Source organism: Roseateles sp. 22389 (assembly GCF_052044995.1).
Classification (GTDB): Bacteria; Pseudomonadota; Gammaproteobacteria; order Burkholderiales; family Burkholderiaceae_C; genus Roseateles.
On sequence record NZ_JBQEOF010000023.1, the window covers coordinates 1 to 55,168 of the forward strand.

Genomic DNA, 55,168 nt, shown 5'->3' on the forward strand with positions numbered 1-55,168 from the left:
CCCGCCGGCTACACCGCCGCCCTGTATGCGGCCCGCGCCAACCTCAAGCCGCTGCTGGTCACCGGCATGGCGCAAGGGGGTCAGTTGATGACCACCACCGAGGTCGACAACTGGCCCGCCGACGTGATGGGCGTGCAAGGCCCCGAGCTGATGCAGCGCTTCCAGCAGCATGCCGAGCGCTTCCAGACCGAGATCGTCTTCGACCACATCAACAGCGTCGACTTCTCCAAGCGCCCCTTCACGCTGACCGGCGACAGCGCCGTCTACACCGCCGACACGGTGATCCTGGCCACTGGCGCCTCGGCGCAGTACCTGGGCCTGCCGTCCGAGGAGTCCTTCATGGGCCGCGGCGTCAGCGCCTGTGCGACCTGCGACGGCTTCTTCTATCGCGAGCAGGAGGTCTGCGTGGTCGGCGGCGGCAACACCGCGGTCGAGGAAGCGCTGTACCTGTCCAACATCGCCAGCAAGGTCCACCTGATCCACCGCCGCGACAAGTTCCGCGCCGAGCCCATCCTGGTCGACAAGCTGATGGACAAGGTCCAGGCCGGCAAGATCGAGCTGCACCTGTTCCACACGCTGGACGAGGTGCTGGGCGACGCCAGCGGCGTCACCGGCGTGCGCATCAAGAGCACGCAGGGCGGCGCGACCACCGACGTCAAGCTGCAGGGCTGCTTCATCGCCATCGGCCACAAGCCCAACACCGACATCTTCGCCGGCCAGATCGAGATGAAGGACGGCTACATCCGCACGAAGAGCGGCCTGGAAGGCTTCGCGACGATGACCAGCGTGCCCGGCGTCTTCGCCGCCGGCGACGTGCAGGATCACGTCTACCGCCAGGCCATCACCAGCGCCGGCACCGGCTGCATGGCCGCACTCGACGCCCAGCGCTTCCTGGAGCAGGAAGCCCGCTGAGCACCGCGAGTCCGCGCGCCACTCAGGCGACACCCGCATTCCAGCCGGCCCGCTCTTCCGCGGGCCGGTCTGTTTCTGCTACACTCTCCGTTTTCCTGCGCCGACAACCTGTGAAGGATCTCGACGCGGGGAAGATGGGAAACCGCCACCCTATGGCGAGGTGAGGCCGCCGCCCGCGATCCGACAGCAAGGTCGGGACGATTGGGACGGTCGCCGGATGACAAGTATCGGAGTGTCCTCATGGCACGCGTCTGCGAAGTCACGGGCAAGAAGCCCATGGTCGGGAACAACGTTTCCCACGCCAACAACAAAACCAAGCGCCGGTTCCTGCCGAACCTGCAATACCGCCGTTTCTGGGTCGAAAGCGAAAACCGCTGGGTCCGTCTGCGCATCAGCAACGCCGCGCTGCGTCTGATCGACAAGAAGGGCATCGACGCCGTGCTGGCCGACCTGCGTGCCCGCGGTCAAGCCTAATCACTGAACCAGGAGCGACACCATGGCATCCAAAGGCGGACGCGAAAAGATCAAGCTGGAATCCACTGCCGGCACCGGTCATTTCTACACCACGAACAAGAACAAGAAGACCACGCCCGAAAAGCTGGAATTCATGAAGTTCGACCCCAAGGCGCGCAAGCACGTGCTGTACAAGGAAACCAAGCTGAAGTGATTCAGCGTGAGAGGACTGCGACAGCACCGCCCTCACCTTGAAGAAAACCCGCCAATCGGCGGGTTTTTTCATTCTGGAGCGCGGGCGACGCGCCGCCCAACTGGGCCGTCCCGCGCCGCTCAGGGCGTCACGCGCGCCAAGCGGTCCTTGCCCAGCAGATCCTTGGCCATCCAGTCGTCAATCATCTTCTTCTCGTAGCGCAGCGGCTCGGAGTCGAAGTAGCGGTTGCTTGCGTTCTGATAGTCCATGTCCTTGATGTCCGCCTTGCCGGACTTCAGGACCTTGCCGTTCTCGCTGAGCGTGTAGGTGAAGCTCATCCGGGGAATGGTGACGGTGCGAAGCACCCGCAGGCGGTCGACGCGGGCCGCCGGCTCCAATTCCCCGGCCAGGTCAATGTCGGTCACTTCAATCTTCAGTTGCTTGCCCGGCAATTCGCGGGCGGCCAGCGCCTTGAAGTGGTCCTCCAGTTGCTTCATTGCCGTGGTGCGATCCACGTAGTTGAAGCCGATGTCCGAAAAATTCTCCGGCTTGATGAAACTCACCTCCGCCTGCGCCTGGGCCACCGATGCCATCGCCCCAAAACTCAGGGTCATCAGGCTGACCAGCGCGATGCGCTTGAACGGGATTGCGGCAGTCATGTCAGTCTCCTTGTGTGAGGGTCCCGACAAATTATGGGCGCCCCAATGAAAAAAGGCGCCCGGTAAGGGCGCCCTTTGCATTCCTTCATCCGTCGCCCGGTGACAGCCATCACCGAGACGGCCTCACCGCACGCGACAGGCGTATCCGTCGATCAGGCGCGCACTGCGCGCAGCCCCATCGCGAAGGCCTTGAGTTCGGCGATACCGCTTTCCTCGGCCTTGCGGCACCACGCCTGAAGGTCATGCACCAGTTGCTCGGCCGACACGTTCGTGCGAGTCCACAGCTGACGCAGTTCCTCGCGCATGGTCACCAGCTTGTCGAGCACCGGGCTGGCGGCGCGAGCGCCATCCAACTGTGCCTGGAAGACCGCCGGGATCTTCTCGGCATCACGATGCAGCCAGCGCTTGGCCAGCTTGAACTGGTGGAACTTGACGCTGTGCTGCTCACCCGCTGCCTTGAGCTTGGCCAGCTCGTCCTTGCAGGCGCCGCGCAGGCCGCGGGCATAACGCGCCATCACCTCATAGCGATTGGCGATGATGGCTTCCAGCGTGTCCTTGTCCGCGACGGCCTTGATCTCGCCCGTCTTCATCTGCGGCGCGGTCTTGCGGACCTTCGCCCAACCGATCATCTCCATCGCGCGGATGTAGCCCCAGCCGATGTCGAATTCGAACGGCTTGACCGAGAACTTGGCCGACGTGGGATACGTGTGGTGGTTGTTGTGCAACTCCTCGCCACCGATGATCAGGCCCCACGGGGAGACATTGGTCGACGCATCGGTCGCCTCGAAATTGCGATAACCCCAGTAGTGGCCGGCGCCGTTGATCACGCCAGCGGCCCAGAACGGGATCCAGACCATCTGGACGGCCCACACCGCCATACCGACCACACCGAACAGCGCCAGGTCGATGATCATCATCAGGGACACGCCCCAGACCGAGCGCCCGCTGTAGACATGGCGCTCCATCCAGTCGTCCGGCACGCCATGGCTGAACTTCTTGATGGTTTCTTCGTTCTTGGCCTCGGTGCGGTACAGCTCGGCGCCTCGGGTCATCACGGTCTTGATGCCGCGGGTGACCGGGCTATGGGGGTCTTCGTCGGTTTCGCACTTGGCGTGGTGCTTGCGGTGGATCGCCACCCACTCGCGGGTGACCATGCCCGTGGTCAGCCACAGCCAGAAGCGGAAGAAGTGGGAGGGGATCGGCCCCAGGTCGAGCGCGCGGTGCGCCTGGGCGCGGTGCAGGAAGATCGTCACCCCGGCGATGGTGATGTGCGTCACCACCAGCGTGAAGACCACGATCTGCCACCAGCTGGCGCCGGTGAAGCCGTCGATCATCCAGTTGAGGACGGCATCGTGCACAGACATCAATACGTTCATTCGGTCCTAACCCTGCTCGCGAGGAGCCAGTTGTCCACAGGAAGCCACGATTGTAGGCGAGGCCCTCTAGAAATCGCCCAAATCAGACCGGCTTTCCCGCCTGCTTTTGACGCACCAGGGTTGGAATGGCCTGACTTCGTGATCCATCGAACGAACCCCGCAGGCCCTCGAACGCCAGCGATCCGGTTCGCAGCGCGGTCCGTCAGGTGATTAGTTCGTTATAAGAATTGCACGGCGCCAGCCGGGCCTGTTCGCCTTACTTCTTGCGTTCCCAGACGGCCGCGAAGAAACCGTCGCTGTGATGGCGGTGCGGCCACAAGCGCAGGTAACCGTTGTCGGACAGCGCCATGGCCTGCTCGGCGTCGACCTGCGCATGGGCCAGAACCTCCTGGGCCGGCTGCAGCGTGAAATCGGGATGGGCTTCGGAGAAGACCTGGGCGACGGCCTCGTTCTCGGCATCCAGCAGCGAGCAGGTCGCATAGACCAGTCGGCCGCCCGGCTTGAGCAGGCGGGCGGCGCTGTTCAGGATCGCCACCTGCTTGGCATGCAGTTCCTTGACGCTGTCGGGCGACTGGCGCCACTTCAGGTCGGGATTGCGGCGCAAGGTGCCCAGGCCCGAGCACGGCGCGTCCACCAGCACCCGGTCGATCTTGCCGGCCAGGCGCTTGATCCGGTCGTCGCGCTCATTGCTGATCTGGACCGGGTAGACATTGGACAGCCCGCTGCGCGCCAGCCGGGGCTTGAGCTTGTCCAGCCGGTGTCCGGACACGTCGAACGCATACAGCCGGCCGGTGTTGCGCATCGCGGCGCCCAGCGCGAGTGTCTTGCCGCCGGCGCCGGCGCAGAAGTCGACCACCATCTCGCCCCGCTTGGCCTCGGTCAGCAGCGACAGCAACTGGCTGCCCTCGTCCTGGACCTCGACCTGGCCGCTGGTGAAGACGTCCAGCTTCTGCAGCGCGGGCTTGCCGTCCAGGCGCAGACCCCAGGGCGAATACGGCGTCGGCGTCGAATTGAAGCCCTTGTCCTTCAGCGCCGCCTGCACCTCTTCGCGCTTGGCCTTGAGCAGGTTCACGCGCAGGTCCAGCGGCGCGGCCGCGTTGACGGCGTCGGCCAGCTGCCAGAACTGCTCGTCGCCCAGGCGCGCCTTCAGCGGCTCGACCAGCCAGTCGGGCAGGTTGTGGCGCAGCTTCTCGGGCAGCTTGGCGCGGTCGATGGACCCCACCTGCTTGAGCCACTGCTGCTCCTCGTCCTTGAGCGCACCACGCAGGAACGCTTCGTTGCCGGCCCAGGCGAGGATCGCCAGGCGCCGCGCCATCGGACCGCGGCCGGACTGGGCCAGGTGCTGCAGCAGCGGGCGCTGGCGCAGCACGGCGTAGGCGGTTTCGGCGATGGTGTGGCGCTCGCGCTGGCCGAGGGCCTTGTTGGCGCGGAAGAAGTCGGAGACCAGGGCGTCGGCCGGCTTGTCGAACAGCAGCAGGCTGTCCACCAGTTCGGCGCAGAGTTCAAGAAGGGCATTAGGATGCATCGCCGGATTATCCCCGAGCCTTCCCGCATGAGCGACGCCCCGCCCTCCCCCCACCCCAGCGCCGCGCCCGCCGCGCTCCCCTCCAGCCACGGCGCCGGCGACCCGCTCGCCCCGCTGCCCGAGGCGCCGCCCGGGCGCTACCGCCATTACAAGGGCGGCGAGTACGAAGTCCGCGGCGTCGTGCGCCACAGCGAAACGCTGGAGCCGCTGGTGCTCTACCGCCCGCTGTACGGCGACTCGGGCCTCTGGGTCCGCCCCCACGCGATGTTCTTCGGCAGCGTCGAGGTGGACGGCCGCGCCGTGCCCCGCTTCGCCCGGATCGGCGACTGAGGCCCTCTCCCGCCATGCCGCTACTGCACCAGATCCAGCGCCGACCGCGCCTGCTGATCGGCGCGGCGACGGGTGCGTTGCTGGCAGCCTCCTGGCCGATGGAGCTGGCCTGGCACACCCGCCTGCTGCTGGGCTGGAGCGCCGGCGTCTGGACCTACCTGCTGCTGATCGGCTGGCGGATGTTCCACACCGACGCCGAAGACGTCGAGGAGCAGGCCCGCGCCGTCGCCGACAGCGTGCCGACGGTGCTGGCGCTGGCCATCCTCGGCGGCGCCGCGAGCATGGCGGCGATCGCGCTGGAGCTTGCCCAGGTCAAGGAAGCCGGCCTGCTGAAAGCCTGGCCGCACCTCCTGGTGGCGTCGGCGACGCTGACCGGCTCCTGGCTGCTGCTGCCGGTCGAGTTCGGACTGGCCTACGCCTCGCTCTTCCATTGCGGACCCAAGGCGCCGCACGGGCTGGAGTTCCCCGGCGACGAAGAGGCGCCCGACTACATCGACTTCCTCTACTTCGCCGCGACGGTGGCGGCGACCTCGCAGACCTCGGACGTCGTCGTGAGTTCGCGGCCGATCCGGCGGCTCGTGCTGGTGCAGGCGGTACAGGCCTTCGTGTTCAATACCGTCGTGCTGGCGCTGACGATCAACTTCCTGGCCGGCATGCTGGGCTGAGCGCCCGGCCGGCCCGGCCTCAGCTGAACATCTGCGGCTCGCCGCCGGCGTGGCGCACGCGGGCGCCCTCGACGGCCAACTGGCCTTCGACGAACCAGCGCACCGCGCTCGGATACATGCGGTGCTCGAGCCGCAGCACCCGGGCCGCCAGCGCCGCCTCGTCGTCACCGTCCAGCACCGGCGCCACCGCCTGCGCGACGATCGGCCCGTGGTCCAGCTCCGCGGTCACGAAGTGGACCGTCGCGCCGGCCACGCGGCAGCCGGCCTCGATGGCGCGCTGGTGCGTGTGCAGACCCGGGAAGGCCGGCAGCAGCGAGGGATGGATGTTGAGCAGGCGCCCCGCGTAGTGGGCGGTGAAGCCCGGCGTCAGGATGCGCATGAAGCCGGCCAGCACGATCAGGTCGGGGCTGAAGCCGTCGATGACGCGCTGCAGCTCGGCGTCGAACGCGACGCGCGCGGCGTCGCCCTTGCCGAAGGCCTTGTGGTCGACGACCGCGGTGGGCACGCCATGCGCCTGCGCGAACGCCAGCCCGGCGGCGTCCGGCCGGTTGCTGATCACCGCGGCGATGCGCGCCGGCCATCCGCCGGCGGCGCAGGCCTGCACGATGGCCTCCATGTTGGAGCCGCGGCCGGAGATCAGGATCACGATGTGCTTCATGGGCCGGCAGTGTAGCCAAGGGCATGGGCATGACCGGCCGTCGCGCGGGCCATGCCTCCCTACAATCGCCCTCCCGCCGCTCGCCCGGACGGCCGCCCGCCCCGCCTCGCGGTGCGACCGTCTCGCGCCGCGGCCACCGCCCAGCCCGCCGCCATGACCGACCATCCGCCTCCCCTCCCGCGCCAGCGCGTGCTCTCCGGCATGCGCCCCACCGGCGCGTTGCACCTCGGCCATTACCACGGCGCCCTGAAGAACTGGGTGCGGCTGCAGGCGGCCTACGACTGCTTCTTCTTCGTCGCCGACTGGCATGCGCTGACCACCCATTACCAGCACCGGGAAGGCCTGGAGCAGAGCGTCTACGACATGGTCGTGGACTGGCTGGCCGCCGGCATCGACCCGGCCCAGGCGACGCTGTTCATCCAGAGCCGCATGCCCGAGCACGCCGAGCTGTTCACGCTGCTGGCGATGAGCACCCCATCGAGCTGGCTCGAGCGCATGCCCAGCTACAAGGAGCTGGTGGCGGAAAACCGCGAGCTGGCCACCTATGGCTTCCTCGGTTATCCGCTGCTGCAGGCGGCGGACATCCTGATCTACAGGGCGGCCTTCGTGCCGGTCGGCGAGGACCAGGCGCCGCACGTCGAGGTGACGCGCGAGGTCGCGCGGCGTTTCAACCACCTCTACCGCCAGCAGGCGGCGCCGCTGTTCCCCGAGCCGCAGGCGCTGCTGACCGAGACCTCGCGCCTGCCCGGCCTGGACGGCCGCAAGATGAGCAAGACCCACGGCAACGCGATCGCGATGCGCGACGCGCCGGAGGTCGTCGCGGAGAAGGTGCGCACGATGCAGACCGACCCGCAGCGGGTGCGCCGCGGCGATCCCGGCGAGCCCGAGCGCTGCCCGGTCTGGGCCTTGCACAAGGTCTATGCCGACAGCGACACCCGCGCCTGGGTGGAGTCCGGCTGCCGCAGCGCGGGCATCGGCTGCCTGGACTGCAAGCAGCCGCTGATCGAGGCGATCCACGACGAGCAGGCGCCGTGGCGCGAGCGCGCCGACGAGCTGCTGGCCGACCCGAAGAAGGTGCACTGGATCGTCGAGGTCGGCACGGAACGTGCCCGTGCAGTGGCGCGCAAGACGCTGCGCGAGGTGCGCGGCGCGATGGGCATCGACTATTGAGATGGCTGAGATGGCTGGCATCCACATCACCGACATCGAATCCGCCATCAACTGGTGGCGCCAGCGCGCGCCGGGCGACGGCGTGTCGCTGGGCCCCGAGCTGCGCGCCCTGGCCGAGGTCTACGCGCTGATGGTCTTCCACCACGAAACCGAGTGCGACGAGGACTCGATGCCCGCCCCGGCGCTCGGCGCCTGGATGCGCTGGTACGACACGACGCCGGACGCACCCTGCATCGCGATCTGCTCGACCAGCCAGGGCGACGAACTCTGCAAGGGCTGCGGCCGCAGCTTCGACGAGGTCCAGAACTGGCCGGTGTTCACGCCGGGCGAGAAGCGCGCGACCTGGCGGCGGATCACGCTCGAGGGCACGGCCTGGCGCTTCAACCGCTATGCGGAGCGGGCCATCGAGCGGCGCGGCGACGCGACGCCGCCGGATCCGGGTGCGACGGAGCAGGACGCGGCCGGCGGGGAGTCCGTTTGACCGACACCGCGGACGCCGACCACGCCGCGAACGCCGGCGCACGGGCAGTGCTGGGCGGACGCCTCCAGAGCCTGCGCCAGATCCTGCCGCTGGCCTGGCCCGTGTTCATCGGCCAACTGGCGGTGCTCGCCTACTCCACGATCGACACGCTGCTGGTGGCGCGGCATTCCGCGATCGACCTGGCGGCGCTGGCGGTGGGCTCGGCGGTCTACACCTCGGTGTTCGTCGGGCTGATGGGCGTGGTGCTGGCGATCTCGCCGGTGGCGGGGCAGCTGTTCGGCGCCAGGCGCATGACCGAGGCCGGCGACAGCCTGCATCAGGCCGCCTGGCTGGCGCTCGCGCTGACGGTCGTGGGCGAGTTGATCCTCTGGTTCCCGCAGCCCTTCCTGGCGATCTCGCAGGTGAGCCCGGAGATCGCCGTCAAGGTGCGGGACTACCTGCGCATGCTGGGCATCGCGCTGCCGGCCGCGCTGCTGTTCACGGCCTATCGCGGCTTCAACACGGCGGTGTCGCGGCCCAAGGCGGTGATGGCGCTGCAGATCGGCGGGCTGCTGCTGAAATTCCCGGCCAGCGCGCTGCTGATCGCTGGCTTCTCGGTCGGACCGCTGCAGGTGCCGCCGCTGGGGGCGGTGGGCTGCGCGATCGCGACGGCGATCGTGATGTGGAGCCAGCTGCTGATCGCGCTCGTCGTGCTCAAGCGCGACCCGTTCTATGCGCCGTTCGGGTTCGCCGGGACGGGGCTGCACCGGCCGCGCCGGGCGACGCTGGTCCGCCTGGTCAAGCTCGGCGTGCCGATGGGCGCCTCGGTGCTGATCGAGGTCACCGGCTTCACCTTCATGGCGATCTTCATCGCGCGGTTGGGCACGACGCCGGTGGCCGGCCATCAGCTCTGCGCGAACCTGGTGGCGATGATGTTCATGCTGCCGCTGGCGCAGGCCAACGCCTGCAGCACGCTGGTGGCCCAGGCGCTGGGGGCCCGCGACTACGCGGCCGCGCGGCGGCTCGGCTGGCATGGGTTGGAGATCGCGCTGGCCATCGCCTTCGTGCTGGGCGGGGTCATCTTCGCGCTGCGGGAGCAGGTGCTGGGGCTCTACACCAGCGATGCGGCCATCGTCGCCGCGGCACTGCCGCTGCTGGGCTGGCTGTGGCTGTTCCACGTGTCGGACGCCGGACAGACGGTCGCGGCCTTCGTGCTGCGCGCGCATCACATCGCGACCGCGCCGATGCTGATCTATGCGTTCGCGATCTGGGGGCTCGGACTGGGCGGGGGCTACTGGCTCGCCTTCGGGGAGCATGAGGTCGAGTTGCCGGCCGTCATGCAGGGCGCGCGTGGGTTCTGGAGCGCGGCGTCGGTCGGGTTGGCGGCGGCCGCGCTGGGATTGAGCGTGCTGCTGGCACTCGTGCATCGGCGGGAAGTCAGAGAGGCTTGAACTTCCCGGAGCGGGCTGCGTGGATCGACTGAGATCCTGCGACGAGCCCCCTCACCCCCGCCCTCTCCCCCTCTGGGGGCGAGGGAGTAAGCCCCAATGAAACTCCCTCTCCCCGCTCCCCCTCTGGGGGCGAGGGAGTGAGCAGTGGCGTTGGGCGCTGAGGGAGAAGGAGCCCACGCACCCAATGGAACTCCCTCTCCCCGCTTGCGGGGAGAGGGTGGGGGTGAGGGGTCTTCGCCCCCCACGAGCGCTCAGTTCAGCGGCAGCGTGATCACGAAGCAGCTGCCGCCGCCCTCCCGGGCGTCGCAGCGCACCGTACCCTGGTGGGCGGTGGCGATCTGCTTGACGAGGTTCAGCCCCAGGCCCACGCCGCCGGACACCTCGGCATGGCCAGGCAGGCGGAAGAAGGCCTCGAAGATCCGCTCGCGCATCGGCTCAGGCACGCCCGGGCCACGGTCGCACACCTGCAGCTCGATGCGGTCCTGGCCGGCGCGACGCACCTTCAGCTCGACCACCGGGCCGCCGTAGCGGCGCGCGTTCTCCAGCAGGTTGCGCAGCGCGCGACGCAACAGGCGATCGTCGCCCCGGAGCGTCAACTGGCCCAGGCCCTCCTCGACCTCCAGCTCGGCGCCGCCCTGCGCGGCCGATTCGGCGGCGATCGCGAGCAGGTCCACCGGCTCGAGCCGCAGCGACTGCGCGCCGCCCTCCAGGCGGCTGGCGAGCAGCACTTCCTCGACCAGCGCATCCAGTTCGGCGATGTTGGTGTTGATCTCCTGGCCGAGCCGCGCCCGCTGCGCCGGCGAGGCGTCGTCCAGCATCGAGAACGCCATCTTCAGCCGCGCCAGCGGCGAGCGCAGCTCGTGGCTGGCGTTGGCCAGCAGGCTCTTGTGGGAACGCAGCAGCGTCTCGATCTGCTCGGCCGCCCGGTTGAAGCTGGTGGCCAGCGCCGCGACCTCGTCCTTGCCGTTGTCCTGCACGCGGAAGCTCAGGTCCCCGGAGCCGAACTGCTCGACGCCCGACTTCAGTGATTCGAGCCGCCGCGTGAGCCGGCGCACGACCGGGTACGCGCCGCCGGCCACCGCCAGGAACAGCACCGCGAGCAACACCGCCAGCGCCTCTCCGCTCGGGCGCGGCACCCAGCCCGGCACCCAGGAGGCCGCGTTTTCCTCGCGGCGCTGCTGCTCGAGCCGGTCCAGCATGCGCTGGCGCATCTGGTCCATCTCGGTCCGGCCTTCCCGGCGCCCGGGATCACGCGGCTCGGGCGGCGGACCGTCGACGAAGGGATCACGACGCTCGCGGAAGACGCGGCGGGGTCCGCTCGCGGCGCGCGCCTCGGCCTCGAGCTTGTCCTGCCCCATCGGACCGGACGCGCCGGGCGGACGCGCCAGGCGCAGGAACAGCAGGTGACGGCCGTCATCCAGCGGCACACGCTGCACCCGCGAGCCGGGCAGGTCCTCGCGGCGCTCGAACAGCGGCGAGGCGCCGATGCGGCGCCCGCGCGCATCCTCCAGCGCCAGGGCCATGCGCAGGCGCTGGCCCCAGTCCTCGACGGCATCGGCCTGTTCGTCGACGGAGGCGGTCGACGGCGGCAAGGCGCGCTGCACCAGCACCGCGAGCGCCACCAGCCGCTCGGAGGCCGCCTGCTCGAAGGTGCCGCGCTCCTGCTCGATGCGGCCCTGGAACAGCCAGGCCGAGCCCAGCGCGAAGGCCAGCAACACCACCACGACGGTGACGTAGATGCGGAGGTACAGCGCCTTCACTTACTCGAGGCCTTCGGCGTCCTGCTTGCGTGCGAACACGTAGCCGGCGCCGCGCACCGTCAGCACCCGTCTCGGGTTCTTGGGGTCGTCCTCGATCACCGAGCGGATGCGGGAGATGTGCACGTCGATCGAGCGGTCGAAGGCTTCCAGCGGATGGCCCTTGAGCGCGTCCATGATCTGGTCGCGGGACAGCACGCGACCCGGGCTCTGCGCCAGCACGACCAGCAGGTCGAACTGGTGGCTGGTCAGGTCGCAGGCATTGCCGTCCAGGCGCACCTGGCGCGCCGCGAGGTCGATCTCCAGCCGCCCGAAGCGCAGCACCTCGTCCCCCATCGCCTGCGGCTCGGTGCGGCGCAGCAGCGCCTTCACCCGGGCCTGCAGCTCGCGGGGCTCGAAGGGCTTGGGCAGGTAGTCGTCGGCACCGAGCTCCAGGCCCAGGATGCGGTCCATCGGCTCGCCGCGGGCCGACAGCATCAGCACCGGCAGGCGGCGCCAGCGCTTGTCACCGCGCAGTTGGCGGCAGAACTCGAGGCCATCGCCGTCGGGCAGCATCAGGTCCAGCACCAGCAGCTCGAACTGGCCGGCCTCCAGCTCCGAGCGCCCTTGCGCCAGCGAGCCGGCGAAGCTCACGTCGAAGCCGGCGCTGCTGAGGTAGTCGCCCAGCATCGCGGTGAGCCGGGCGTCGTCGTCGATCAGGAGCAGTCGTGGATTCATCGGGCGTTGCGAGGCGGCCACCGACCGGGCCGGATCGGCCAGGCCGCGCGCCGCGGACTCATCGAAAGACTGAAGCATAGCCGGCCTCTCGCGTTCAGCGTTCGGTGAAAGGCTGCGGCACCGGGTTGTCCGGATTCGCGCCCTGGCGGTCCTTCCGGTGCTGGCCGCGATCCTTCATGCGCTGCTTCATCTTCTCGCGCTGCTGCTTCTTGAGCTCGGCGATCTTGGCGCGCTGCTCAGGCGTGAGCACCCGCGACGCGTCGATCATCGCCAGCGTGAGGCGCTTGGAGGCGACCTCGTGCTGCGCGGCGATCTGCTGGCGCAGCTGCTCGACCGCGTTGGCATCGACGGTGGGCGCGGTGAACAGCGCTTCCATGCGCTCGTGCAGCTGCCGGCCGGTCTCGCGCTGGCCCTTCAGGTCGTTGCGGGCGGCTTCGAAGATCTGCTTGAGCTGGGCGCGCTGGGCGTCGGTGACCCCGGCTTCCTTCAGCAGGCGACCCTGCATCGCGAACCCGTCGAAGTCGTGGCCGCGATGCATCGCATGCGGAGGCGGCGGCATGTCGCCCGGGGCGGGTTGGGCCTGCGCCACCAGCGCGCCCAGGCCCAGGCTCGCGGCCAGCGCCAGCATCGTGAGGGGTCGGGTAATGCGTTTGACCATCTCGGAATCTCCAATTCGTTTGGGGGTGAGGAGATGGTCGGCGGCGCGCGTCAATCGCCCATGGGTGCGCCGTAAAGATTCGTGAAATGAATCGCCCCCAATGAAAAACGCCCGCGACGCCTCTTGAAATCGAGGCCTCGCGGGCGCCTGGCGCGATCCGCCCCAGAGGGCGCGGATCGGGGGGGGGTGGGAGGCCAGGCCGATCAGGTGATCGGCTTGAAACGCACGCGCTTGGGACGCGCGCCTTCCTCGCCCAGACGCTTCTTCTTGTCGGCTTCGTACTCGTGGAAGTTGCCGTCGAAGAAGAACCACTGCGAGTCGCCCTCGCAGGCCAGGATGTGGGTGCAGATGCGGTCCAGGAACCAGCGATCGTGCGAGATCACCATCGCCGAGCCGCCGAACTCCAGCAGCGCCTCTTCCAGCGCGCGCAGGGTTTCGACGTCCAGGTCGTTGGACGGTTCGTCCAGCATCAGCACGTTGCCGCCCTGGGCCAGGGTCTTGGCCAGGTGCAGGCGGCCGCGCTCGCCGCCGGAGAGCTGGCCGACCATCTTCTGCTGGTCGTTGCCCTTGAAGTTGAAGCGGCCGATGTAGGCGCGCGACGGCATCACGAACTTGCCCACGACGATGTTGTCCAGGCCGCCCGAAACGTCTTCCCACACCGTCTTGTTGGCATCCAGGCTCTGGCGGCTCTGGTCGACGAAGGCCAGCTTGGCCGTCTTGCCGATCTTGACCGTGCCGGAATCCGGCTGCTCGACGCCCTGGATCATGCGGAACAGCGTCGACTTGCCGGCGCCGTTGGGGCCGATGATGCCAACGATCGCGCCCGGCGGGACCTTGAACGACAGGTTGTCGATCAGCACGCGGTCGCCGAAGGACTTGGTCACGCCTTCGAACTCGATCACCTCATTGCCCAGGCGCTCGGCCACGGGGATGAAAATCTCGTTGGTCTCGTTGCGCTTCTGGTATTCGACGTCGCTCAGTTCCTCGAAGCGGGCCAGACGCGCCTTGCTCTTGGCCTGGCGGCCCTTGGCGTTCGAGCGCACCCACTTCAGTTCTTCCTTCATCGCCTTGGCGCGGGCGTCCTCGGACTTCTGCTCCTGCTCCAGGCGGCGTTCCTTCTGGTCCAGCCAGTCGGAGTAGTTGCCCTTCCAGGGGATGCCGTGGCCGCGGTCCAGTTCCAGGATCCACTCGGCGGCGTTGTCCAGGAAGTAGCGATCGTGGGTGATGGCCACCACGGTGCCGGGGAAGCGCTGCAGGAACTGCTCCAGCCACTCGACCGATTCGGCGTCCAGGTGGTTGGTCGGTTCGTCCAGCAGCAGCATGTCGGGCTTGGACAGCAGCAGGCGGCACAGCGCGACGCGGCGCTTCTCGCCGCCGGACAGCACGCCGATGTTGGCGTCCCAGGGCGGGAGGTTCAGCGCGTCGGCGGCCAGTTCCAATTGCAGGTCGGTGTTCTCGGAACCGGCGGCGGCGATGATGGCTTCCAGCTCGCCCTGCTCGGCGGCCAGCGCGTCGAAGTCGGCGTCCGGCTCGGCATAGGCGGCATAGACCTCGTCCAGGCGCTTCTTGGCGGCCAAAACCCCGCCGATACCTTCCTCGACCGCTTCGCGCACGGTCTGGTCGGGGTTGAGCTTGGGCTCCTGCTCCAGGTAGCCGATCTTGATGCCGGGCATCGGGATCGCCTCGCCCTCGATCTCCTTGTCGACGCCGGCCATGATCTTCAGCAGCGTGGACTTGCCCGAGCCGTTCAGGCCCAGCACGCCAATCTTGGCGCCCGGGAAGAAGGACAGCGAGATGTCCTTGAGGATGTGGCGTTTCGGGGGAACCGTCTTGTTGACGCGGTTCATCGAAAAGACGTATTGAGCCATGGCGATGGTTCTTCAGCGTTTCGTGGGTTGACCTGGGGGCCCCTCGGGCGCCGGGGATCGCGGGGCGATCCAGGGGCCGGGGCGTGCATGGGCGGTGGTGGCTCGCCCGGGCAATAGGCCGGCATTGTCGCAGCTTCCGCCCATGCCCCTAAACTCGACCGCCCTGCCCTTCCTGTTCGCACCGAGATGACCACCCTGCCGTTCCGTTCCATCTCCGTCCGTCCGCGCACGCCTCGCGCCACCACCGCCCGGGCCGCCCGCGCCGCGCTGGGCGCGCTGCCGCTGGCGCTGGCCCTGATCGCCGGCGGCGCGCAGGCCCAGACGCTGCGCTGGGCCAGCCAGGGCGACATGCAGACGGCCGATCCGCATTCGCAGAACGAGATCGTCACCAACGCGATGAACGGCCAGGTCTACGAGCGGCTGGTCTCGCGCGACCGCCAGCTCAACCTGGTGCCGGGTCTTGCCACCGAGTGGACCCAGCTCAAGCCGACGCTGTGGCGGCTCAAGCTGCGCCAGGGGGTGAAGTTCCACGACGGCTCGCCGTTCACCGCCGACGACGTCGTGTTCTCGATCAACCGGGCGAAGGACCCGTACTCGCAGATCAGCGTCTACGCGCAGGCCGTGGGCACGCCGCGCAAGATCGACGACTTCACCGTCGAATTCCAGCTCGACAAGGTCAACCCCATCTTCCTGCAGCACCTGGACACGCTGTTCATCATGAGCAAGCGCTGGTGCGAGCAGCACAACGTCGTCAAGCCGCAGAACTTCAAGGACAAGCAGGAGACCTACGCCGCGACGCATGCGAACGGCACCGGCCCCTACCAGATGACGGCGCGCGAACCCGGCATCCGCACCACCTTCAAGCGCAATCCGGCGTGGTGGGGCCAGTTCGACGGCAACGTGCAGGACGCCGTCTACACGCCGATCGCCAACGACGCGACGCGGCTGGCGGCGCTGGTCTCGGGCGAGATCGACTTCGTGCTGGATCCCTCGCCGCGCGACATCCCCAAGCTCAAGCAGACGCCGCAGGTGAAGGTCCAGGAAGGCCCGGAGAACCGCATCGTCTTCATCGGCATGGATCAGGCGCGCGACAAGCTGCTGTACGGGAAGGTGCCGGGCGACAAGAACCCGTTCAAGGACCTGCGGGTGCGCCAGGCGCTCTACCAGGCGGTGGACATCCAGACGCTGCGCACCAAGCTGATGAACGGCCTGAGCCTGCCCACCGGCGGGCTGACGCCCTCGCCGCTGGGCGCGTTCAACGACCCGCAGCTCGAGACCCGGCTGCCCTACGACCTGGCGGCGGCGCGCAAGCTGATGGCCGACGCCGGCTATGCCAACGGCTTCGAGGTCACGCTCGACTGCACCAACAACCGCTACATCAACGACGAACGCATCTGCCTGGCGCTGGCCTCGATGTGGTCGCAGCTCAAGGTGAAGGTGAAGGTCAATGCGCAGCCACGCGTGCTGATGTTCCCCAAGCTGGAGAAGCTGGACACCAGCCTCTACATGTATGGCTGGGGCGGCAGCATCACCGATGCCGAAGTCGCGATGACGCCGCTGATGCGCAACCGCGGCGAGAAGTCGGTGGGGCAGTACAACTTCGGCAACTGGACGGACGACAAGTTCGACCAGTTGGCCGCGCAGTCCAGCGAGGAAGCCGATCCGAAGAAACGCGAGGAGCTGATCAAGGCCGCGCTGCGGGAATTCCGGTCGCAGGTGCACCTGATCCCGCTGCACCGCCAGATGATCCCGTGGGCGACGCGCGCCAACGTGACGGTGGTCCATCGCCCGGACAACTGGTTCGAGCTGCGCTGGGCGTCGGTCGCCGCGAAGTAAGCGCCTGTCTTTCCCGCCCCCCGCCGCAGGCCACTGCCGTCTTCAGCCGCTCGGTCGAACACCCTCGCCCGCTTGCGGGAGAGGGAGGGGTGAGGGCCAGCGGCGATGGCAGTCCGCCCGCTTCTTCCTTCACCTCAACGGCGGATCAAACAGATACCCGATCCCCCGCACGGTCCGGATCAACGGCGAACTGGGGGCGTCGTGCAGCTTCTGCCGCAGCCGCGAGACCATCAGGTCCACGCTGCGCTCCAGCGCGGTGACGCCGTCGCCGCGCGCCAGATGCAGCAGTTCCTGCCGCTGCAGCACGCTGTGCGGTCGCTCCAGGAACGCGCGCAGCAGCTTGTATTCGCTCTGCGACAGCACCACGCAGAAGCCCCCCGGCCCGGTCAGGCGGCGGGTCATCGGCTCGAGCCTGAATCGCCCGAACATCAGCACCTCCGCCGCATCCCCTTCACGCGGCCGCAGCAAGGCCTTGATGCGCGCCTGCAACTCACGCGGCTCGCCGTCCTTGGCCAGCACCGCATCCGCGCCGCGCTCCAGCGCCAGCACCCGCTCCAGCGTGCTGTCCTGCTGCAGCAGCACGATCACCGGCAACCGCGAGCGCTGCCTCAAGCGCGTCAGCGCGCCCCAGCCGGCCTCCCGCGCGTCGCTCGGATCGATCAGGGCCAGGTCCACCGGCAGCAGCGGCACGCGGTCCAGCAGGGCCGGCTCGCTGCTGTCGGTGACGCGAAAGCCCCAGGCCCGCATCAGGCCGGCGAATCGCAGGCGCGCATGCGGGTCGGGGTCCAGCAGCAGCAAGTGGGTGCCGGCGGCAGGATCGGGAAACAAGGCGCTCATGGACAAGGGGACAAGTGGAAACACTGGCGCAAGACTATGCCGCCGCAACCCCGTCCGAAGGCCGATCAGCACGGACCTCGCGGCCCTTTTTACCCGCGGTTTACCGCGCCGAAACACGACTGCGGGCGCCGACATGCGCGGCTGAGCGACGGCTGTCACCGAGCTTGCGCGAAGCTGTCCGCGGCCCGTGTCGATCCCGTGAGCAACCCGTGCGGAACTTGCATCCTTCCCACTTCGGGCGGGACCCTTCCCCCGGTGGAGGGACACCCCTCGGCTACAATCCCGCCCATCACCGCGGCTCAGTCTTGCCGCGGTTTTCATTTCTGAGCTCACGCTCTCCCACGGCAGCCGAAGACTGGCGCCAGGCCTCACCGGCCGGCGTGCTGCACACAAAGCCCGTCCGGGCACGAACAAAGCAGCTTATGAGTTTTGACGCACTGGGGCTCTCCCAGCCCCTGCTCCGCGCGATCGCCGATGCCGGCTACTCGACCCCCACCCCCATCCAGAGCCAGGCGATTCCCGCCGTCCTGACCGGCGGCGACCTGATGGCCGGCGCCCAGACCGGCACCGGCAAGACCGCCGGCTTCACCCTCCCCGTGCTCGAGCGCCTGTCCGCCGGCAAGCCGGTGCGCGACGCCAAGGGCCGCATCGCCATCCGCGCGCTGGTGCTGACGCCGACGCGCGAACTGGCCGCGCAGGTCGAGGAAAGCGTGCGCACCTACGGCAAGTACCTGCCGCTGACCAGCATGGTGATGTTTGGCGGCGTCGGCATGCAGCCGCAGATCGACAAGCTGCGCAAGGGCGTGGACATCCTGGTGGCGACGCCGGGCCGCCTGCTGGACCACGCGCAGCAAGGCACGCTGGACCTGTCCAAGGTCGAGATCCTGGTCCTGGACGAAGCCGACCGCATGCTGGACATGGGCTTCATCCACGACATCAAGAAGGTGCTGGCGCTGCTGCCGGCCAAGAAGCAGAGCCTGCTGTTCTCGGCGACCTTCAGCGACGAGATCAAGGCGCTGGCCGACCGCCTGCTGGACAACCCGGGCCTGATCGAGGTCGCGCGCCGCAACGCGACGGCCGACACGATCGCGCAGCGCATCCATCCGGTCGACCGCGACAAGAAGAAGGAACTGCTGGCCCACCTGATCACCAAGCACGACTGGCATCAGGTGCTGGTGTTCACGCGGATGAAGCACGGCGCCAACCGCCTGGCCGAGTTCCTGGACAAGCAGGGCATCACCGCGATGGCGATCCACGGCAACAAGAGCCAGGGCGCCCGCACCAAGGCGCTGTCGGAGTTCAAGAGCGGCGACCTGAAGGTGCTGGTGGCGACCGACATCGCCGCGCGCGGCATCGACATCGACCAGTTGCCGCACGTCATCAACTACGAGCTGCCCAACGTCGCCGAGGACTACGTGCACCGCATCGGCCGCACCGGCCGCGCGGGCGCGCAGGGCGAGGCGCTGTCGCTGGTGTGCGTCGACGAGGAAGGTTTCCTGCGCGACATCCAGAAGCTGATCAAACGCGAGATCCCGCGTGAGGTGGTCCCCGGCTTCGAGCCGGACCCGAACGCCAAGGCCGAACCGATCGTGATGGGCCGCATGGTCCTCAACGGCGGCGTGGGCAAGTCCTTGGGGTCGCCGCGTCCGGCCGGCGGCGGCGGTGGCCGTCGTGGCGGCGGCGGCAATGGCGGTCGTCCGCAAGGCCAGGGTCGGCCGCAGGGCGGCGGCCAGGGCGGTCGTCCGGCGCAGGGCGCGCAAGGCGGCCAGCGCAGCGGTGGCTCGGGCAGCGGCCAGGGCCAGCAGCGCCAGGGTCACGGCCAAGGCGGCCAAGGTGGCCAAGGACAAGGCCAGCGCGCCTCGTCGGGCCAGAACGCCGGCGGCCAGCGCCACGGTCAAGGCCAGGGCCAGGGCAGCCGTCATGGCAGCCAGGGCAACCGCCCGGCCGGCGCGGCGCTGACGCGCCCGAAGTCGACCTCCTGATCGGCCTTCAGCCGGCAGACCACGGCGCCGTCATCGGCGCCGTTTTCTTTTCCGCCGTCATCGGCGCCGTTTTCGTTTCCGCTGCCACCGGCGGCTGCGCCCGCCCGGCTTGGGCATACTCGCGGCCACTCCCCATGAAGACCGCGCCCATCGTCCCCGCCCGCGTCGACTTCTCCGGCGCCGTGCCCCATGCGCCGGACTTCGGCGACCTCTACCACGCCCCCTTCGGCGCCTTCGAGCAGGCGCGGCAGGTCTTCCTGGCCGGCAATGGCCTGCCCGGCCGCTGGGCCGGCCGCACGCGCTTCGTCGTGCTGGAGACCGGCTTCGGCCTGGGCAACAACTTCCTGGCGACCTGGGCCGCATGGCGTGAGGATCCCTCGCGCTGCGAGCGCCTGGTCTTCCTCAGCCTCGAGAAGCACCCGCTGACCCGCGAGGACCTGGCGCGCGCCCATGCCGCTTCGCCGGCGCCCGAGCTGGCCGCGCAGCTGATCGAGGCCTGGCCGCCGCTCACGCCCAACCTGCACGTGCTCGATTTCGAGGACGGCCGGGTGCGGCTGATGCTGGCGCTGGGCGACGCGCGCGAATGGATGCCGGAGCTGGTGGCGTCGGTCGACGCGTTTTTCCTGGACGGCTTCGCGCCGGCGAAGAACCCCGAGTTGTGGGACGACGCCGTGCTGCGCCAGACCGGCCGGCTGGCCGCGCCCGACGCCACGGCCGCGACCTGGAGCGTGGCGCGACCGGTGCGCGACGGACTCACGGCCGCGGGTTTCCAGGTCGAGAAGCGGCCCGGCACCGGCGGCAAATGGGCGACGACCGTCGCGAGCTTCGCGCCGCGCCACCGCGCGCCGGCGCCACCCGGCCGCGCCGCGCCGCATCCTGCGCCGCGCGACGTGGTGATCGTCGGCGCCGGCCTGGCGGGCGCGGCCTGCGCCCGGGTGCTGACGCGGGAAGGCCTGCGGGTGACGGTGCTCGAGGCCGGTCCCACGCCGGCCGGCCAGGCCTCCGGCAATCCGGGCGGGCTCTTCCACGGGACGATCCACGCCGACGATGGGGTGCACGCGCGCTTCAACCGGGCCGCGGCCCTGGCCACCGAGCGCGAACTGCGCCGGATCGCCCCCGCCCTGCCCTGGCTGCAATGGGGACTGCTGCGGGTCGAGCGCGCGCCGCAAGCGCTCGACGAGATGCGCGAGCTGCTCGTGCGCAGCGGCCTGCCGGAGGCATACATCCAGGCGCTCGACGCCGACGCCGCCGCGGCCCTGGCCAAGCTGCCCCTGGGCCGGCCCGCCTGGCACTTTCCAGGCGGAGGCGCGGTGTCGCCGCCGGCGCTCGCGGCGGCCTGGCTCGCCGAGGCGGCGGGCCGTCCCGGTTTCTCGCTGCGCCTGGGCGCCGTCGTGGCGGGCCTGCGGCGCGACGACGCCAGCGATCGCTGGATCGCGCTGGGGGCGGATGGGGCGACGCTGGCGACCGCCGACGCGGTCGTGCTCTGCGGCGGCACCGCCAATGCCGCGCTGATGGCGGAGTGGTCGGCCGGCCCGGCGTGGCCGTGGATCTCGCAGCGCGGGCAGTTGAGCACCCTGCCGGCGGATCGCTCGCCATGCGCGCTTGCCCTGCCGGTGGCCGGGCTCGGTTACGCCTTGAGCCTGCCCGACGGCACGATGTGCTTCGGCGCCAGCGCCGATGCCAACGACCCCGAGCCCCAGCTTCGCGCCGCGGATCAGGCGCAGAACCTGGCGCGCCTGGCCGAGCTGCTGCCCGGTGCCTTGAGCGACGCGCCGACACCACCCTCACCCGCCATCGACGCGCGCAATGACGATCCACTGCCCCTTACTGGCCGCGTGGGCTGGCGCAGCCTGGTGCCTGACCGGCTGCCGATCGTCGGTGCCGTGCCGACGCAAGCGCCCGCGCAGCGCGCCGAGCAGGTGCGCTTCTGGCCGCGGCATCGCGGGCTGATGGTGCTGGGCGCGCTGGGCTCGCGCGGCATCACCTCGGCGACGCTGTGCGCGGAGCTCATCGCCGCGCAGCTCACCGGCGCGCCGTGGCCGATGGAGGCCAGTCTGGCCGAGGCCGTCGACCCCGCGCGCTTCGGCGCGAAGCAGCGTAGAAGCAGCAGCTGAAGCAGCAGCTGGAGCAGCGGCTGAAGCAGCGGCTGAAGCGGGTCACGGCCGGCTTGGCGTTCGGCCACGGTCACGTCGGCAGCTCGGCCGGGTCGCGGGGTCACGGCGTCACGGCCGGGTCGGCAATTCGGCCGGCTCCGCCGCCACGGCGGCCACGGCCTCGCGGCCACGCGAGAAGGACGAAAAGTGCGGCGACATGACGGTCACGAAGGCCGCCGCCGCGGTGATCGCGCTGAGCCCGATCCCCAACCCCCACTTGATGGCACTCGCCACCGTCTGATGCATTTCCGCGCGCAGTCCGCCGATCGAGTCCTTGATCTCGGCGCGCAACGCGCCCACCTCGTGCTTCAACTCGCCGCGAAGCGCGCCGATCTCCTGCTTCACCTCGCTGCGCAGGTCGCCGATCTCCTGCTTCATCTCGCTGCGCAGGGCGCCGATCTCGTGCTTCATCTCGCTGCGCAGCGCCCCGACCTCCTGCGCCAGCTGTTCCCGTGTCGCCAGCGTGGGCAGCACCGTGTCCATCCGCGTCTTCAAGGCCTGGACCTGGATCGCCAGCTCCACCGTGCCGCCACCGCTGCGATCGCCTCGCAGCCCACTGTCGATTCCTTGCATTGCCTTCTCCAGCTTCGATGACGAGTCCTGCTCGTCCCAGGCGACGACTCTGCCACCGGACGCGGCCGTCGACTTGCCAACCTTGGGGGAGCCGACGGGGGAGTGAGATCCCTCTTGCGGAGGATCAAGCGGGCACGACCGCGCGGTGGCTCGGATCGGACGGGGCGGCAGCCCGCGCCCGGGCGTGACGGATGACGCATCGCAGACGCAGACGCCGGGCCGCGTCGCCGCCGTCATTCAAGTTCCGGGCGCCGGCGTCGATATGGAGCGGAAACGCCGTCAAAGGCGTCCCGCGCCCGCCAGGGCGCGGGTCCATCAACGCACATCGACATCTCTGGGGGACATCCATGATTCATCTCGTCGCCGGCCGATCGATCGGCCAGCGGCTCGGCGTGGTGCTGGGCCTGGTACTGCTGATCGCCTTCGTGGGCTCGGGCCTGAGCTACCTGGCGCTGGGCCGCGTGGCCGCCGAGACCGACGTGATGCTCAACCAGGACCTGGCCGCCGAGCGCGTCGCCTCCGACTGGTACCGCAACATCACCAACGGCGTGAACCGCACCAGCGCGATCGCCGTCAGCGCCGACCCCAGCCTCGCCCAGTTCTTCGCCGCGACCTCGGCCGAGTCGACCCGGCAGTCGGGCGAGCTGCAGAAGCGGCTCGACGGCTACATGGTCACGCCGGACGAGCGCCGGATGTTCGACACGCTCAGCGAGGCCCGCAAGGGCTACCTGAGTTCGCGCGACGCGGTGGCCGCCAGCAAGAAGAGCGGCGACGCCGAGAAGGCACGCGAGGTCTTCGACCGCGACTTCCAGCCCGCCGCGGCCCGGTTCCAGGAAGCGATCCAGGCCATCGTGCAGCACAAGCGCAGCCTGCTGGACGAGGCCGCCCTGCAGCTCGACGCAACCAACCGCCGCGCGCGCACGGCGCTGCTGGTGTTCTCGCTGGTCGCGCTGGGCCTGGGCGCCTGGTTCGCGGTCGCGCTGACGCGCTCCATCACGCGCCCGCTGCAGGGCGCGGCCGAGGTCGCCGACGCCATCGCCCACTTCAACCTGACCCGGCCAGTGCCGGCCGGCGGCCGTGACGAGACCGGCAAGCTGCTGGGCTCGCTGGGCGGCATGCAGGCGCAGCTGCTCAAGCTGATCGGCGACGTGCGCGGCTCCGCCGAGAGCATCGGCACCGCCAGCGCCGAGATCGCCACCGGCAACCACGACCTGAGCGCGCGCACCGAGCAGACCGCCTCCAACCTGCAGGAAGTCGCGGCCTCGATGACGCAGCTGACCGGCACCGTGCGCCAGACCGCGGATTCGGCGATGACGGCCAACCAGCTGTCGAGCTCGGCCGCGGAGACCGCGCAGCGCGGCGGCTCGGTGATGGGCCAGGTGGTGGCGACCATGGGCGAGATCAGCGAGAGCTCGCGCCGCATCGCCGACATCATCGGCACCATCGACGGCATCGCCTTCCAGACCAACATCCTGGCGCTGAACGCGGCGGTGGAAGCCGCCCGTGCCGGCGAGCAGGGCCGCGGCTTCGCGGTGGTCGCCAGCGAGGTGCGCTCGCTCGCGCAGCGCAGCGCCGAGGCCGCCAAGGAGATCAAGACGCTGATCGGCGCCAGCGTCGAGCGCGTGGAATCGGGCTCGCGCCTGGTCGAGGACGCCGGCGGCGCGATGACCGAGATCGTCGCCAGCGTGCAGCGCGTGGCCGACATCATCGGCGAGATCAGCGCCGCCTCGCGCGAGCAGAGCGACGGCATCCAGCAGGTCAACGCGGCCATCGGCCAGCTGGACCAGATGACGCAGCAGAACGCGGCGCTGGTGGAGGAGTCGGCCGCCGCGGCCGAGAGCCTCAAGGAGCAGTCGCAGCGGCTGGCCGCCGCGATCTCGGTGTTCCGCCTGCGCTGAGGCGGGCGGTCAGGCGCCGGTCAGAAGGTCATCGTCTTCACGCCCTGCGCCGTGCCCAGCAGGCACACGCCCGCCTTGTTGCGGGCGAAGACGCCGACGGTGACCACGCCGGGCCATTGGCTGACCTCGGCCTCGAAGGCGGCGGGATCGGTGATCCGCAGGCCCTTGACGTCCAGGATCCGGCAGCTGTTGTCGGTCACGCAGTCCTGGCGCAGCACCGGCTCGGCGCCCATCGCGCGGAAGCGGCGCGCGATCTGCGCGGCGGCCATCGGGATCACCTCGACCGGCAGCGGGAACGCGCCCAGCACGTCGACCAGCTTGCTCTCGTCGGCGATGCAGACGAAGGTCTGGGCCAGGTCGGCCACGATCTTCTCGCGCGTCAGCGCCGCGCCGCCGCCCTTGACCATGTGGCCCTGGCGGTCGATCTCGTCGGCGCCGTCGATGTAGACCTGCAGCGACTCGACCTCCGACGCGTCCAGCACCGGGATGCCCAGCGCCTTCATGCGCTCGGTGCTGCGCACCGAGCTGGACACCGCGCCGGCGATGCGCACACCGCTGGCGGCCAGCGCGTCGATGAACTTGTCCACCGTCGAGCCGGTGCCCACGCCCACCACCGTGTCCGGCGTCACGTACTGCAATGCGGCCTGGCCGACCAGGGTCTTCAATTCGTCTTGGGTCATGGAGGGGCGAGCGACGGCTCGTCGTAGAGGGCCGGAAAACTGGCGGGAGAGGAAAGGCGGGATTATCTCCGCCGCTCAAGCGGGCGACGACCGCAGCCCGTACACCTTGCCGCCGACGAACAGGTACTCCGCCCGCAGCACCGCCGCGCCCTGCTCGCCCGGGGCGGCGAAGCCGATCACCGACAGCTGGGTGCCAGGTCTGATCTCTTCGACCTGCCAGGCCTCCAGCCGCGTCAGCGGCGCCAGCTCGACCTCCCAGCGCCGGTCGCGCCGCGTCGGCACCTGCGTCTTCGCGAGCAGGGCCTCGCCGTCGACGGCGCTCGTCTGCTTGGGCAGGACCCGCTGCTTCAGGTCGGTCGGCAGCACGAGCCGCTCCGGCACCTCCAGGTCCAGCTCCGCATGCGGATTGCGCCAGGTCACCCTGGCCGCGCGGCCCTCCAGGTACAGCGGGCGGTCCTGGTCGAAGCCGCTCCATCCATGGTGGGCGCGGACGGCGGCGGGCATCAGGGGCGCGGCCGCGAGCGCGGCCAGCAACAGACGACGTTCCATCGAAGCCTCCTTGAAGGACGTGAAGGACCTGAAGGACGCGCTGGCGGGAAGGACGTCAGACGAAGGCGATCCAGCGCCCGCAGATGATGACAGCGACCCAAATCCCCAACGACAGCAGGCATTGCCAGCGGCCGAGGCGGTCCTGCGCCCGCACGCCGCCGCGCCAGTGGAACCAGGCCGCGTTCAGGCCCGCCACGGCGATCAGCGCGAGCTTCACGCGCAGCGCGGGGTTGATCCACAGCTCCTGCGGCTGGGTCGCGAACATGGCCGCGCCGGAGACGGCGCACAGCGCGAAGCCCGCCAGCGCCGTGGGAATCGCCAGTCGCGCCAGCGCGCCGGGATCGAGCTCGCGACGCGCGCCCAGCGCGCGCAGTTCAAAGACGAGCAGGCCGCCGAACAGCGCGCCCAGCCCGATCAGGTGCACGACCGAGAACGCGGGGTAGGCCCAGGGATGGGCCGCCAACGCCGTCAGCGTGTCCCACACGGCTCGGCACGCTGCTCACGCGCCTTGGCGGTCGCGGCGCTGGCGCACCGCGGCGGCCAGCGAGCGCAGCAGCGGCTCCGTCTGGCTCCAGCCCAGGCAGGCATCGGTGATGGACACGCCCGGCAGCAGGTCCGCCTTGGTCTGGCCCGCGAGCAGGTCCTGGCGGCCCGGCTGCAGGTGCGATTCGATCATCACGCCGGTGATGCGCGCGTCGCCACCGGCGATCTGCGCGCCGACGTCCTGGCCGACGTCGATCTGGCGCTCGTACTTCTTCGACGAATTGGCGTGCGAGAAATCGATCATCAGCTGCTCGCGCAGGCCCGCCGCCTTCAGCACCTCGGCCGCCGCCTGCACCGAGGCCGCGTCGTAGTTCGGCGCCTTGCCGCCGCGCAGGATCAGGTGGCAGTCGTCGTTGCCGCGGGTCTCGAAGATCGCGGCCAGGCCCATCTTGGTCATGCCCATGAAGGCATGGCTGGCGCGCGCGGCCAGCACCGCGTCGGCGGCGATCTTCACCGAGCCGTCGGTGCCGTTCTTGAAGCCCACCGGGCAGGACAGGCCGGAGGCGAGCTGGCGGTGGCTCTGGCTCTCGGTGGTGCGCGCGCCGATCGCGCCCCAGGCGATCAGGTCGGAGATGTACTGCGGCGACAGCAGGTCCAGGAACTCCGTGCCCGCCGGCAGGCCCAGCGCCGTCACGTCCAGCAGCAGCTGGCGGGCCAGGCGCAGGCCCTCGTTCATGTGGAAGCTGCCGTCCAGGTGCGGATCGTTGATGTAGCCCTTCCAGCCCACCGTCGTGCGCGGCTTCTCGAAGTAGACCCGCATCACGACCAGCAGGTCCTGCTTCAGTTCCTCGCGCAGGTCCTTGAGCAGGCGGGCGTAGTCCATCGCCTGGCCGTGGTCGTGGATCGAGCAGGGCCCCACCACGCACAGCAGCCGGTCGTCCCGGCCGTGGAGCACGTCGCTGATCTCGCGCCGCGCCGTCTCGACGACCTCGAGCGAGGCCTCGGGCAGGGGCAGCTCGTCCAGCAGCAGCGCCGGCGAGATCAGCGGGCGGACCGCGTCGATGCGGGTGTCGTCGGTGCGGGTGGCGTCGCGGGTGGCGTCGGCGGAGCCGACTTCGCGGTCGTGCTGCGGATGGTCGAGGTGCTTCATGGCGGCGGCGCGTGCCCTCTCGGACACGGAAACGCGGAAAAGGAAGCGGCGATTATCCGCCGCCGCGCAATCCCGGGCATCAACCGCCCCGCTTCATCGACGCCAACCCCACCGCCGCGGCCGCGACGACGAATCCGGCCAGCGACAGCGCGCCCAGGTGCTCGTCCAGCAGGGCCACGCCCATCAGCGCCGACACGCCGGGAATCAGGTAGAACAGCCGCGCCACCGCCGCCGCCTGACCGCGCCGGATCATCACGAACATCAGGCTGAAGGCGCCGATCGAGTTCACCAGGCCCAGCCACAGCGTCGCGCCGATCAACTCGACGCCCCAGTCCGCCACGCCGGGCTCGCGCCACAGCGCCAGGGCCGTCACCGCGAGCGCCGAGACCGTCATCTGGATGCCGCTGCCGGTGCGCAGGTCCATGCCGGCGCAAAAGCGCTTCTGGTACAGCGTGCCGGCCACCAGCCCCATCAGGCCGAGCAGCCCCGCGCCATAGGCCTGCCAGGCGCCACCGCCCAGGGGTCGATCCGCGATGACCAGCGCCACGCCCGCCAGGCCGCCCAGCATGCCCAGCCACTGGCGCGCGCTCAGGCGCTCGGCCAGCCACAGGTGCGCGCCCAGCGCGGTGGCCAGCGGCATCAGGCCGATCAGCAGCGCGGCCACGCCGGTGGGCAGCCCCCAGGCGATCGCGCAGTAGACGCCGGAGAAGTGCAGCACCTGCATCAAGAGCCCCACCACGCCGAGGTGGATCCAGGCCCGCGGCGTCTTCGGCCACGGCGCGCCGGTCGCCGCCGACACGCCGAGCAGCACCACCGCCGCCAGCCCGAAGCGCAGCGCGAGCAAGGTGAACGGACCGGCGTGCGGCAGCGCCAGCTTGCCGGCGAGGTAGCCGGTGCTCCACAGCAGGATGAAGAGCGCCGGCAGGCTCAGCGCGACCAGCGCGCCGAGCCGATCCGCGCCCGCGGTCGACGGGGTCGGCAAGGCGCCGTGGGTGGCAGTCGTCATGGCGAGGTCCTTTCGGAAGATCAATGGACGCACTCTAGAAACGCACCGCTCCGGACACAATCCGCTCTCCTTTCGTTTTAGAGTTTCCGGATCGAGAACAATCGGAGGATCCCCATGGGACGCCTGGAAGACCTGCAGGCCTTTGCCCGCGTCGTCGACGCGCGCAGCTTCTCGGGCGCGGCCAAGCTGCTGGGCGCGACCAAGTCCGCCGTCAGCAAGCAGGTCGCGCGGCTGGAGCAGCAGCTCGGCACCCGACTGCTGCATCGGACCACCCGCAGCATCAGCCCCACCGCCGAGGGACGCGGCGTGTACGAGCGCGCGCTGCGGCTGCTCGAGGAGGCGCAGGCGCTCGATGCCGAACTCGCCGGCCAGCGCGAGCAGCCGCGCGGCGTGCTGCGCCTCAGCACGTCCACCGCCTTCGGCAACCTGCAATTCACCGCGCTGCTCACCGAGTTCTGCGCTCGCCATCCCCAGTTGCAGGTGGTGCTGGGGCTCAACGACCGCTACGTCGACCTGGCCGAGGAAGGTTTCGATCTGGTGCTGCGGCTCACCGGCCGGCCGAGCCCGGGCCTGGTCGCACGCAAGCTGGCGGACATCCGTTTCGTGCTGTGCGCATCGCCGGCCTATCTCGCGGCGCAGGGCACGCCGACCTCGGTCGCCGAGCTGGCCGACCACCGCTGCCTGCGCTTCGGCTACCTGCACGCGCCGGAGCGCTGGCGCTTCCGTCATCCGGAGCGGGGCGAGGCCGAGGTCGAGATCTCCGGCGCGCTGCGCTTCGAGAGCGGCCTGACCGCCAACAGCAGCGAATCGCTGCGCGTGGCAGCGCTCGCCGGCATGGGCCTGGCGGTGCTGCCGACCTACGCCATCGGCCGCGACCTGCGCGCCGGCCGCCTCACCGCCCTGCTCCCCGACTGGACGCCGCTGGGCGGGCCGGCCGAGGCGGACACGCTCTACGCGGTCTATCTGCCCAGCCGCTTTCCGAGTCCCAAGGTCCGGGCGCTGATCGATTTCTGTGTCGAGCGATGGGGGGACGTGCCGCCCTGGGATCGCCCCGACGACCCGCCGGACGCCCCGTGAAACCGGCTCGGGCGGCGTGCCCGTCCGGGCCCGGGCCCGTTGGAGCTAGGGCGAGTCCCCCATCACCGTTCGCACGCGGAGCCTAGGCGCGGCCGGCCCGGCAAGGGCGCGATGAGACAATGCCGCCCCATCATGGCCCTCATCCCCTACGGCTTCGCCCGTCCCTTCCTGTTCGGCCTGGATCCCGAACACGCGCACGAACTGACCCTGGGCAGCATCGCCCGACTCCAGAACACGCCCGCCCAGTGCGCCTGGGCGCAGGCGCGGGTCGCCGATCCGGTGACCGTCGCCGGCCTGAAGTTCCCCAACCGCATCGGCCTGGCCGCCGGCCTGGACAAGAACGGGCGCTGCATCGACGGCCTGGGCGCGATGGGCTTCGGCTTCATCGAGGTGGGCACCGTCACGCCCAAGGCGCAGCCGGGCAACGACAAGCCGCGCATGTTCCGCCTGCCGGCCAGGCAGGCGCTGATCAATCGCCTGGGCTTCAACAACGAGGGGCTGGACGCCTTCATCGCCAACGTGAAGCGCTCGCACAGCTTCCGCCACCACGGCGGGCTGCTGGGCCTGAACATCGGCAAGAACGCGGTCACGCCGATCGAGCGCGCCGTCGACGATTACCTGATCGGCCTGGAAGGCGTGTTCCCGCACGCGGACTACATCACCGTCAACATCTCCAGCCCCAACACCAAGAACCTGCGCCAGCTGCAGAGCGACGAGGCCCTGGACGCGCTGCTCGGCCCGCTGCAGGCGCGCCGGCTGGCGCTGCAGGACGCGAGCGGCCGGCAGGTGCCGCTGTTCGTGAAGATCGCGCCCGACCTGGACGAGCACCAGGTGGCGGTGATCGCCGCGAGCCTGAAGCGCCATGGCATCGACGGCGTGATCGCGACCAACACGACGATCGCCCGCGAGGCGGTGCAGGGCCTGCCGCATGCCGGCGAGACCGGCGGCCTGTCGGGCGCGCCGGTCTTCGAGGCCAGCAATCGCGTCATCCGCCTGCTGCGCGCGGCGCTGGGCAGCGGTTATCCCATCATCGGCGTGGGTGGCGTGCTCAGCGGCGAGGACGCACGCGCCAAGCTGCAGGCCGGCGCCGACCTGGTCCAGCTCTACACCGGCCTGATCTACAAGGGCCCGGCCCTGGTGCCGGAATGCGCCCGGGCGATGGCGCGGCTCTGACGCCGCCCCGCCTCCCGCACGACCGAAGCGCTCCCCAGGAGCGCTTCTTTTTTGCGCCCGTCCCACAAAAACCTGCTATTGCAAATGCGAATTACATGCATCTGAGCCATTGACAAGACGATAATGCCTCGCATTTGCAACAGCGCTTCACGCCCTCGGCCGCCATGACCGACCTCGCTCCCCCGCCCTCCCGCGCGCCGGGCCGGCTCCCGCCGCTGGCGCTGCTGTCGCGCATCGGCGCGGCGGTCCTCGGCGGCTATGCGTTCTGCTGGGGCTTCATCGCCGTCGTCCATGCCGGGCTGTATGGCCTGGGCATGCCCTTCCACGACGCCGAACACCTGGCCGCCATCCTCGGGGTGCTGCTCTATCTGGTGGCCTTCCTGTGGACCTTCGCGGCGCGGCGTGTCGGCCTGTGCTGGGCGGTGCTGCTGGTGGGCGGCGGGCTGATGACCGGGGCAGCGGCGCTGATCCAGCGCGCGCTGCTCGCCTGACACAAGGAGCGACCCGTGTTCCAGAACTTCCGGCTCTCGATGGCCTGGCTGCACACCTGGTTTGGCCTGGTGCTGGGCTTCGTGCTGATGGTGGTGTTCTTCTTCGGCTCGCTGTCGGTCTTCGACCGCGAGATCGACCGCTGGGCAATCCCGTCGTCGCGCTTCGCGCCGCAGCCGATGCCGTCCTTCGACACCATCCTCAAGCCCGCCTTCGAGCGCATGCAGCCGGACAAGGACGCGATCGCGCTGCTCGACGGCCGCGTCGACGGGCCGCTGCCCGAGCGCTTCGAGGTCGTGCGCAACTGGGGCGCCTACACCACGCACCGGGATCCGGTGGTGTCGGTGTTCGCCGGCTTCGAGGTGCCGCGCGCGAAGGACCCGGACGAGACCGTCTTCGCCAGCCACGCGCTGGACCCACGCACCGGCGCCGTGCTGCCGCAGGGGCAGTTGCGCGTGGGCAGCGAGTTCTTCTATCCGCTGCATTACAGCCTGCACCTGAAATGGAAGGACCTGGGCACCTGGATCGTGGGCTTCTCGGCCTTGATGATGCTGGCCGCGCTGGTCAGCGGCGTGGTGATGCACCGCAAGCTCTTCCGGGAGTTCTTCACCTTCCGCCGCCACAAGACCGTGCAGCGCAGCGCGCTGGACCTGCACAACCTGACCGGCGTGGTCGCCCTGCCCTTCCATTTCTTCTTCGCCTTCACCGGGCTGGTGATCTTCGCGGGCATCTACTTCCCGGTGGCCCACACGCAGCTGCATGCGCTGCACGAGCTGCACGAGCGCGTCGAGGCGCGCGAGACCGGCCTGCCGCACGAACGCGCCGGCGTGGCCGCGCCGATGGCCTCGGTGGACGCGATGGTGGCGCAGGCGCAGCGGCGCTGGCAGGCCAAGGGCATGGCGGGCGACGTCGGTTTCGTCTACGTCAGCCATGTGGGCGACGCCAACGCCTACGTCAGCGTCTATCGCGCCGGCACGGACCGCGTCGCGCTGACCGGCGAAGGCGTCCACTTCAAGGCGACCACCGGCGAGCTGCTGCGCGAGGACCCGCCGCGCAGCGCGGTGGACAGCGTCAACGAGTTCCTGACCGGGCTGCACCTGCAGCACTTCCGTCACTGGCTGCTGCGCTGGCTGTATGTGCTGGGCGGGCTGCTGGGCTGCGTCTGCATCGCCACCGGCTTCCTGTTCTTCGTCGAGAAGCGCAAGCAGCAGCATGCGAAGGCGGGCAGCGCGGGCAGCCGCGTGGTCGACGCGCTGGCGGTCACCACGGTCACCGGCATGCTGGTGGCGACGATGGCGATGCTGGTGGCCAACCGGCTGCTGCCGGAGTCGCTCGCCGACAAGGGCGACTGGGAGCGCACGGTGTTCTGGAGCGCCTGGGGCCTGGCGATGCTGCACGCCTTCGCCCGTGGCGGCGCACTCGCGCGGGCGCGGATGAACCCGGCCTGGCGCGAGCAGTGCGGCTTGATCGCCGCCGGCGCGGTGACGGCGGTCGTCGCCAATGCGGTCACCACCGGCGACCACCTGGGACGCACCCTCGCGGCCGGCTACTGGCCGGTGGCGGGCGTCGACCTCAGCCTGCTGGCGACCGCGGCCGTGGCGATCCTCGCGGCCAGTCGGCTCGGTCGGCGGGCGAAGGCCACGGCCACTGGCCACTCGCCCGCCGTGCTGGCGACCGCGGAGGCGCGCCATGGTTGAGCCGACCTGGCTGCTCACCGGTGCCGCGGTCAGCGCCGTGCTCGGCTTCGGCTGGCTGGCGCTGGCGATGGACACGCATTGGGAACAGGTCCATGGCGATGCCGCCGCGCCGCCTTCGCTGGCACGCGCGCTGCGTCTGGCGGGCGCGTTGGCGCTCGCCGCGTCGCTGGGGCTGTGCCTGGGGGCGGACCATCCCACGATGGCGGTGCTCGTGTGGCTGATGCTGCTGGCCGGCGGCGCAGTAGCGATCGCGGCCACCTTGTCGTGGCGGCCGCGCTGGCTGCGAGCGCTGTGGCCGTGCCGCGTCGCGGCGCAATGAACCGGGCGGCACCGCAGCAGGGCGATTGCGGTGCCTCGCGACCACCGGCGACTCGGCCCGCGTTTGCGCCGCCCCAATGAAAAAAGCACCGCGCCGGGAGGGCGCGATGCTTCGCAGGGAGACCTCGCTCGAGCGAGGACGCCGCGCCCGATGACGCGGCGGGGCGCTCAGGCGCGACGGCGGCGGGCGGCGACGCCCAGGGCGGCGATGCCGGCCAGCATCAGGGCGTAGGTGGCCGGTTCCGGCACCGCGGCCGCGACGGCATTGACCGTCGTCGACAGCACAGCGACGTTGCCGAAGCCGGTGCCGCCCAGCGACCCGCTGGCGATCAGCTGGTAGGTGCCCGCGGCCAGGTTGGCATAACGGAAGCCGCCCGCGCTGGCGTCCAGGTCGGTCACGGCCAGGCCGGTGCCATTCAGGCCGGCGAAGCTGAAGCTCACCGACTGCAGCGGCAGCGTGAAACCGCTGCCGAAGTCGATCGAGGTCGCGGCGAACACCGAGCCCGTCACATCCGACGCTTGCGTCAGGGTGAAGCTGCCCAGGACCACGTCCGAGAAACTGCCGTTGGTCGGCGTGACGAACACCGGATCCAGCGTCGACGCGGCGGCGGCGCCACCGATCAGGGCCGCGGCCAGCGCCACGGCGAGAGACTTGAACTTCATGCTGCTCCCATCCCGAGAAACGAGTTGATTCGTGAGGAAGTTTGCACTGCAGCATGCGTTCGTGTCTTGCACAAACCCGCGACTTTTGTTGCGGTGCGTCACAGCCGTAAGAAACAGGGGACACGCTTGTCCCCTGCGTGCCTGAACCGGGCATGCCAGCGCGCGTCGCCGGTGCCTGGACCGGCGTCCGGACCGCCGCCCCGGCCGGCGCTCAGCCCGCCGTCACCCGCATCGACTTCTGCATGACATCGCAGGCCTTGCCCTTCTTGGCGCGCTTGCCGGCGTAGGACGCCAGCGCCACGCCCTTGAGCGGCTCATTCTCCTTGGCCTTGCCCCCGCGCGCGGTGCCGCTGACCAGCAGCTGCGTCGTGAACGCGGCCACGCTGACCAGCGCGTCCTTCGCATCGAGATCGATCAGCGTCAGGCCGCGGCCGCCCTTGGGCTGGTGCTTGAGCTCGTCGATCGCGAAGGTCAGCAGGCGGCCCGCCATCGACAGGCAGGCCACCTGCACCCCGGCGACTTCGCCGACCGGCACCACCGCGGGCGGCAGCGGCCGCTCCTCACCTTCCAGGCTCAGGAAGCCCTTGCCGGCCTTCTGGCGGCCGACCAGGTCACCGACCTCGGCCACCAGGCCGAAGCCGCCGGTGCCCGCGAGCAGCAGCTTCTGCGTCGCCGCGCCGGCGAAGTAATGGGCGATCTGGCTGCCGGATTCCAGCTCGATCAGCGTCGTGATCGGCTGGCCGTCGCCGCGGCCGCCCGGCAGCGCCGAGACCGGCACCGAGTAGGCCCGGCCGTTGCTGCCCAGCACCACCAGCGGATCGACGCTGCGGCACGGGAACACGCCGTAGAGCGAGTCGCCCGACTTGAAGGCCAGCGCCGCCGGATCGACCTCATGGCCCTTGAGCGCGCGCACCCAGCCCTTCAGGCTGACGACGACCGTCACCGGCTCGTCGACGATGCGCACCTCGGCCACGGCGCGCTTGTCCTCCTGGATCAGCGTGCGGCGCTCGTCGCCGTACTGCTTGGCGTCCGACTCGATCTCCTTGACCACCGTGCGGCGCAGCACCGACGGGTTGGACAGGATTTCCTCGAGCTTGCCGGCCTCCTCGCGCAGGCCCTTGAGTTCCTGCTCGATCTTGATGAACTCCAGGCGCGCGAGCTGGCGCAGCCGGATCTCGAGGATGTCGTCGGCCTGGCGCTCGCTGAGCTTGAAGCGCTCGATGAGCGCCGGTTTGGGCTCGTCGGAGTGACGGATCAGCGCGATGACCTCGTCGATGTGCAGCAGGATCTCGTGGCGGCCTTCCAGGATGTGGATGCGGTCGCGGACCTTGTCCAGGCGGTGCTGCGTGCGGCGCGTCACCGTGTTGAGACGGAAGCCGATCCACTCGGTCAGGATCTTGCGCAGCGTCTTCTGCACCGGGCGGCCGTCGTCGCCGACCATGGTCAGGTTCAGCGGCGCCGAGGTCTCCAGGCTGGTGTGCGCCAGCAGCGTGTTGATCAGGTCCTGCTGCTCGATGGTGCGGCTCTTGGGCTCCAGCACCAGACGCACCGGCGCGTCCTTGTTGGACTCGTCGCGGGCCTTGTCCAGCACCGCCAGCACCGAGGCCTTGAGCTGCAACTGCTCAGGCGTGACCGTCTTCTTGCCGGTCTTGACCTTGGGGTTGGTCAGCTCCTCGATCTCCTCGAGCACCTTGGCCGTGCTGACGCCCTGCGGCAGCTCGGTCACCACCAGCTGCCACTGGCCGCGCGCGAGGTCTTCGATCTTCCAGCGCGCGCGCAGCTTCAGGCTGCCGCGGCCGGTGTTGTAGGCGGCGCGGATCTCCTCCGCCGAGCTGATGAGCTGGCCGCCGCCCGGGTAGTCGGGGCCCTGGATCGCGGCATAGAGCTCGTCGTCGCCCGCGTCCGGGCGCTTGAGCAGCAGCACCGCCGCTTCCGCCACCTCGCGCAGGTTGTGGCTGGGCACTTCCGTGGCCATGCCCACCGCGATGCCCGACGCGCCGTTCAGCAGCACGAAGGGCAGCCGCGCCGGCAGCTCGCGCGGCTCGTTCTCGGAGCCGTCGTAGTTGGGCTGGAAATCGACCGTGCCCTGGTCGAGCTCGTCCAGCAGCAGCCGCGAGTAGATCGACAGCCGGGCTTCCGTGTAGCGCATGGCCGCGGCGTTGTCGCCGTCGCGGCTGCCGAAGTTGCCCTGCCCGTCCACCAGCGGATAGCGCTGGCTGAAGTCCTGGGCCATGCGCACCATCGCGTCATAGGCGGCCTGGTCGCCGTGCGGGTGGTACTTGCCCAGCACCTCGCCGACCACCCGGGCGCTCTTGACCGCCTTGGCGCCGGTGGCACCGGCGAAGCCCAGGCCCAGCCGCTCCATCGTGTAGAGGATGCGGCGCTGCACCGGCTTCTGGCCGTCGCTGTAGGTGGGCAGCGCCCGGCCCTTCACCACCGACAGCGCGTATTCCAGGTAGGCCTGCTGCGCGTACTGCGCCAGCGTCAGCGCGTCGCCCGACGGCGCCTGCCCGCCGCCCGGCTGGCCCGGCGTCTCGAAATCAAAGGTCTCTTGCGTCATCTCTCTCATGCCGGCCTGCGCCGGTCGTTCGAATCTTCTTGGGAAAGCCTCGGTCGCCGCGCCCGCTCACTCGAGCGGCGTGGCGACCATCGTCAGTTGCCGGGCCCGGGCGCCGAAGCTGCGCTGCAGCAGCGCCCAGTACAGCTCCAGCACCAGGTGCACATGGGCCTGGGTCTCGTCGATGTCGGGCATCTGCCCGCCGGCCCGCCGCACCGCGCCTTCGCCGGCGTTCCAGGCCGCCAGCGCCGCGTCCAGCCGGCCGAAGCGCCGCGTCAGGTCCGCCAGCATGCGCGCGCCGATCATCACGTTGGTCCGCGGCTCCAGCAGGTGCAGCGGCCGCCGCAGTTCCTCCGCGGTGGCGTAGCGCTGGGCCGTGACCGGCGTGATCTGCATCAGCCCGGACGCGCCGCGCGGCGACACCGCTGCCGGCCGGAAGCCGGACTCGACCGCGATGATGGCTTTCAGCAGTTCGGCATCCACGCCGGTCGCCGCCGCCGCCTCGCGCAGGTAGGGCTGAACCGCCTTGACCTCGGGGGCGATGTCCAGCCAGGTCAGCATGCGCTGGCCGTGGTCGGTCTTGCCGGGCACCCGCTGGATGCCGCTGAGCGGCGACATCACCGGCTGGAAGCGGCCGTCGACCTGCGTCGGCGCGAAATGCGCGATGCCGTCGGCGTCCACGTAGCCCCACAGCTCCGCATGCGCGGGCGTCAGCTTGGCCGCGAAGGCCACGGCGATGCTCAGCGCCAGGCGCTTGCGCAGCCGCACGCCGCGCGTCGTGGGGCCGCGGCCGTGGCTCATGCCTCCAGCCCCTGCGCCACGCGCGCCTCGAACTCGCGCTTGAGCAGCGACATCACGATCAGGTCGTCGAAGCCCTCGCCCATCACGCCCTGCGCGTCGGGCAGCGGCTCGGCGCGCACGCATTCGCGCAGCCGGCCCTCCTCGACGTAGCCCTCGCTGCGGTACAGCGCCTGGGCCCGCGTATTGCGGCCCTTCACGTCCAGCCAGAAGCGGTGCGCGCCCAGTTGCACGAAAGCCATCTTCTTGAGCAGCCGCACGCACACCCGCCCCACGCCCTGCCCCTTCGGACCGAGCACGATGCGCTTGAGCTCCACCGAGCGGTTGGGATTGCGGCAGCCCTGCAGGATCACGAAGCCGGCGCGCTCGGCATCCAGCTCGACGATGAAATGGCGCGCATCCGGAAAGCGGATGGCGCCCTCGTGCTGCGTGCGCTCCCAGGGCGTGATGAAGGGCCGGTTGCCCGCGTCCTGCTCCACGCCGACGACGAAGTCCAGGTCGGACAGCATCGTCGGTCGCAGGGTGACGCGATGGTCTTGCATCACGGTGCTGGCCATGTCGGCCTCAACGCCCGCCCGGCCGCCCGAAGGGCGTTGAGCGCCCCCTCGGGGGGCAGCGAACGAAGTGAGCGTGGGGGCGCATCGTCCGACGCCCGCCCGGCCGCCCGAAGGGCGTTGAGCACCCCCTCGGGGGGCAGCGAACGAAGTGAGCGTGGGGGCATAGGGTCCTCAGACGTCGACCTCGATGGCGTCGCCGTGCAGCTCCATCAGCTCGCGCCGGGCGGCCGCCTCGCCCTTGCCCATCAGCTTGTTGATGGCGCCCTCGGTGTCGGCGAAGTCCAGGTCGCCGTACTGCACCTGCAGCAGGCGACGCGTCTCGGGATTCAGCGTCGTGTCCCACAGCTGCTCGGCGTTCATCTCGCCCAGGCCCTTGAAGCGGCTGATGCTCCAGCTGCCCTCGCGCGCGCCTTCCTTGCGCAGCTTGTCGAGGATGGCGGTCTGCTCGCCCTCGTCCAGCGCGTAGAGCTTGGCGGCCGGCTTCTTGCCTCGCGCGGGCGCGTCGACGCGGAACAGCGGCGGCCGCGCCACGTAGACGTGGCCGGTGGCGATCAGCTTGGGGAAGTGGCGGAAGAACAGCGTCAGCAGCAGCACCTGGATGTGGGCGCCGTCGACGTCCGCGTCCGAGAGGATGCAGATCTTCCCGTAGCGCAGGCCGGACAGGTCCGGCTCGTCGTTCTTGCCGTGCGGGTCCACGCCGATGGCCACCGAGATGTCGTGGATCTCGTTGTTGGCGAACAGCCGGTCGCGCTCGACCTCCCAGGCGTTGAGCACCTTGCCGCGCAGCGGCAGGATGGCCTGCGTCTCCTTGTCGCGGCCCAGCTTGGCGGAGCCGCCAGCCGAGTCGCCCTCGACCAGGAACAGCTCGTTGTGCAGCAGGTCGGTGCTCTCGCAGTCGGTCAGCTTGCCGGGCAGCACGGCCACGCCGGAGCTCTTGCGCTTCTCGACCTTCTGCGCCGCGCGCTGGCGGGTCTGCGCCTGCTTGATGACCAGTTCGGCCAGCTTCTTGCCGTGCTCGACATGCTGGTTGAGCCACAGCTCCAGCGCCGGCTTGACGAAGGCCGACACCAGCCGCAGCGCGTCGCGCGAATTCAGCCGTTCCTTGGTCTGGCCCTGGAACTGCGGGTCCAGCACCTTGGCCGAAAGCACGAAGCTGGCGCGCGAGAACACGTCCTCCGCCATCAGCTTGACGCCCTTGGGCGCTAGCGCGTGCATCTCGATGAAGCCCTTGATCGCGCCGAACAAACCGTCCTTCAGGCCCGATTCATGCGTGCCGCCGGCCACCGTCGGGATCAGGTTCACGTAGCTCTCGCGCATGACCTGGCCCTCCTCGGTGAAGGCCACGCACCAGCTCGCGCCCTCGCCCTCGGCGAAGTTCTCGCTCTCGGAGGCGGTGGCGAATTGCTCGCCCTCGAACAGCGGGATCAGCGGATCCGCCGGCAGCGACTGCATCAGGTAGTCGCGCAGGCCGCCCTTGTAGGTCCAGGTCTGCGTCTCGCCGCTCTTCTCCTGCGTCAGCGTCACGGTGACGCCGGGCATCAGCACGGCCTTGGAACGCAGCAGATGGACCAGCTCGTTCTTCGGCAGGTCGGCGCTCTCGAAGTACTTGGCGTCCGGCCAGACGCGCACCGTCGTGCCCTGCTTGCGGTCGCCGGCCTTGAGGTCGGCCTTGCGCGTGGCCACCGGCTCGACGACGTCGCCGCCGGAGAAGGCCAGCGTCGCGACCTGCCCTTCGCGGTAGACCGTCACCTGCAGCCGCTTGGCCAGCGCGTTGGTCACCGACACGCCCACGCCGTGCAGGCCGCCGGAGAAGCTGTAGGCGCCGCCCGAGCCCTTGTCGAACTTGCCGCCGGCGTGCAGCCGGGTGAAGACGATCTCGACGACCGGCACGCCTTCCTCGGGGTGCAGGCCGTAGGGGATGCCGCGGCCGTCGTCCTCGATCGTGATCGAGCCGTCGGTGTGCTGGGTGACGGCGATGCGCTTGCCGTGACCGGCCAGGGCCTCGTCCGCCGCGTTGTCGATCACCTCCTGGATGATGTGCAGGGGGTTGTCGGTGCGGGTGTACATGCCCGGACGCTGCTTGACGGGCTCCAGTCCCTTGAGGACGCGGATCGAGCCTTCGCCGTAGCTGCCCGGTGGGTTGACTGCTTTGGTTGCCATGGGGCGGGATTCTATGCAGCGTCGGTGACGCTCCCTGACGCCGGATGGCAGGGGTCGCTCCCATGGGGGTTTCCCCTCGGAAGCGGGACCTGCGTGGGAAGGCCGCGCGCATGCCGCACGGCAGGTGCGCGGCGGCACGTCCGGTTACCGATCGGACGCCGGCGAGGGGGAGGCGCTGTCGTAGCATCCGCCGCTTCCAGGCTTGTCGGGCCCCACTGCCGGGGGCCCACCGCATTCCCCCACCGTTCCCCTCCCCGGTTTCATGCCCGCCCCGTCCCGCCCCCTCCACGCCATCCGCCCCGTGCGGGCCTTGCTGGCGCCGCTCGCCGTGGCCCTGAGCGCGCTGCTCGCGGGAGGGCCGGCCCGGGCGGAGGACTTCAAGGCCAGTCCCGAGATGGCGATGGAACTGCGCCACGCGCGCTGGTTCGACGGCGAGAAGCTGCAGAGCGGGACCCTCTATGTCGAGGACGGCCGCTTCGTCGAGAAGCGCCCGCGCAAGGTCAACCGGCTGCTGGAACTGCGCGGCCAGACGCTGGTCGCGCCGCTCGCCGACGCCCACAACCACAACCTGCAGGGCGCCTGGGGCCTGGACAAGTTCGGCCAGGATTACCTGCGCGACGGCGTGTTCTACGCCGCGATGCTGTGCGCCGATCCGGCCGCGATCGATCCGATCCGCGCCCGGATCTCGCAGCCGGAGACGCCGGACGTGCTCTTCGCCACCGCCTGCATCACCTCGTCGGACGGCCAGCCGCTGGCGATGCTGCAGTCGGGCACGCCGCCGATGACGCTGGACCAGATCGTCGACAAGGCGGTGCTGGTGATGGACACGCCCGACGACGTGGCCAGGAAGTGGCCGCTGATCGCCGGCCGCCACAGCGACCTGGTGAAGGTCATCATGAGCTACCACGACCGCCCCGAGCTGCGCCAGCAGCCCGAGTTGCGCGGCCGGCTGGGCGTGACGCCCGAGGTCGTGGCCGAGGTCGTGCGCCGCGCCCATGCCGAGCAGCGCCGCGTGGTGGTCCACATCGAGAGCGTCGCCGACTTCGCCGCGGCGGTGCGCGCCGGCGCTGACTTCATCGCCGAGCTGCCGGGCTACTTCCCCCAGCACGGCGAGGCGCCGGAGACCCACCTGATCCCGCCCGAGGTCGCCGCGCTGGCCGCCGAGAAGCAGGTCGGCATCGTCACCGCCACCGTCGCGACGCGGCTCTTCCAGCCGGCGCCGGAGCTGCTGGCGCGGATCGAGGCGGTCCAGAAGCAGAACCTGGAGCGCCTGAAGGCGGCCGGCGCGCGGCTGCTGGTCGGCTCGGACCTGTTCACCGGCAATGCGCTCAACGAGCTGCACCACCTGGACCAGCTCGGCGTGCTCGACAAGGCCGCGCTGCTGCGCCTGGCCACCGTCGACACGCCGCGGGCGCTGTTTCCGCAGCGCAAGCTCGGCTGCTTCCAGCCCGGCTGCGAGGCCAGCTTCCTGGTGCTGATCGGCAATCCGCTCGAGGACCTGGACGCGCTGGACAAGCCGCTGCTGCGCATCAAGCAGGGCCGCGTGCTGACCCAGCTGGACGACGTGGCCGCCACCGCCGGCGAGGAGAACAACGCCCTCAACGCGGCCCCCGGCAAGAAGAAGGCGACCGGCAAGAAGGCCGGCACCCGCGGCACGAAGAAGTCGACCCCGGCCAAGGGCAAGGCCAAACCGGCCTCGGGCAAGTCGGGCTGAGGCGCGACTGACCGGGCGGATCCCGCAGACCGGGCCGCCCCTTGCGGGGGATGTGCGTCATTCAGGTGTCAGCCAAGCCGACCCGAAGCCATTACATTGCCCGGATGAGCGCGATCCCGACCTCCCCCTCCTCGTCCCGCACGCTGTCGCTGCAGCAGGTGCTGATCTGCGGCGCCGCGATCGTCACGCTGTCGATGGGCATCCGCCACGGCTTCGGGCTGTGGCTGACGCCGGTGACGATGGACCGCGGCTGGACGCGAGAAGCCTTCTCGCTGGCGCTGGCCGTCCAGAACATCGCCTGGGGCGCCGCCGGGCCGTTCGCCGGCATGCTGGCCGACCGCTTCGGCGCGCTGCGGGTGCTGGTCGCCGGGGCCTTCCTCTACGCGGCCGGCCTGGCGCTGATGGCCGTCTCCACGACCGCCGCCGGCTTCCTGGGGAGCGCCGGCGTGCTGATCGGCCTGGCGCAGTCGGGCACCACCTACGCGGTGGTCTACGGCGTCATCGGCCGCAACGTCGCGCCGGAGAAGCGCTCCTGGGCGATGGGCGTCGCGGCGGCGGCCGGTTCCTTCGGCCAGTTCCTGATGGTGCCGGTCGAGAACTGGCTGATCGGCTACAGCGGCTGGCAGAACGCGCTGTTCGTGCTGGCGATCGCCGCCTGCCTGATCGTGCCGCTGGCCTTCGGCCTGCGCGAACCGGCCCGGGACGCCGCCTACGGCGCGCACCACCAGAGCATCGGCCAGGCCCTGCGCGAGGCCTTCGGCTACCGCAGCTTCCAGCTCCTGATGCTGGGTTATTTCGTCTGCGGCTTCCAGGTCGTGTTCATCGGCGTGCACATGCCCAGCTACCTGAAGGACCACGGCCTGACGCCGCAGGTCGCCACCAACGCGCTGGCGTTGATCGGGCTCTTCAATGTCTTCGGCACCTACGCGGCCGGCACGCTGGGCCAGAGACTGCCCAAGCGCTACCTGCTCTCGGCCATCTACCTGCTGCGCTCGATCGCGATCCTGATCTTCCTGAACGTGCCGCTGACGCCGGCCAGCGTCTACGCCTTCGCCGCCGTGATGGGCGTGCTGTGGCTGTCCACCGTGCCGCCGACCAACGCCATCGTGGCGCAGATCTTCGGCGTGCAGCACATGTCGATGCTGGGCGGCTTCGTGTTCTTCAGCCACCAGATCGGCTCCTTCCTGGGCGTCTGGCTGGGCGGCAAGCTCTACGACGCGACCGGGTCCTACGACGTCGTCTGGTACCTGGCGATCGCGCTGGGCGTGATGGCGATGCTGGCCAACCTGCCGGTGCGCGAGTCCGCGATCGCGCGCCGCCCGGTCCCGGCCGCCGCCTGAGGCCGGCATCCGGGAACCCCACCATGACACGGCGCGCGCTCCGTCGGATCCTCGCCGGACTGGGCGCCGCGGCGGTGCTGGCGGCGGTCTTCCTGGCCTACACGCAGCCCTCGCTGATGCAGCAGCTGGGCGACGCGATCTGGGCCTGCTTCTGAGCGCCGGCCGCGGACGAAGCCGATGCGCGCCGGCAAGAGGCCACGACAGACCGCGGACCACCGCGGCGGCGTGGCGGGCACTCGGGTTCTGGATCTGACAAGGAGAACGGAGACAACATGGTCGTGATCATCACGGGCGCCTCGGACGGCATCGGCGCCGAACTGGCGCGCCAATGGGCGCGGCGCGACGGCGCCAAGCTCTCGCTGGTGCTGGCCGCGCGCAGCGTCGACAAGCTGGAACGGGTGGCGGCGGAATGCGAGGCGCTCGGCGCCCGCACGCTGGTGCAGCGCTGCGACGTGGAGTCCCAGGAGGACTGCCAGGAGCTGGTGCGCGCCACGCTCGGCGCCTTCGGCGCGATCGACGTGCTGGTGAACAACGCCGGCATGTCGGCGCACGCGCTGTTCGACCAGGTCAAGGACCTGGCCTGGTACCAGCGGCTGATGCAGATCAACCTGTGGGGCTCGGCCTGGTGCACCCAGGCGGCGCTGCCCGCGCTCAAGGCCAGCCAGGGCCGCATCGTCGCGGTCTCCAGCCTGGCCGGGCTGCTGGGCATCCCCGGTCGCACCGCCTACAGCGCCACCAAGTTCGCGATGACCGGCTTCTTCGAGGCGCTGCGCACCGAGGTCGCGGCCAGCGGCGTCAGCGTGACCATCGCCTATCCCGGGGTCGTCGACACCCAGATCCGCTACCGCGGCTTCAACGCGCAGGGCCAGGCCTCCGGGCTGAGCAGCCTGGACGAACGCGGCGCGATGTCGGTGCAGGCCTGCGCGCGGCTGATCCTGGACGGCACCCTGGCCCGCGAGCGCGACATCGTCATGACCGCCAAGGGCAAGCTGGGCCGCTGGCTCAAGCTGCTGGCGCCGGCGATGGTGGACCGCATGGCGCTGAAGGCGCTGAAGAAGGAACAGCGGCCCGCATGAGCACGACGACTTTCCTCGGCAGCCCGTCGCGCACGGTCACGGGCGGCGGCCATGGCACGGGCCTGCCCAGCGACTGGGTGCTGCGCTGGTCACAGGCCTGGCGCGACCGCGACGGCCTCACCGCGCTGGACCTGGCCTGCGGCTCGGGCCGCCACCTGCGCCTGCTGGCCGGTGACGGCGTGGCGGTCACCGGCGTCGACCGCGACACGACGGCCCTGGCGGGGCTGGCCGGACTCTCCGGTCGCGTCGAGCTGATCCAGGCCGACATCGAGCAAGGCCCCTGGCCGCTCGAGGGGCGCGTGTTCGACCTCGTGCTGGTCACCAACTACCTGTGGCGGCCGCTGCTGCCGCGCATCGTCGAGGCCGTCGCGCCCGGCGGCTGGCTGATTTACGAAACCTTTACCGACGGACAGCAGACGATCGGCCGCCCCGCGCGGCCCGAGTTCCTGCTGCGTCCGGGGGAACTGCTGGACGCGGCCGACGGCCTGCGCGTGATCGCCTACGAGGATGGCTTCATCGAGCCGGAGCCGACCGGCCCGGCGGCCGGCGGCGTCAACGGTCGTTACGTGCAGCGCGTTGCTGCCGTTCGCGACAAGCGGCCCGCCGCCGGCGCGCCCGCCGCGGACGCCACGGGGGCCGCGCCTGGGGTCTACCCGCGATACCGGTTGCGCTGAGCGCGGAGCCCCGGAAGCGCCCCGGCGCTTCAGTAGAATCCGCCGATCACGAGGAATCCTCAATGAACGCAATTGTTGGCAGCATCGTCGCGTTGGTCACGCCGATGCATGAAGACGGCCGCATCGACTTCGACGGGCTGCGCAGCCTGATCGACTGGCACATCGACCAGGGCACGGACGTCATCGGCGTCGTTGGCACCACCGGCGAGTCGCCCACCGTCACGATGGAAGAGAACCGCGAGGTCATCCGCGTCGCGGTCGAACATGTGAAGGGCCGCAAGCCGGTCCTGGCCGGCACCGGCGCCAACGCCACCGCCGAAGCCATCGAGCTGAGCCGCTTCGCCAAGCAGGTCGGGGCCGACGCCACGCTGTCGGTGGTCCCCTACTACAACAAGCCCTCCCAGGAGGGCATCTACCGGCACTTCAAGGCGATCGCTGAAGCGGTCGACATTCCGATGATGCTGTACAACGTGCCCGGCCGGACCGTGGCGGACATGGCGCCGGAAACGGCCATCCGCTGCGCGGCCCTGCCCGGCGTCTTCGGCATCAAGGAGGCCACCGGCAACATCGAGCGCGCCGCCTGGCTGATCAAGCATGCGCCCCCCGGCTTCAGCATCTATTCCGGCGACGACGGCACCGCCATCGCGCTGATGCTGATGGGCGGCCGCGGCTCGGTCAGCGTCACGGCCAACATCGCCCCCAAGGCGATGCACGAGCTGTGCATGGCCGCGATCGAGGGCCGCGTGCGCGAGGCCACCGCGCTGCATTTCCAGCTGCTGCCGCTGCACAAGCAGCTGTTCTGCGAGCCCAGCCCGGCCCCGGCCAAGTGGGCCTTGGACAAGCTGGGCCGCAGCAGCAACCATCTGCGCCTGCCGCTGACGCCGCTGACGCCGGCGGGCCAGCAACTGGTCGAAGCTGCCCTGCGCGAGGCCGGCCTGCTCTAATCACCGCCGGCCGGCGCCGCCGGCGGCTCCTTTTCCTTCAGCGGCCGCGGGCCGCAGCGACCTACCTCGGAGATCTCCAGCGTGACTCGTTCCCTTCCTGAATCCGGCGCTCCCACCCCGGTGCGCGTGGCCTGCCTGATGGCGCTGGCCTCGCTGACGGCGTGCAGCACGTTCGAGAGCATCACCACCAGCGACAAGGTCGACTACCGCACCCAGGCCAAGCAGACCACCGGCCTGGACGTGCCGCCGGACCTGACCCAGCTTCCGAAGGAAAACCGCCCGACGGGCCCGATCAGCGCCGCGCAGATGGCCGCCCAGCCGAACGCGCAGCGCCAGGCGATCGGCGCCACCGCCGGCGCCCCTGTGGCGCTGGACAAGGCGGGCAACGTCGAGTTCCATCGCCTGGGCAACGCGCGCTGGCTGCACAGCGCGCTGCCGCCGGAGCAGCTCTGGCCGCAGGTCAAGAGCTTCTGGCAGGAGCGCGGCTTCACCATCGAATCCGAGGACCAGAACGTCGGCGTCATGGAGACCAACTGGGCCGAGAACAAGGCCAAGCTGCCCCAGGACTTCATCCGCAAGGCGCTGGGCTCGCTGCTGGATTCGCTGTACTCGACCGGTGAGCGCGACAAGTACCGCACTCGCCTGGAACGCAACGAGCAGGGCGGCACCGACATCTACGTGACGCACCGCGGTCTGGTCGAGATCTACACGAACTCGCAGCGCGACGAGACCGGCTGGCAGCCCCGCCCGTCGGATCCGGAACTCGAGGCCGAAATGACCTCGCGCCTGATGCTCAAGCTCGGCGGCAAGGAAGAAGACGCCAAGACCATGGTCGCGAATGCGCAGCAGCCGGCGCCGAGCTTCGCCGAAGCGCCGCGCGGCGCCGCGCCGCGCTCGCTGGCCGACGTGCCTGACCAGCTGCAGATCAACGAAGACTTCGACCGCGCCTGGCGTCGCGTCGGCCAGTCGCTGGACCGCCACGGCTTCACGATCGAGGACCGCGACCGCAAGCAAGGCCTGTTCTTCCTGCGTTATGCCGACCCGAACCAGGCCGGCAAGGAAGAGCCCAACTTCTTCCAGCGCCTGTTCGGCGCGAAGAGCGCCTCCAGCGCCGTTCGCTATCGCGTGTCGGTCAAATCGGATGGCGGCAAGTCCACCGTTCAGATCCAGGACGACAAGGGCCAGCAGCAGACCGACGAATTGGCCAAGCGCATCCTCCAGTTGCTGATGGAAGACGTCCGCTGATCTGGGCGACGGGCAACCGTACATCCTCAGTTTGCGCAAAACAAAATCGCCACCCTCGGGTGGCGTTTTTCATGGGCGCGAATATCCAGTCAAATACCAGCGCGTGGGCGCTGTTCGCGCCGATACCTTGCGCCATGGAAGCGCCAAAGAAAAAGCCGCATGGGCGAACCCATGCGGCTTTCTCAGGACGAGAGATCGTCTTAGTTGCTGGCGGCCGAAGCGGGAGCAGCAGCGTCCGAGGCAGCAGCCGAAGCTTCAACGGCCGGGGCCGAGGCTTCAACGGCGGGAGCCGAAGCTTCCGGAGCGGGCGTCGCCACCGGAGCGGCAGCTTCTTCCTTCTTGCCGCAAGCGGTCAGGGCAACAGCGGCCAGCAGGGAGGCCATCAGAATCGACTTTTTCATACTTGTCCTCAAGTAACTTTTAGACGAACAATCAATTACCGGTAATTAATGAAGTCGTACATGATGACCAGTACGAACTTCAGCAGACCAAGACGCGAGAAACCTCGAGCGCTTCCCTCGCCTAGCCGGCAATTATAGCCACCAGTTTGTAATCGTCTTACAACCCTAGGGTGCTGCTGGCGAACGAATCGGCAGACCGTTGCTCAATTGCGTCAAACCATTCGCGCGCCATGGCTTCTTCGCGGGCATCACGCAGCGCCAGCGACGCCCGCGCCGGCGTCCACAACTTCAAGGTCAGCAATCCGGGTGCCAGCACCACGCCTTGCGGCGTCGGGGTGCTGCGGTCGCCCAAGTCCGCCGGATCGAAGGCCCGCGCCTGCACCACATGGTCGTGCAACTGGCGCCACTGGACGAAACGCGGATGGACGCGGCGCAGCGCTTCGTAGTCGAGGGCCGCGAGCAGGCGCAGCCGGCGGTGCGGCAGCGCCCAGCGATGCAGGGCATCCAGGAGCTCCGGATCGGACAAGGGCCAGGCGGCGAAGTCGGTGTCGAGCCAGCAGAGTTCCCGCCCGCCCTGCGACGCGGCGAGCAGCAGCGCTTGCCGCAGCAATTGCCGGACTTCCTCGACGGTTTCCACGAGGCCCGGTCGGAGGTTTTCCGGGATCAGGGGTTCCTGCGACATGTCGAGCTCCTCAGGAAATCACGGTAGGCGACCATGGGGCGGCGACGATCATGCCCGTTCAACCGGGCAGGATCCAACCGTCCTCGGTCCACTGATCGAGCAGGTCGCGCGCGCCTTCGCTGAGGCGGGCCACCTCGGCCACGGACAGCGTCCGCCGATCCGCCAGACGGCGCATGAGGGTCGCGTCGCGCCCGCCGGCGCGGAAGGACTGGCCATTGATGAACACGTGCGCCGCGTCGTACATCATGCGCGTGCGCGGGCTCAACCTGGCGCCCTGCCCTGGCGGCAACGCGTCTCCCGGCGCGAAGAACACCCGCGGCTTCGGCTCCGTCAGCGCCTCGCCCAGCGCCCGCTCCAGCGCAAGCGGCTGGGCCACCGCCTTGAGCACCGCTTCGCGCGCGAAGGCGGTCAGCGCCTCGGGGATTCTTCCCGGTTCGGCGGTGGCCGCCTGGCGGGGATCGACATACATCCGGTCACCGCGCGGCGCCTCCTCGTCGTCGGTCAGGCGCACCAGCAGTTCATTCGCCAGTTCGCCTCGCCAAGGCGAGCGGAAACCGACCGACGCCGTCATGCAGTCGCCGCCGACGGCGACGCCATCGTGCGCCCAGCCCGGCGGGAGGTAGAGCATGTCACCGGGCTCGAGCACGAAGTCCTGCTCCGGCTCGAAGTCGGCGAGCACCTTCAGCGGCACATCCTCGCGCAGCGCGCCGGAGGTCGACACGCCCAGGCGGCCGATGCGCCAATGACGACGTCCGCCGACCTGGATCAGGAAGACGTCATAGGAATCGAAATGCGGCCCCACCCCGCCGCCCTCGCTGGCGTAAGAGAGCATCAGGTCATCGAGGCGGGCTTCGGGCACGAAACGGAACCGGCCGAGCAAGTCGTGCGCGGCGTCGACATGCAGGTCCAGGCCCTGCACCAGCAGCGTCCACTGCGGCTTGCTCCAGGCCGGCAGCTTGGGAATCGGGCCCTGGCGCAAGGTCCAGCGATCCCCGGGCTGCTGCGCGACCAGACGGGATTCCACCTCGTCGCTGGCGGCCAGCGCGGCCAGGCCGGCACGGTCGATGGGCGGCTGCACGCCCGGCAGGGCCTGACGCACCAGCAGCGGCTGCTTCTGCCAATGGCGCTTCATGAACTGCGCCGGGCTGAGGCCGCCGAGCAGCGGCAGTCGGGCGTCGATGTCGAGCCCCGGCGAGGCGGCGGCTGGCGCCGGCGGGCGCTTCGAGGAGGGCGTGGGCTTGGAAGTCATGGGCAGGGATTGTCTGAGAGAATCGCGCGATGCAAATCACTGCCCCCTGCGTCGTCTCCTTGACTTGGAGACTGGAGGACGCCCAAGGCCAATCCGTCGAGGTCCTGGACCCGGCGATGGAGTTCTTCTACGGCGGCGAGGACCTGTTCGCGAAGGTCGAGGAAGCGTTGGTCGACAAGACCACCGGCGACGAAGTCAGCGTCGCGCTCGAGCCCGAAGATGCCTTCGGCGATTACGACAGCGATCTCGTCTGCTTCGAGCCGCGCGAGGTCTTCCCCGAGAACGTCGACGTCGGCATGCAGTTCGAGGGCCTGCCCGAAGGCTCCTCGACGCCCGACATGCCTGCGGACCGCATCTACACCGTCACCGAGGTCTATCCGGAGCACGTGGTGCTCGACGGCAACCATCCGCTGGCCGGCGTCGGCTTGCGCATCCATGTGACCGTCTGCGACGTGCGCGAGGCGACTGAGGAGGAGATCGAAGCCGGCACGCTCGGCGACTCGGGCTTCTCAGTCGTCAGCGGACCGGACCCGGACGAGCCGCTCCACTGAGCCTTGCAAGCTGCCCTGCAAGCCCCGCACCGCGGGGCTTTTTACTTCTGCGCGTCAAAAGGGGCCGCAGCGCTCGAGCAGGGTCGGTCGAGTCGGCGGGGGGATCGACTCGCGTGAGCAGAGGCGGCGATAGAGATCGAACACCTTGGCTTCGAGTTCGGCCGGGCTGCTGCAGGCACGAGCGCCGATCAGCCGGGCGCGATAGTTGTGGATCTGCTCACGCACGGCCTGCGACCAGCTCCGGGTGTGCGGCGACAGATCGAAGGTGCTGGTGCGCAGCACATGCAGCCAGCCGATCAGGACCTGCTCGGGCAGGTCGGCCAAGGCCTCCGTCAACGAGGCGGGCGGTCGCAGCCGGTTCAGGTAGAGCCGGTGGAGCATCAGCAGCCGGACGACCAGCGCCGGATCGGCCGCCGCGGCCATGGCCAGCGCGTCGTGCGGCGCGCCCAGGCGCGCCAGGCGGAACAAGCGCGCCAGGACATCGAGATCGCAGCTGGGCAGCGCCCGCGGAGACTCCTCCTGAGGCGGCCCCAGCAGGTCTCCCTGGAAATAGCGCACACCCCGGGCCTTGAGCCGCAGGTAGTCGGCCGGTTCGGTCAGCCGATCGGCGATCAGCGCCACCCCGGCCTGGCCCGCCAGATCCTGGATCGGCGCCCAGGCATCGAGCGGCGCCGAGGACACGTCCAGCTTCAGGAACGCGACCATCGGCAGCCAGGCCAGGCGCGGGTCGTCCGGCGATGCGATCCCCGCCAGCGCGAACTGGTAGCCGCGGGCATGCAGTTGCGCGATGCGGCGCGTGGTCGACGCCTGCACCGGCACATCGGTCGGCAGCTGGATCGCGCCGAGCGCCCCGCAGAGCACGTCGGCGACCGGACTGAGCAGGGCCGCGGCATCCATGTCCACGAACAGGCAGCCGGGCCGCCGCTGCTGGATCAAGCCGCCGTCGAGCAGCGCCCGGCTGAGCAGCAGGCTGGTGGCGCCGGGGCTCGGCGGTCGCGGGGGCCGGCGCTGCCCCTCCTTCCAGCGGAAGGCGAGTTCCAGGCCCATCGGTTCGACCGAGCCATCGATCACCGCCTGGCGGGCGAAGTGGACCTGCGGCGGCTGCGGCGCCATCAGGCGTTGGACCAGCGTGACGCCACTGCGGGAAGGACGGGAGGAAGGCATGGCCGGGGCTTCGTCGACTGGCCCGCGATTCGGGCCGGGACGCCAGTATTTCCAGGATCGGCCCGGCGTTCGATGGCTCAGCCCGGTGGGAATGCAGCCGCGCCCAACTGAGAGCTGTCGCGAACCGACTCGTTTCCCGGCCGAGCGTCGCTGGGCACGCGCAGCGGCAGCCGCAGCAGCGTGCGGGCGCCGCGTGGCGTGCGCTCGAAGTCGAAGCTGGCACCGATGCGCCGGGCGCGACGCTGCAGCCCTGCCAGACCGGTGCCGCCGCGCAGCGCGGCGGCGCGGCGACCGGTCGCGTCGGCCGCCTCGCCCCGCCGGTCGACGGACTGGCCGTTGTCTTCGATCACCACCTCCAGCGATTCCGCCTCGACGATCGCCATGCGGATCGACAGGCGGCTCGCGCCGGCGTACTTGATGGTGTTGGCCACCGACTCCTCGACGATGCGCATGAGCTGCTTCGACAAGTCGGCCAGCAACACGAGCTCCAGCCCCTCGGGCACCTCGTATTCGACCTGGAAGTCGGCCCGCGTGAGCGCCTCGTCGAGGCCGCTGCAGTAGGTGAACAGGATGTCCTGGAAGGCGCGTTGCTCGCGGACCTGCGTCACCGAGATGATCTCCCGCAGGTCCGTCAAGGCCTCCAGCAGCCGCCCTTCGAGCCGTTCGTGGTCGATGGCGCGGTCGCGCACGCTGAACAGCGTCGTCACCAGCTTGGAGCCGATGCCGTCGTGCAGGTCGCGATAGATGCGGTCGCGCTCGAGCTGCATGGCGGCTTCGTTCTCCATCTCGCGCTGGCGGTTGTGGCTGATCAGCAGTTCGCGTTCGCGTTGCTGCAGGGTCTCGGTCAGGATGCGGTTGTGGTCGCGGATGCGCTTCACGTTGGCCTGGAACTTCGTCAGCAGGATCTGGGCGACGACGAACAGCAGCAGCGGCACGCTCAGGTGGCTGAGGAAGATTGGCGCCACCAGCAGGTGTGTCATCGACCAGCCGGCCTCCGGCATCGGGATCGAGATCAGGTGCTGCACCGCGTTGTGATCGCGCAGCGCGAACACCTGCGCGAGCACCGATTGGAAGAGCAGCGACATCGCGGTGCGCGAGCGGGTACGGGCGATATGCAGCGCCAGGCGCGAACAGGCGTACAGGTGAAAGCACAGCATGGTGGGCAGCCACCAGAGGTCCAGCCATTCGCGGCCGCGCAGCCCGAGCAGCGGATAGGCGAGCGCCGCGAACGCCGCCGTGCCGAAGAGCGCCGCGCGGCCACGCCAGCCCAGGGGCTCGCCGACGAAGGCGAAAAGAAAGAGCGTCAGCACCGCGATCACGCCGCCCATGCAGGCGTACTGCGCCCAGGTCCACAGCGGCAGCCACGCCGCCGGGACATAGGGCAGCAGCACGAGCGTGAACAGCACCGACCACAGCACCGTGGTGGCGCCCGCGTGCAGGAACACGGCGCCGTCTTTCCTGCTCGCCAGCCACGCCCCCAGCATGAACATGCCCGCCAGCAGGCAGAAGACGTTGGACGCATTGGCCAGCGACGAGCCGATGAACAGGGTCAGCTCATGGATGGTGGAGATCGCGTCCAGGTCCCCGATGTAGATCGGCGCGAGCTGGATCTGCGGATCCCAGGTCGTCAGCTCGACCGTCAACTGGTTGCCCTCGGGCTGCAGCAGTCGGCGCGCCAGCGGCACCTGGAGCGGCCGGTACCACTTGTAGCGTCCGCTCGCGTTCGACTTCGGCAGGCCCGCGACCCAGACCCCGTTCAGGTAGACGTCCATCCCGTCGAGCGCCTGGCTGATCACGAGGCTGGTGCCGGGGATGCGTCTGCCGCCGATCACGCCGCCGTCGGCGTCGATCTCGCAGCAGGCGGTCGGCCGCTCGAGGTAGCGGTCCAGGTCGATGCGGAATCTCACCCGCTTGAATCCGCCGGCCTGGCTCACGTCCTCGACGTGGGGCAAGGCCACCCGTGGCGCCTGGACCAGGACCCGCCCGGCCAGGCGCGGCGCCTCGGGGCCCGCATCGCGCGAATCGGGCGCCGCGGCGACGACCTCCAGGTCGCGGATCGTGTCGACGTGGTAGACCCGCGTGGCGACACTGCTGGTGGCGATCACCAGCAGCGCAACGATGAAGAAGCTCAGCCAGAAGAAGACCGTCTTCAGCGAGCCGCGGCGGGGGCTATTCATCGATCAGTCCATGCAGCCGCGCCGCGTTGGCCGCCATCGCGCGGGACTTCACGCCCAGCTTGCGATAGACGCTGCGCAGGTGCTGGTTGACGGTGTGATGGGAGATGCTCAGCCGGCGACCGATCTCCACGATGGGCAGCCCCTCGATGAGCAGGCGCAGGACCTCCCATTCGCGCTCGCCCATGCCCAGATCGCGCAGCACCTTCTCGCGATCGACCTGGGGCCGCACGTTGTTCTCCAGCATGGAGATCCGCTCGACCACCAGTTGGGCCACCGCCGGGCTGAGCGGCGCCTGCCCGTTGTGCGCGCTGACCAGCTTCTCCACCAGCGACGGCTGGATCTCGTCCTTGAGCAGGTAGCCCCGGGCGCCCGCGCGCAGACTGCGCATCACGTGCTTGCTGTCGCCGAAGGTGCTCAGCACCATGCTGCGGGATTCCGGACACCTTTCCCGCACCAGTTGGATCAACTCCACTCCGTCGGCGTCCGGCAGTCCCAGGTCGATCAGATAAAGATCGGCCCGGTTGGCCAGAATCGCGGCCATCGCTTCGCCGCGATTCCTGGCGACACCGACCACTTCGCAGAAACTGCTATTTGAAATCACGTCCACCAGCCTTTTCATGACAGCCGGATCGTCCTCGATGATCACGACGGCGATACTCATTCCTCAGCTCCTTCTCTCGTTATCCCAATGCCATGGGCGGGCACAGTTTCGCGAGCGGCAGGAAACGAGCAATCACCGAAGCAAGTAAACAAAAACTGCTGGGTGACTGGAGTCAGTGGTGATCGACGATTGGCGGTGGATGGCGCTCCCAATCCGGCTCAGGCGAGCCGCAAGCGCGGCGCCGTCGGGCTCGCAGCCAGGCGTCGGCCGAGGCGGCGAGGCAGGCGATCAGCAGCATCAGTCCGCCGCTGATCAATAGATAACCGATGACAGTAAGTTCAAATGAGGGATTCCCGGGTATCGACCGCGTGGATTTCTCGGCCAGCAGGCACCCGGCGCCGGCGAAGGCCAGACCGATGGAGATCGCGTACATATTCTTCATGACAGCAGTCCGTCTGCAGGTTTCGGCCGGCAGTGTGTCCGAGTACGCCTCACTTGCTAATAACTCACAAATGTGAGTGATCAGCCTAAATTTGCTATTCAACGAGGATGGTCGTGAGAAAGATCATGATTGGCGAATATTTCCAACACCGGCATTCAACCGTCGAGTATCAAAAGACCCTGTCAAGGCTTTGAATACCGTCCATTGACGGATTCGGTGAATTCCGAGATATCCAATGACAACGGGCGCCCGAAGGCGCCCGTCAACTGGGAACAACTGCGATCTGGAGCGGTCCAGGCTCAGCGCAGGAATCGGCCTCGCGGATCGATGATGGCGATGTCGGCGTAGTTGGTGCCGGTGTGATCGGTGGCGCTGAAGTTGAGTTCCATGCCGCCCAGGTCGTAGCGCGACATGTTGTTCAGCGCGCGCAGCAGGCTGACGCGGTTGGCGTCCTTGCCGGCGCGCTTGAGTCCTTCGACCAGCACCTTGGCACTCGCGAAGCCCTCCATCATGGCCGGCGTGACCAGGCCGCCGCTTTCGGCCGGCTTGGCCTTCACCAGGTCGGTCAGTTCTCTGACCATCGCCAGGTTGGTGCTGCGCTCGCTCGGGAACACCTGCGACACGATGACGCCGGCGGCGTTCTGGCCCAGCAGCTGGACGAAGCCGTTGGACGCGTTGTTGGACAAGGTGGCGCCGAGGATGCGCGAGCCGGCCGCGCGCAGCGCGTTGATCGTGTCGGCGGTGATCTGCTGCGAGGCCACCAGCAGCACGACCTGCGGATCGGCGGCGATCAGCTGCTTCACCACGCCGGCGATGTCCGGTTTCTCGCGCTCGTAGGTGAAGTGGGCGACCGGCTTCATCTTGCGATCGTTGAAGCCGGTCATCGCGCCCGCGACGCCATCGGCGCCGAAGGTGTCGTTGACCTGCACCAGGGCGATCCGGGTGTTGCCCATCTCGAGCAGCAGCTGGACGGCGCGTTCGGCCTCGCGCTGGTAGGTCGAGCGCACGTTGAAGACGTAAGGGTGCACCGGCTTGTGCAGCAGCATCGCGCCGGTCGACGGCGCCACCAGCGGCACCTGCGCCTTGTCCAGCAGCGGCATCACCGCCTGGGTGTGCGGCGTGCCGCGGGTGAGGAAGAGCGCGACCGCGCCCTTGTCGATCAGCGTCTGCGCGTTGGCCGCGGCGCGCTTGGGATCGAAGCCGTCGTCCAGCGACTGCAGGTCGATCTTCTGGCCGTTGACGCCACCGGCGGCGTTGACGTGGTCGATGTAGAGCTTGGCGCCCAGCGTCAGTTCCTTGACGCTGGCGGCGACCTGGCCGGTGAAGCCGGCCGTCTGGCCGATCAGGATGTCCGCACGGGCGGCGGTGCCCAGTCCAAGGACCAGCACCGCGGTGGCGGCGGTGGCGATGGTCGCGACGA

The 55,168-nt window shown here is 69.7% G+C and carries 53 protein-coding genes (1 of these 53 cut by a window edge); 25 read left to right on the forward strand and 28 right to left on the reverse strand.

Translation table 11 applies throughout. The annotated features are described in order from the left end of the window. From trxB to rpmG, 3 genes are all read left to right on the forward strand, one after another. A partial coding sequence (gene trxB / locus ACTJKJ_RS23560) for a thioredoxin-disulfide reductase (protein WP_440822442.1) occupies nt 1-912 on the forward strand: 912 nt, incomplete at its 5' end. A 240-nt stretch (nt 913-1,152) separates the two neighbouring features. Beyond that, nucleotides 1,153-1,386, forward strand: a complete 234-nt coding sequence (gene rpmB / locus ACTJKJ_RS23565) for a 50S ribosomal protein L28 (RefSeq protein WP_022979438.1) — start codon at nt 1,153-1,155, stop codon at nt 1,384-1,386. A 22-nt stretch (nt 1,387-1,408) separates the two neighbouring features. Then, on the forward strand, nt 1,409-1,579 hold the full coding sequence (gene rpmG, locus ACTJKJ_RS23570; RefSeq protein WP_058934741.1) for a 50S ribosomal protein L33: 171 nt from the start codon (nt 1,409-1,411) through the stop codon (nt 1,577-1,579). A gap of 119 nt (nt 1,580-1,698) precedes the next feature. Here rpmG and ACTJKJ_RS23575 read toward each other — a convergent pair whose 3' ends face one another. The 3 genes from ACTJKJ_RS23575 to ACTJKJ_RS23585 form a co-directional block, all read right to left on the reverse strand. Beyond that, nucleotides 1,699-2,217, reverse strand: coding sequence for a DUF3016 domain-containing protein (locus ACTJKJ_RS23575; protein ID WP_297387642.1), 519 nt, complete (start codon nt 2,215-2,217; stop codon nt 1,699-1,701). Nucleotides 2,218-2,369: 152 nt separating this feature from the next. Beyond that, complete coding sequence (locus tag ACTJKJ_RS23580; RefSeq protein ID WP_440822446.1) at nt 2,370-3,581, reverse strand: DesA family fatty acid desaturase; 1,212 nt, start codon at nt 3,579-3,581, stop codon at nt 2,370-2,372. 268 nt (nt 3,582-3,849) lie between these two features. After that, on the reverse strand, nt 3,850-5,118 hold the full coding sequence (locus ACTJKJ_RS23585) for an RsmB/NOP family class I SAM-dependent RNA methyltransferase (protein ID WP_297387636.1): 1,269 nt from the start codon (nt 5,116-5,118) through the stop codon (nt 3,850-3,852). Nucleotides 5,119-5,232: 114 nt separating this feature from the next. On the opposite strand from ACTJKJ_RS23585, the gene ACTJKJ_RS23590 reads away from it, so the two are divergent. Next, nucleotides 5,233-5,448 carry a DUF1653 domain-containing protein gene (locus ACTJKJ_RS23590; RefSeq protein ID WP_254783396.1) on the forward strand — a complete coding sequence of 72 codons (216 nt, stop codon included), beginning with the start codon at nt 5,233-5,235 and terminating at the stop codon, nt 5,446-5,448. Nucleotides 5,449-5,462: 14 nt separating this feature from the next. Then, nucleotides 5,463-6,113, forward strand: coding sequence for a DUF1345 domain-containing protein (locus ACTJKJ_RS23595; protein ID WP_183479018.1), 651 nt, complete (start codon nt 5,463-5,465; stop codon nt 6,111-6,113). Nucleotides 6,114-6,132: 19 nt separating this feature from the next. Here the strand turns inward: ACTJKJ_RS23595 and purN are convergent, their stop codons facing one another. Next, nucleotides 6,133-6,771 carry a phosphoribosylglycinamide formyltransferase gene (gene purN / locus ACTJKJ_RS23600; RefSeq protein WP_440822449.1) on the reverse strand — a complete coding sequence of 213 codons (639 nt, stop codon included), beginning with the start codon at nt 6,769-6,771 and terminating at the stop codon, nt 6,133-6,135. A gap of 153 nt (nt 6,772-6,924) precedes the next feature. On the opposite strand from purN, the gene trpS reads away from it, so the two are divergent. The 3 genes from trpS to ACTJKJ_RS23615 are packed head-to-tail and all read left to right on the forward strand — an operon-like array spanning nt 6,925 to nt 9,852. Further along, the gene (trpS, locus tag ACTJKJ_RS23605) at nt 6,925-7,941 is read left to right on the forward strand and encodes a tryptophan--tRNA ligase (protein ID WP_440822450.1); all 1,017 of its coding nucleotides are present in this window, start codon (nt 6,925-6,927) and stop codon (nt 7,939-7,941) included. A 10-nt stretch (nt 7,942-7,951) separates the two neighbouring features. Then, nucleotides 7,952-8,422, forward strand: a complete 471-nt coding sequence (locus ACTJKJ_RS23610) for a DUF3717 domain-containing protein (RefSeq protein ID WP_091725188.1) — start codon at nt 7,952-7,954, stop codon at nt 8,420-8,422. Further along, a complete protein-coding gene (locus ACTJKJ_RS23615; RefSeq protein ID WP_440822452.1) occupies nt 8,419-9,852 on the forward strand; it encodes an MATE family efflux transporter in 1,434 nt (477 codons plus the stop codon). The genes ACTJKJ_RS23610 and ACTJKJ_RS23615 overlap by 4 nt, the downstream gene beginning before the upstream one ends. A gap of 251 nt (nt 9,853-10,103) precedes the next feature. On the opposite strand, the gene ACTJKJ_RS23620 is transcribed toward ACTJKJ_RS23615, so the two are convergent. The 4 genes from ACTJKJ_RS23620 to ettA form a co-directional block, all read right to left on the reverse strand. Next, a complete protein-coding gene (locus tag ACTJKJ_RS23620; RefSeq protein ID WP_440822454.1) occupies nt 10,104-11,612 on the reverse strand; it encodes a HAMP domain-containing sensor histidine kinase in 1,509 nt (502 codons plus the stop codon). Continuing rightward, entirely contained in the window at nt 11,613-12,326 is a 714-nt protein-coding gene (locus ACTJKJ_RS23625; protein WP_091725180.1) for a response regulator, read from the reverse strand. A gap of 94 nt (nt 12,327-12,420) precedes the next feature. Further along, on the reverse strand, nt 12,421-12,984 hold the full coding sequence (locus tag ACTJKJ_RS23630; protein ID WP_440822456.1) for a Spy/CpxP family protein refolding chaperone: 564 nt from the start codon (nt 12,982-12,984) through the stop codon (nt 12,421-12,423). Between the two features lie 203 nt (nt 12,985-13,187). Continuing rightward, the gene (gene ettA, locus ACTJKJ_RS23635) at nt 13,188-14,852 is read right to left on the reverse strand and encodes an energy-dependent translational throttle protein EttA (protein ID WP_091724236.1); all 1,665 of its coding nucleotides are present in this window, start codon (nt 14,850-14,852) and stop codon (nt 13,188-13,190) included. A 186-nt stretch (nt 14,853-15,038) separates the two neighbouring features. Here ettA and ACTJKJ_RS23640 point away from each other — a divergent pair, with 186 nt between their 5' ends. Beyond that, nucleotides 15,039-16,688: an ABC transporter substrate-binding protein gene (locus ACTJKJ_RS23640; protein ID WP_297387613.1), complete on the forward strand. Its 1,650-nt coding sequence runs from the start codon at nt 15,039-15,041 to the stop codon at nt 16,686-16,688. 129 nt (nt 16,689-16,817) lie between these two features. On the opposite strand, the gene ACTJKJ_RS23645 is transcribed toward ACTJKJ_RS23640, so the two are convergent. After that, on the reverse strand, nt 16,818-17,525 hold the full coding sequence (locus ACTJKJ_RS23645) for a winged helix-turn-helix domain-containing protein (RefSeq protein WP_440822459.1): 708 nt from the start codon (nt 17,523-17,525) through the stop codon (nt 16,818-16,820). A 422-nt stretch (nt 17,526-17,947) separates the two neighbouring features. Here ACTJKJ_RS23645 and ACTJKJ_RS23650 point away from each other — a divergent pair, with 422 nt between their 5' ends. Both ACTJKJ_RS23650 and mnmC read left to right on the forward strand, forming a co-directional pair. Further along, nucleotides 17,948-19,507: a DEAD/DEAH box helicase gene (locus ACTJKJ_RS23650; protein ID WP_440822461.1), complete on the forward strand. Its 1,560-nt coding sequence runs from the start codon at nt 17,948-17,950 to the stop codon at nt 19,505-19,507. A gap of 134 nt (nt 19,508-19,641) precedes the next feature. Further along, the gene (mnmC, locus tag ACTJKJ_RS23655; RefSeq protein ID WP_440822463.1) at nt 19,642-21,621 is read left to right on the forward strand and encodes an FAD-dependent 5-carboxymethylaminomethyl-2-thiouridine(34) oxidoreductase MnmC; all 1,980 of its coding nucleotides are present in this window, start codon (nt 19,642-19,644) and stop codon (nt 21,619-21,621) included. A gap of 108 nt (nt 21,622-21,729) precedes the next feature. Here the strand turns inward: mnmC and ACTJKJ_RS23660 are convergent, their stop codons facing one another. Beyond that, entirely contained in the window at nt 21,730-22,233 is a 504-nt protein-coding gene (locus tag ACTJKJ_RS23660) for a hypothetical protein (protein ID WP_440822465.1), read from the reverse strand. Nucleotides 22,234-22,580: 347 nt separating this feature from the next. Here ACTJKJ_RS23660 and ACTJKJ_RS23665 point away from each other — a divergent pair, with 347 nt between their 5' ends. Continuing rightward, complete coding sequence (locus tag ACTJKJ_RS23665; RefSeq protein WP_440822467.1) at nt 22,581-24,131, forward strand: methyl-accepting chemotaxis protein; 1,551 nt, start codon at nt 22,581-22,583, stop codon at nt 24,129-24,131. 20 nt (nt 24,132-24,151) lie between these two features. On the opposite strand, the gene rpiA is transcribed toward ACTJKJ_RS23665, so the two are convergent. The 5 genes from rpiA to ACTJKJ_RS23690 form a co-directional block, all read right to left on the reverse strand. Then, entirely contained in the window at nt 24,152-24,811 is a 660-nt protein-coding gene (rpiA, locus tag ACTJKJ_RS23670) for a ribose-5-phosphate isomerase RpiA (protein WP_440822469.1), read from the reverse strand. A 75-nt stretch (nt 24,812-24,886) separates the two neighbouring features. Then, entirely contained in the window at nt 24,887-25,360 is a 474-nt protein-coding gene (locus ACTJKJ_RS23675) for a DUF6152 family protein (protein ID WP_440822471.1), read from the reverse strand. Nucleotides 25,361-25,415: 55 nt separating this feature from the next. Beyond that, entirely contained in the window at nt 25,416-25,844 is a 429-nt protein-coding gene (locus ACTJKJ_RS23680) for a hypothetical protein (RefSeq protein ID WP_440822472.1), read from the reverse strand. 15 nt (nt 25,845-25,859) lie between these two features. Next, nucleotides 25,860-26,993 (reverse strand): 3-deoxy-7-phosphoheptulonate synthase, encoded by a 1,134-nt coding sequence (locus ACTJKJ_RS23685; protein WP_091724229.1) that lies wholly within the window; start codon nt 26,991-26,993, stop codon nt 25,860-25,862. 79 nt (nt 26,994-27,072) lie between these two features. Next, nucleotides 27,073-27,999 (reverse strand): DMT family transporter, encoded by a 927-nt coding sequence (locus tag ACTJKJ_RS23690; protein WP_440822475.1) that lies wholly within the window; start codon nt 27,997-27,999, stop codon nt 27,073-27,075. Between the two features lie 114 nt (nt 28,000-28,113). Here ACTJKJ_RS23690 and ACTJKJ_RS23695 point away from each other — a divergent pair, with 114 nt between their 5' ends. The 5 genes from ACTJKJ_RS23695 to ACTJKJ_RS23715 all read left to right on the forward strand — a co-directional run bounded on the left by ACTJKJ_RS23695 (nt 28,114) and on the right by ACTJKJ_RS23715 (nt 32,754). Continuing rightward, on the forward strand, nt 28,114-29,076 hold the full coding sequence (locus ACTJKJ_RS23695) for a LysR family transcriptional regulator (RefSeq protein WP_440822477.1): 963 nt from the start codon (nt 28,114-28,116) through the stop codon (nt 29,074-29,076). 132 nt (nt 29,077-29,208) lie between these two features. Beyond that, on the forward strand, nt 29,209-30,249 hold the full coding sequence (locus ACTJKJ_RS23700; RefSeq protein WP_440822479.1) for a quinone-dependent dihydroorotate dehydrogenase: 1,041 nt from the start codon (nt 29,209-29,211) through the stop codon (nt 30,247-30,249). Between the two features lie 164 nt (nt 30,250-30,413). Continuing rightward, on the forward strand, nt 30,414-30,740 hold the full coding sequence (locus ACTJKJ_RS23705) for an iron uptake protein (protein ID WP_440822481.1): 327 nt from the start codon (nt 30,414-30,416) through the stop codon (nt 30,738-30,740). 15 nt (nt 30,741-30,755) lie between these two features. Further along, nucleotides 30,756-32,435 (forward strand): PepSY-associated TM helix domain-containing protein, encoded by a 1,680-nt coding sequence (locus ACTJKJ_RS23710; RefSeq protein ID WP_440822483.1) that lies wholly within the window; start codon nt 30,756-30,758, stop codon nt 32,433-32,435. Continuing rightward, complete coding sequence (locus ACTJKJ_RS23715) at nt 32,428-32,754, forward strand: DUF3325 domain-containing protein (RefSeq protein ID WP_440822485.1); 327 nt, start codon at nt 32,428-32,430, stop codon at nt 32,752-32,754. The genes ACTJKJ_RS23710 and ACTJKJ_RS23715 overlap by 8 nt, the downstream gene beginning before the upstream one ends. Nucleotides 32,755-32,921: 167 nt before the next feature. Here the strand turns inward: ACTJKJ_RS23715 and ACTJKJ_RS23720 are convergent, their stop codons facing one another. The 5 genes from ACTJKJ_RS23720 to parE form a co-directional block, all read right to left on the reverse strand. Then, entirely contained in the window at nt 32,922-33,416 is a 495-nt protein-coding gene (locus ACTJKJ_RS23720) for an FxDxF family PEP-CTERM protein (RefSeq protein ID WP_440822487.1), read from the reverse strand. A 211-nt stretch (nt 33,417-33,627) separates the two neighbouring features. Then, nucleotides 33,628-35,985 (reverse strand): DNA topoisomerase IV subunit A, encoded by a 2,358-nt coding sequence (gene parC / locus ACTJKJ_RS23725; protein WP_440822489.1) that lies wholly within the window; start codon nt 35,983-35,985, stop codon nt 33,628-33,630. A gap of 57 nt (nt 35,986-36,042) precedes the next feature. Continuing rightward, nucleotides 36,043-36,774 carry a lytic transglycosylase domain-containing protein gene (locus tag ACTJKJ_RS23730; protein ID WP_297387561.1) on the reverse strand — a complete coding sequence of 244 codons (732 nt, stop codon included), beginning with the start codon at nt 36,772-36,774 and terminating at the stop codon, nt 36,043-36,045. Next, nucleotides 36,771-37,328: a GNAT family N-acetyltransferase gene (locus tag ACTJKJ_RS23735; protein WP_440822491.1), complete on the reverse strand. Its 558-nt coding sequence runs from the start codon at nt 37,326-37,328 to the stop codon at nt 36,771-36,773. The genes ACTJKJ_RS23730 and ACTJKJ_RS23735 overlap by 4 nt, the downstream gene beginning before the upstream one ends. Before the next feature lie 171 nt (nt 37,329-37,499). After that, nucleotides 37,500-39,488: a DNA topoisomerase IV subunit B gene (gene parE, locus ACTJKJ_RS23740; RefSeq protein WP_091724194.1), complete on the reverse strand. Its 1,989-nt coding sequence runs from the start codon at nt 39,486-39,488 to the stop codon at nt 37,500-37,502. Nucleotides 39,489-39,789: 301 nt separating this feature from the next. On the opposite strand from parE, the gene ACTJKJ_RS23745 reads away from it, so the two are divergent. From ACTJKJ_RS23745 to bamC, 7 genes are all read left to right on the forward strand, one after another. Continuing rightward, the gene (locus ACTJKJ_RS23745; RefSeq protein ID WP_440822494.1) at nt 39,790-41,202 is read left to right on the forward strand and encodes an amidohydrolase family protein; all 1,413 of its coding nucleotides are present in this window, start codon (nt 39,790-39,792) and stop codon (nt 41,200-41,202) included. A 104-nt stretch (nt 41,203-41,306) separates the two neighbouring features. Continuing rightward, a complete protein-coding gene (locus ACTJKJ_RS23750; RefSeq protein ID WP_440822496.1) occupies nt 41,307-42,542 on the forward strand; it encodes an MFS transporter in 1,236 nt (411 codons plus the stop codon). A 23-nt stretch (nt 42,543-42,565) separates the two neighbouring features. Further along, complete coding sequence (locus tag ACTJKJ_RS23755) at nt 42,566-42,697, forward strand: hypothetical protein (RefSeq protein ID WP_255489482.1); 132 nt, start codon at nt 42,566-42,568, stop codon at nt 42,695-42,697. A gap of 117 nt (nt 42,698-42,814) precedes the next feature. Further along, entirely contained in the window at nt 42,815-43,618 is an 804-nt protein-coding gene (locus ACTJKJ_RS23760; RefSeq protein WP_091724187.1) for an SDR family oxidoreductase, read from the forward strand. After that, nucleotides 43,615-44,292 carry a class I SAM-dependent methyltransferase gene (locus ACTJKJ_RS23765; RefSeq protein WP_440822499.1) on the forward strand — a complete coding sequence of 226 codons (678 nt, stop codon included), beginning with the start codon at nt 43,615-43,617 and terminating at the stop codon, nt 44,290-44,292. The genes ACTJKJ_RS23760 and ACTJKJ_RS23765 overlap by 4 nt, the downstream gene beginning before the upstream one ends. Before the next feature lie 62 nt (nt 44,293-44,354). Beyond that, a complete protein-coding gene (dapA, locus tag ACTJKJ_RS23770) occupies nt 44,355-45,236 on the forward strand; it encodes a 4-hydroxy-tetrahydrodipicolinate synthase (protein WP_440822501.1) in 882 nt (293 codons plus the stop codon). 81 nt (nt 45,237-45,317) lie between these two features. Then, nucleotides 45,318-46,481, forward strand: a complete 1,164-nt coding sequence (gene bamC, locus ACTJKJ_RS23775; RefSeq protein ID WP_255511970.1) for an outer membrane protein assembly factor BamC — start codon at nt 45,318-45,320, stop codon at nt 46,479-46,481. Between the two features lie 200 nt (nt 46,482-46,681). Here the strand turns inward: bamC and ACTJKJ_RS23780 are convergent, their stop codons facing one another. From ACTJKJ_RS23780 to ACTJKJ_RS23790, 3 genes are all read right to left on the reverse strand, one after another. Then, nucleotides 46,682-46,882 carry a hypothetical protein gene (locus ACTJKJ_RS23780; RefSeq protein ID WP_091724179.1) on the reverse strand — a complete coding sequence of 67 codons (201 nt, stop codon included), beginning with the start codon at nt 46,880-46,882 and terminating at the stop codon, nt 46,682-46,684. A gap of 157 nt (nt 46,883-47,039) precedes the next feature. Beyond that, complete coding sequence (locus ACTJKJ_RS23785; RefSeq protein WP_091724176.1) at nt 47,040-47,564, reverse strand: hypothetical protein; 525 nt, start codon at nt 47,562-47,564, stop codon at nt 47,040-47,042. 58 nt (nt 47,565-47,622) lie between these two features. After that, entirely contained in the window at nt 47,623-48,696 is a 1,074-nt protein-coding gene (locus ACTJKJ_RS23790) for a JmjC domain-containing protein (RefSeq protein WP_440822541.1), read from the reverse strand. A 146-nt stretch (nt 48,697-48,842) separates the two neighbouring features. Between ACTJKJ_RS23790 and ACTJKJ_RS23795 the strand changes: the two genes are divergently transcribed. Then, nucleotides 48,843-49,364, forward strand: a complete 522-nt coding sequence (locus ACTJKJ_RS23795) for an FKBP-type peptidyl-prolyl cis-trans isomerase (RefSeq protein ID WP_091724170.1) — start codon at nt 48,843-48,845, stop codon at nt 49,362-49,364. A gap of 54 nt (nt 49,365-49,418) precedes the next feature. On the opposite strand, the gene ACTJKJ_RS23800 is transcribed toward ACTJKJ_RS23795, so the two are convergent. The 5 genes from ACTJKJ_RS23800 to ACTJKJ_RS23820 all read right to left on the reverse strand — a co-directional run. After that, on the reverse strand, nt 49,419-50,528 hold the full coding sequence (locus ACTJKJ_RS23800; RefSeq protein ID WP_440822504.1) for a hypothetical protein: 1,110 nt from the start codon (nt 50,526-50,528) through the stop codon (nt 49,419-49,421). A 77-nt stretch (nt 50,529-50,605) separates the two neighbouring features. Beyond that, entirely contained in the window at nt 50,606-52,705 is a 2,100-nt protein-coding gene (locus ACTJKJ_RS23805) for an ATP-binding protein (protein WP_440822506.1), read from the reverse strand. Continuing rightward, nucleotides 52,698-53,351 (reverse strand): response regulator, encoded by a 654-nt coding sequence (locus tag ACTJKJ_RS23810; RefSeq protein WP_297387524.1) that lies wholly within the window; start codon nt 53,349-53,351, stop codon nt 52,698-52,700. Before ACTJKJ_RS23810 ends, ACTJKJ_RS23805 begins: the two co-directional genes overlap by 8 nt. Before the next feature lie 127 nt (nt 53,352-53,478). Continuing rightward, the gene (locus ACTJKJ_RS23815) at nt 53,479-53,748 is read right to left on the reverse strand and encodes a hypothetical protein (protein ID WP_440822508.1); all 270 of its coding nucleotides are present in this window, start codon (nt 53,746-53,748) and stop codon (nt 53,479-53,481) included. Between the two features lie 299 nt (nt 53,749-54,047). Further along, on the reverse strand, nt 54,048-55,168 hold the 3' portion of the coding sequence (locus ACTJKJ_RS23820) for an ABC transporter substrate-binding protein (protein WP_440822510.1). The gene runs 37 nt beyond the window's last position; the window shows 1,121 of its 1,158 coding nt (coding positions 38-1,158); the start codon falls outside the window, past its right edge; its stop codon occupies nt 54,048-54,050.

Excerpts from the sequence above, each read along its gene's own strand:
- rpiA (WP_440822469.1), bottom strand. The coding sequence starts at position 24,811 with ATGACCCAAGACGAATTGAAGACCCTGGTCGGCCAGGCCGCATTGCAG.
- trpS (WP_440822450.1), top strand. The coding sequence starts at position 6,925 with ATGACCGACCATCCGCCTCCCCTCCCGCGCCAGCGCGTGCTCTCCGGC.
- ACTJKJ_RS23790 (WP_440822541.1), bottom strand. The coding sequence starts at position 48,696 with ATGAAGCGCCATTGGCAGAAGCAGCCGCTGCTGGTGCGTCAGGCCCTG.
- ACTJKJ_RS23760 (WP_091724187.1), top strand. The coding sequence starts at position 42,815 with ATGGTCGTGATCATCACGGGCGCCTCGGACGGCATCGGCGCCGAACTG.
- purN (WP_440822449.1), bottom strand. The coding sequence starts at position 6,771 with ATGAAGCACATCGTGATCCTGATCTCCGGCCGCGGCTCCAACATGGAG.
- ACTJKJ_RS23765 (WP_440822499.1), top strand. The coding sequence starts at position 43,615 with ATGAGCACGACGACTTTCCTCGGCAGCCCGTCGCGCACGGTCACGGGC.
- ACTJKJ_RS23800 (WP_440822504.1), bottom strand. The coding sequence starts at position 50,528 with ATGCCTTCCTCCCGTCCTTCCCGCAGTGGCGTCACGCTGGTCCAACGC.
- ACTJKJ_RS23685 (WP_091724229.1), bottom strand. The coding sequence starts at position 26,993 with ATGAAGCACCTCGACCATCCGCAGCACGACCGCGAAGTCGGCTCCGCC.
- ACTJKJ_RS23610 (WP_091725188.1), top strand. The coding sequence starts at position 7,952 with ATGGCTGGCATCCACATCACCGACATCGAATCCGCCATCAACTGGTGG.
- ACTJKJ_RS23700 (WP_440822479.1), top strand. The coding sequence starts at position 29,209 with ATGGCCCTCATCCCCTACGGCTTCGCCCGTCCCTTCCTGTTCGGCCTG.
- dapA (WP_440822501.1), top strand. The coding sequence starts at position 44,355 with ATGAACGCAATTGTTGGCAGCATCGTCGCGTTGGTCACGCCGATGCAT.
- ACTJKJ_RS23730 (WP_297387561.1), bottom strand. The coding sequence starts at position 36,774 with ATGAGCCACGGCCGCGGCCCCACGACGCGCGGCGTGCGGCTGCGCAAG.
- rpmB (WP_022979438.1), top strand. The coding sequence starts at position 1,153 with ATGGCACGCGTCTGCGAAGTCACGGGCAAGAAGCCCATGGTCGGGAAC.
- ACTJKJ_RS23690 (WP_440822475.1), bottom strand. The coding sequence starts at position 27,999 with ATGACGACTGCCACCCACGGCGCCTTGCCGACCCCGTCGACCGCGGGC.
- ACTJKJ_RS23715 (WP_440822485.1), top strand. The coding sequence starts at position 32,428 with ATGGTTGAGCCGACCTGGCTGCTCACCGGTGCCGCGGTCAGCGCCGTG.
- ACTJKJ_RS23625 (WP_091725180.1), bottom strand. The coding sequence starts at position 12,326 with ATGAATCCACGACTGCTCCTGATCGACGACGACGCCCGGCTCACCGCG.
- ACTJKJ_RS23645 (WP_440822459.1), bottom strand. The coding sequence starts at position 17,525 with ATGAGCGCCTTGTTTCCCGATCCTGCCGCCGGCACCCACTTGCTGCTG.
- parC (WP_440822489.1), bottom strand. The coding sequence starts at position 35,985 with ATGAGAGAGATGACGCAAGAGACCTTTGATTTCGAGACGCCGGGCCAG.
- ACTJKJ_RS23795 (WP_091724170.1), top strand. The coding sequence starts at position 48,843 with ATGCAAATCACTGCCCCCTGCGTCGTCTCCTTGACTTGGAGACTGGAG.
- ettA (WP_091724236.1), bottom strand. The coding sequence starts at position 14,852 with ATGGCTCAATACGTCTTTTCGATGAACCGCGTCAACAAGACGGTTCCC.
- ACTJKJ_RS23815 (WP_440822508.1), bottom strand. The coding sequence starts at position 53,748 with ATGAAGAATATGTACGCGATCTCCATCGGTCTGGCCTTCGCCGGCGCC.
- ACTJKJ_RS23650 (WP_440822461.1), top strand. The coding sequence starts at position 17,948 with ATGAGTTTTGACGCACTGGGGCTCTCCCAGCCCCTGCTCCGCGCGATC.
- ACTJKJ_RS23585 (WP_297387636.1), bottom strand. The coding sequence starts at position 5,118 with ATGCATCCTAATGCCCTTCTTGAACTCTGCGCCGAACTGGTGGACAGC.
- ACTJKJ_RS23665 (WP_440822467.1), top strand. The coding sequence starts at position 22,581 with ATGATTCATCTCGTCGCCGGCCGATCGATCGGCCAGCGGCTCGGCGTG.
- mnmC (WP_440822463.1), top strand. The coding sequence starts at position 19,642 with ATGAAGACCGCGCCCATCGTCCCCGCCCGCGTCGACTTCTCCGGCGCC.
- ACTJKJ_RS23805 (WP_440822506.1), bottom strand. The coding sequence starts at position 52,705 with ATGAATAGCCCCCGCCGCGGCTCGCTGAAGACGGTCTTCTTCTGGCTG.
- ACTJKJ_RS23660 (WP_440822465.1), bottom strand. The coding sequence starts at position 22,233 with ATGCAAGGAATCGACAGTGGGCTGCGAGGCGATCGCAGCGGTGGCGGC.
- ACTJKJ_RS23695 (WP_440822477.1), top strand. The coding sequence starts at position 28,114 with ATGGGACGCCTGGAAGACCTGCAGGCCTTTGCCCGCGTCGTCGACGCG.
- ACTJKJ_RS23630 (WP_440822456.1), bottom strand. The coding sequence starts at position 12,984 with ATGGTCAAACGCATTACCCGACCCCTCACGATGCTGGCGCTGGCCGCG.
- ACTJKJ_RS23675 (WP_440822471.1), bottom strand. The coding sequence starts at position 25,360 with ATGGAACGTCGTCTGTTGCTGGCCGCGCTCGCGGCCGCGCCCCTGATG.
- ACTJKJ_RS23595 (WP_183479018.1), top strand. The coding sequence starts at position 5,463 with ATGCCGCTACTGCACCAGATCCAGCGCCGACCGCGCCTGCTGATCGGC.
- ACTJKJ_RS23780 (WP_091724179.1), bottom strand. The coding sequence starts at position 46,882 with ATGAAAAAGTCGATTCTGATGGCCTCCCTGCTGGCCGCTGTTGCCCTG.
- rpmG (WP_058934741.1), top strand. The coding sequence starts at position 1,409 with ATGGCATCCAAAGGCGGACGCGAAAAGATCAAGCTGGAATCCACTGCC.
- parE (WP_091724194.1), bottom strand. The coding sequence starts at position 39,488 with ATGGCAACCAAAGCAGTCAACCCACCGGGCAGCTACGGCGAAGGCTCG.
- ACTJKJ_RS23640 (WP_297387613.1), top strand. The coding sequence starts at position 15,039 with ATGACCACCCTGCCGTTCCGTTCCATCTCCGTCCGTCCGCGCACGCCT.
- ACTJKJ_RS23785 (WP_091724176.1), bottom strand. The coding sequence starts at position 47,564 with ATGTCGCAGGAACCCCTGATCCCGGAAAACCTCCGACCGGGCCTCGTG.
- ACTJKJ_RS23735 (WP_440822491.1), bottom strand. The coding sequence starts at position 37,328 with ATGGCCAGCACCGTGATGCAAGACCATCGCGTCACCCTGCGACCGACG.
- ACTJKJ_RS23755 (WP_255489482.1), top strand. The coding sequence starts at position 42,566 with ATGACACGGCGCGCGCTCCGTCGGATCCTCGCCGGACTGGGCGCCGCG.
- ACTJKJ_RS23580 (WP_440822446.1), bottom strand. The coding sequence starts at position 3,581 with ATGTCTGTGCACGATGCCGTCCTCAACTGGATGATCGACGGCTTCACC.
- ACTJKJ_RS23575 (WP_297387642.1), bottom strand. The coding sequence starts at position 2,217 with ATGACTGCCGCAATCCCGTTCAAGCGCATCGCGCTGGTCAGCCTGATG.
- ACTJKJ_RS23720 (WP_440822487.1), bottom strand. The coding sequence starts at position 33,416 with ATGAAGTTCAAGTCTCTCGCCGTGGCGCTGGCCGCGGCCCTGATCGGT.
- ACTJKJ_RS23705 (WP_440822481.1), top strand. The coding sequence starts at position 30,414 with ATGACCGACCTCGCTCCCCCGCCCTCCCGCGCGCCGGGCCGGCTCCCG.
- ACTJKJ_RS23750 (WP_440822496.1), top strand. The coding sequence starts at position 41,307 with ATGAGCGCGATCCCGACCTCCCCCTCCTCGTCCCGCACGCTGTCGCTG.